49 protein-coding genes (1 of these 49 running past the window's edge) are annotated in these 57,671 nt (G+C 44.1%); 20 read left to right on the top strand and 29 right to left on the bottom strand.

The window, feature by feature from the left end:
* Window positions 1–319: 319 nt before the first annotated feature.
* From DFP76_RS15340 to DFP76_RS15350, 3 genes are all read right to left on the bottom strand, one after another.
* Window positions 320–1,837, bottom strand: a complete 1,518-nt coding sequence (locus tag DFP76_RS15340) for a fumarate hydratase (RefSeq protein WP_113875488.1) — start codon at window positions 1,835–1,837, stop codon at window positions 320–322.
* Between the two features lie 143 nt (window positions 1,838–1,980).
* Window positions 1,981–3,636 carry a DUF2786 domain-containing protein gene (locus DFP76_RS15345; RefSeq protein ID WP_113875489.1) on the bottom strand — a complete coding sequence of 552 codons (1,656 nt, stop codon included), beginning with the start codon at window positions 3,634–3,636 and terminating at the stop codon, window positions 1,981–1,983.
* A gap of 61 nt (window positions 3,637–3,697) precedes the next feature.
* On the bottom strand, window positions 3,698–4,141 hold the full coding sequence (locus DFP76_RS15350; protein ID WP_113875490.1) for an HIT domain-containing protein: 444 nt from the start codon (window positions 4,139–4,141) through the stop codon (window positions 3,698–3,700).
* A gap of 84 nt (window positions 4,142–4,225) precedes the next feature.
* On the opposite strand from DFP76_RS15350, the gene DFP76_RS15355 reads away from it, so the two are divergent.
* From DFP76_RS15355 to wrbA, 4 genes are all read left to right on the top strand, one after another.
* Window positions 4,226–5,095: an SMP-30/gluconolactonase/LRE family protein gene (locus DFP76_RS15355; protein WP_113875491.1), complete on the top strand. Its 870-nt coding sequence runs from the start codon at window positions 4,226–4,228 to the stop codon at window positions 5,093–5,095.
* A 36-nt stretch (window positions 5,096–5,131) separates the two neighbouring features.
* On the top strand, window positions 5,132–6,859 hold the full coding sequence (locus DFP76_RS15360; RefSeq protein ID WP_113875492.1) for a proline--tRNA ligase: 1,728 nt from the start codon (window positions 5,132–5,134) through the stop codon (window positions 6,857–6,859).
* Between the two features lie 61 nt (window positions 6,860–6,920).
* Window positions 6,921–7,262, top strand: coding sequence for an arsenate reductase (glutaredoxin) (arsC, locus tag DFP76_RS15365; protein WP_113875493.1), 342 nt, complete (start codon window positions 6,921–6,923; stop codon window positions 7,260–7,262).
* Window positions 7,262–7,861, top strand: coding sequence for an NAD(P)H:quinone oxidoreductase (gene wrbA, locus DFP76_RS15370; protein WP_113875494.1), 600 nt, complete (start codon window positions 7,262–7,264; stop codon window positions 7,859–7,861). The genes arsC and wrbA overlap by 1 nt, the downstream gene beginning before the upstream one ends.
* An 85-nt stretch (window positions 7,862–7,946) precedes the next feature.
* On the opposite strand, the gene cysB is transcribed toward wrbA, so the two are convergent.
* Window positions 7,947–8,921 carry an HTH-type transcriptional regulator CysB gene (cysB, locus tag DFP76_RS15375; protein WP_113875495.1) on the bottom strand — a complete coding sequence of 325 codons (975 nt, stop codon included), beginning with the start codon at window positions 8,919–8,921 and terminating at the stop codon, window positions 7,947–7,949.
* Window positions 8,922–9,029: 108 nt separating this feature from the next.
* On the opposite strand from cysB, the gene DFP76_RS15380 reads away from it, so the two are divergent.
* Window positions 9,030–9,791, top strand: a complete 762-nt coding sequence (locus DFP76_RS15380; protein WP_113875496.1) for a sulfite exporter TauE/SafE family protein — start codon at window positions 9,030–9,032, stop codon at window positions 9,789–9,791.
* Between the two features lie 107 nt (window positions 9,792–9,898).
* A complete protein-coding gene (locus tag DFP76_RS15385) occupies window positions 9,899–10,975 on the top strand; it encodes a 3-deoxy-7-phosphoheptulonate synthase (RefSeq protein ID WP_113875497.1) in 1,077 nt (358 codons plus the stop codon).
* A 101-nt stretch (window positions 10,976–11,076) separates the two neighbouring features.
* On the opposite strand, the gene nfuA is transcribed toward DFP76_RS15385, so the two are convergent.
* Window positions 11,077–11,658 carry a Fe-S biogenesis protein NfuA gene (gene nfuA / locus DFP76_RS15390; protein WP_013796153.1) on the bottom strand — a complete coding sequence of 194 codons (582 nt, stop codon included), beginning with the start codon at window positions 11,656–11,658 and terminating at the stop codon, window positions 11,077–11,079.
* A gap of 269 nt (window positions 11,659–11,927) precedes the next feature.
* Between nfuA and DFP76_RS15395 the strand changes: the two genes are divergently transcribed.
* The 5 genes from DFP76_RS15395 to fusA all read left to right on the top strand — a co-directional run bounded on the left by DFP76_RS15395 (window position 11,928) and on the right by fusA (window position 18,285).
* Entirely contained in the window at window positions 11,928–13,589 is a 1,662-nt protein-coding gene (locus DFP76_RS15395; protein WP_113875562.1) for a nitrite/sulfite reductase, read from the top strand.
* Window positions 13,573–14,049 carry a DUF934 domain-containing protein gene (locus tag DFP76_RS15400; protein ID WP_113875498.1) on the top strand — a complete coding sequence of 159 codons (477 nt, stop codon included), beginning with the start codon at window positions 13,573–13,575 and terminating at the stop codon, window positions 14,047–14,049. Before DFP76_RS15395 ends, DFP76_RS15400 begins: the two co-directional genes overlap by 17 nt.
* 126 nt (window positions 14,050–14,175) lie before the next feature.
* Window positions 14,176–14,832 carry a TIGR04211 family SH3 domain-containing protein gene (locus tag DFP76_RS15405; protein WP_245931957.1) on the top strand — a complete coding sequence of 219 codons (657 nt, stop codon included), beginning with the start codon at window positions 14,176–14,178 and terminating at the stop codon, window positions 14,830–14,832.
* Between the two features lie 14 nt (window positions 14,833–14,846).
* Window positions 14,847–16,019 (top strand): cation:proton antiporter domain-containing protein, encoded by a 1,173-nt coding sequence (locus DFP76_RS15410; RefSeq protein WP_113875500.1) that lies wholly within the window; start codon window positions 14,847–14,849, stop codon window positions 16,017–16,019.
* A 181-nt stretch (window positions 16,020–16,200) separates the two neighbouring features.
* Window positions 16,201–18,285 (top strand): elongation factor G, encoded by a 2,085-nt coding sequence (fusA, locus tag DFP76_RS15415; RefSeq protein ID WP_113875501.1) that lies wholly within the window; start codon window positions 16,201–16,203, stop codon window positions 18,283–18,285.
* Between the two features lie 159 nt (window positions 18,286–18,444).
* Here the strand turns inward: fusA and DFP76_RS15420 are convergent, their stop codons facing one another.
* The 8 genes from DFP76_RS15420 to DFP76_RS15455 all read right to left on the bottom strand — a co-directional run bounded on the left by DFP76_RS15420 (window position 18,445) and on the right by DFP76_RS15455 (window position 28,973).
* Window positions 18,445–19,500, bottom strand: a complete 1,056-nt coding sequence (locus tag DFP76_RS15420) for an aldo/keto reductase (protein ID WP_245931956.1) — start codon at window positions 19,498–19,500, stop codon at window positions 18,445–18,447.
* 99 nt (window positions 19,501–19,599) lie between these two features.
* A complete protein-coding gene (locus DFP76_RS15425) occupies window positions 19,600–20,820 on the bottom strand; it encodes a cytochrome-c peroxidase (protein ID WP_113875503.1) in 1,221 nt (406 codons plus the stop codon).
* 170 nt (window positions 20,821–20,990) lie between these two features.
* Window positions 20,991–21,245, bottom strand: coding sequence for a cell division topological specificity factor MinE (gene minE, locus DFP76_RS15430; protein ID WP_063331204.1), 255 nt, complete (start codon window positions 21,243–21,245; stop codon window positions 20,991–20,993).
* Between the two features lies 1 nt (window position 21,246).
* Window positions 21,247–22,056 (bottom strand): septum site-determining protein MinD, encoded by an 810-nt coding sequence (gene minD, locus DFP76_RS15435; RefSeq protein WP_113875563.1) that lies wholly within the window; start codon window positions 22,054–22,056, stop codon window positions 21,247–21,249.
* Window positions 22,057–22,107: 51 nt separating this feature from the next.
* The gene (gene minC, locus DFP76_RS15440) at window positions 22,108–22,833 is read right to left on the bottom strand and encodes a septum site-determining protein MinC (protein WP_113875504.1); all 726 of its coding nucleotides are present in this window, start codon (window positions 22,831–22,833) and stop codon (window positions 22,108–22,110) included.
* A gap of 282 nt (window positions 22,834–23,115) precedes the next feature.
* A complete protein-coding gene (locus DFP76_RS15445; protein ID WP_113875505.1) occupies window positions 23,116–26,832 on the bottom strand; it encodes an SbcC/MukB-like Walker B domain-containing protein in 3,717 nt (1,238 codons plus the stop codon).
* Window positions 26,829–28,121: an exonuclease subunit SbcD gene (gene sbcD / locus DFP76_RS15450; RefSeq protein ID WP_113875506.1), complete on the bottom strand. Its 1,293-nt coding sequence runs from the start codon at window positions 28,119–28,121 to the stop codon at window positions 26,829–26,831. Before sbcD ends, DFP76_RS15445 begins: the two co-directional genes overlap by 4 nt.
* Window positions 28,122–28,142: 21 nt before the next feature.
* Entirely contained in the window at window positions 28,143–28,973 is an 831-nt protein-coding gene (locus tag DFP76_RS15455) for a 2Fe-2S iron-sulfur cluster-binding protein (RefSeq protein WP_113875507.1), read from the bottom strand.
* 219 nt (window positions 28,974–29,192) lie between these two features.
* Here DFP76_RS15455 and DFP76_RS15460 point away from each other — a divergent pair, with 219 nt between their 5' ends.
* Both DFP76_RS15460 and DFP76_RS15465 read left to right on the top strand, forming a co-directional pair.
* Entirely contained in the window at window positions 29,193–29,690 is a 498-nt protein-coding gene (locus DFP76_RS15460) for a hypothetical protein (RefSeq protein WP_147084225.1), read from the top strand.
* The gene (locus tag DFP76_RS15465; RefSeq protein WP_113875509.1) at window positions 29,690–30,031 is read left to right on the top strand and encodes a hypothetical protein; all 342 of its coding nucleotides are present in this window, start codon (window positions 29,690–29,692) and stop codon (window positions 30,029–30,031) included. The genes DFP76_RS15460 and DFP76_RS15465 overlap by 1 nt, the downstream gene beginning before the upstream one ends.
* A gap of 81 nt (window positions 30,032–30,112) precedes the next feature.
* On the opposite strand, the gene DFP76_RS15470 is transcribed toward DFP76_RS15465, so the two are convergent.
* Complete coding sequence (locus DFP76_RS15470; RefSeq protein ID WP_113875510.1) at window positions 30,113–31,585, bottom strand: aminoacyl-histidine dipeptidase; 1,473 nt, start codon at window positions 31,583–31,585, stop codon at window positions 30,113–30,115.
* Between the two features lie 236 nt (window positions 31,586–31,821).
* Here DFP76_RS15470 and DFP76_RS15475 point away from each other — a divergent pair, with 236 nt between their 5' ends.
* Window positions 31,822–33,456, top strand: a complete 1,635-nt coding sequence (locus tag DFP76_RS15475) for a pectate lyase (protein ID WP_113875511.1) — start codon at window positions 31,822–31,824, stop codon at window positions 33,454–33,456.
* 48 nt (window positions 33,457–33,504) lie between these two features.
* Here DFP76_RS15475 and DFP76_RS15480 read toward each other — a convergent pair whose 3' ends face one another.
* A complete protein-coding gene (locus DFP76_RS15480; protein ID WP_113875512.1) occupies window positions 33,505–34,095 on the bottom strand; it encodes a DUF6268 family outer membrane beta-barrel protein in 591 nt (196 codons plus the stop codon).
* Window positions 34,096–34,256: 161 nt separating this feature from the next.
* Window positions 34,257–35,633: a glutathione-disulfide reductase gene (gorA, locus tag DFP76_RS15485; RefSeq protein WP_113875513.1), complete on the bottom strand. Its 1,377-nt coding sequence runs from the start codon at window positions 35,631–35,633 to the stop codon at window positions 34,257–34,259.
* 185 nt (window positions 35,634–35,818) lie between these two features.
* Here gorA and xthA point away from each other — a divergent pair, with 185 nt between their 5' ends.
* Together xthA and DFP76_RS15495 are read left to right on the top strand one after the other, a co-directional pair.
* Window positions 35,819–36,631 carry an exodeoxyribonuclease III gene (xthA, locus tag DFP76_RS15490; protein WP_113875564.1) on the top strand — a complete coding sequence of 271 codons (813 nt, stop codon included), beginning with the start codon at window positions 35,819–35,821 and terminating at the stop codon, window positions 36,629–36,631.
* Window positions 36,632–36,802: 171 nt separating this feature from the next.
* The gene (locus tag DFP76_RS15495; RefSeq protein WP_197465326.1) at window positions 36,803–37,117 is read left to right on the top strand and encodes an ArsR/SmtB family transcription factor; all 315 of its coding nucleotides are present in this window, start codon (window positions 36,803–36,805) and stop codon (window positions 37,115–37,117) included.
* A gap of 49 nt (window positions 37,118–37,166) precedes the next feature.
* Here the strand turns inward: DFP76_RS15495 and DFP76_RS15500 are convergent, their stop codons facing one another.
* The 4 genes from DFP76_RS15500 to DFP76_RS15515 all read right to left on the bottom strand — a co-directional run bounded on the left by DFP76_RS15500 (window position 37,167) and on the right by DFP76_RS15515 (window position 40,212).
* Entirely contained in the window at window positions 37,167–37,859 is a 693-nt protein-coding gene (locus DFP76_RS15500; RefSeq protein ID WP_113875514.1) for an alpha/beta fold hydrolase, read from the bottom strand.
* An 18-nt stretch (window positions 37,860–37,877) separates the two neighbouring features.
* Window positions 37,878–38,717: a DNA ligase gene (locus DFP76_RS15505; RefSeq protein ID WP_113875515.1), complete on the bottom strand. Its 840-nt coding sequence runs from the start codon at window positions 38,715–38,717 to the stop codon at window positions 37,878–37,880.
* Window positions 38,718–38,879: 162 nt separating this feature from the next.
* Complete coding sequence (locus DFP76_RS15510; RefSeq protein WP_113875516.1) at window positions 38,880–39,062, bottom strand: DUF1127 domain-containing protein; 183 nt, start codon at window positions 39,060–39,062, stop codon at window positions 38,880–38,882.
* 259 nt (window positions 39,063–39,321) lie between these two features.
* A complete protein-coding gene (locus tag DFP76_RS15515) occupies window positions 39,322–40,212 on the bottom strand; it encodes a LysR family transcriptional regulator (protein WP_113875517.1) in 891 nt (296 codons plus the stop codon).
* 91 nt (window positions 40,213–40,303) lie between these two features.
* Between DFP76_RS15515 and DFP76_RS15520 the strand changes: the two genes are divergently transcribed.
* Window positions 40,304–40,804, top strand: a complete 501-nt coding sequence (locus DFP76_RS15520) for a lactoylglutathione lyase family protein (protein ID WP_113875518.1) — start codon at window positions 40,304–40,306, stop codon at window positions 40,802–40,804.
* 91 nt (window positions 40,805–40,895) lie between these two features.
* Entirely contained in the window at window positions 40,896–41,780 is an 885-nt protein-coding gene (locus DFP76_RS15525; protein ID WP_113875519.1) for a lipase family protein, read from the top strand.
* Here the strand turns inward: DFP76_RS15525 and DFP76_RS15530 are convergent.
* The 4 genes from DFP76_RS15530 to DFP76_RS15545 are packed head-to-tail and all read right to left on the bottom strand — an operon-like array spanning window position 41,777 to window position 48,749.
* Window positions 41,777–44,476 (bottom strand): hsp70 family protein, encoded by a 2,700-nt coding sequence (locus DFP76_RS15530; protein WP_113875520.1) that lies wholly within the window; start codon window positions 44,474–44,476, stop codon window positions 41,777–41,779. The two genes, DFP76_RS15525 and DFP76_RS15530, sit on opposite strands and share 4 nt — an antisense overlap.
* Entirely contained in the window at window positions 44,476–46,233 is a 1,758-nt protein-coding gene (locus tag DFP76_RS15535) for an Hsp70 family protein (RefSeq protein WP_113875521.1), read from the bottom strand. Before DFP76_RS15535 ends, DFP76_RS15530 begins: the two co-directional genes overlap by 1 nt.
* A gap of 2 nt (window positions 46,234–46,235) precedes the next feature.
* A complete protein-coding gene (locus tag DFP76_RS15540; protein ID WP_113875522.1) occupies window positions 46,236–46,829 on the bottom strand; it encodes a DUF2760 domain-containing protein in 594 nt (197 codons plus the stop codon).
* A gap of 3 nt (window positions 46,830–46,832) precedes the next feature.
* Window positions 46,833–48,749 carry an ATP-binding cassette domain-containing protein gene (locus DFP76_RS15545; protein ID WP_113875523.1) on the bottom strand — a complete coding sequence of 639 codons (1,917 nt, stop codon included), beginning with the start codon at window positions 48,747–48,749 and terminating at the stop codon, window positions 46,833–46,835.
* Between the two features lie 269 nt (window positions 48,750–49,018).
* Here DFP76_RS15545 and DFP76_RS15550 point away from each other — a divergent pair, with 269 nt between their 5' ends.
* The gene (locus tag DFP76_RS15550) at window positions 49,019–50,119 is read left to right on the top strand and encodes an efflux RND transporter periplasmic adaptor subunit (RefSeq protein WP_113875524.1); all 1,101 of its coding nucleotides are present in this window, start codon (window positions 49,019–49,021) and stop codon (window positions 50,117–50,119) included.
* Window positions 50,120–50,134: 15 nt separating this feature from the next.
* Complete coding sequence (locus DFP76_RS15555; protein WP_113875525.1) at window positions 50,135–53,320, top strand: efflux RND transporter permease subunit; 3,186 nt, start codon at window positions 50,135–50,137, stop codon at window positions 53,318–53,320.
* A 108-nt stretch (window positions 53,321–53,428) separates the two neighbouring features.
* On the opposite strand, the gene DFP76_RS15560 is transcribed toward DFP76_RS15555, so the two are convergent.
* The 5 genes from DFP76_RS15560 to folC form a co-directional block, all read right to left on the bottom strand.
* Window positions 53,429–54,604: an O-succinylhomoserine sulfhydrylase gene (locus DFP76_RS15560; protein ID WP_113875526.1), complete on the bottom strand. Its 1,176-nt coding sequence runs from the start codon at window positions 54,602–54,604 to the stop codon at window positions 53,429–53,431.
* Window positions 54,605–54,710: 106 nt separating this feature from the next.
* Window positions 54,711–56,219, bottom strand: a complete 1,509-nt coding sequence (purF, locus tag DFP76_RS15565) for an amidophosphoribosyltransferase (protein ID WP_113875527.1) — start codon at window positions 56,217–56,219, stop codon at window positions 54,711–54,713.
* An 81-nt stretch (window positions 56,220–56,300) separates the two neighbouring features.
* Window positions 56,301–56,816: a CvpA family protein gene (locus tag DFP76_RS15570; protein WP_113875528.1), complete on the bottom strand. Its 516-nt coding sequence runs from the start codon at window positions 56,814–56,816 to the stop codon at window positions 56,301–56,303.
* Between the two features lie 89 nt (window positions 56,817–56,905).
* Window positions 56,906–57,466 (bottom strand): SPOR domain-containing protein, encoded by a 561-nt coding sequence (locus tag DFP76_RS15575; protein WP_113875529.1) that lies wholly within the window; start codon window positions 57,464–57,466, stop codon window positions 56,906–56,908.
* A protein-coding gene (folC, locus tag DFP76_RS15580; RefSeq protein ID WP_113875530.1) for a bifunctional tetrahydrofolate synthase/dihydrofolate synthase crosses the window boundary here: on the bottom strand, window positions 57,463–57,671 show its 3' portion. 1,042 nt of this gene lie beyond the right edge of the window; 209 of the gene's 1,251 nt are visible here — the last part of the coding sequence; its start codon lies beyond the right edge, outside the window; it ends in the stop codon at window positions 57,463–57,465. Before folC ends, DFP76_RS15575 begins: the two co-directional genes overlap by 4 nt.

Below are 57,671 nucleotides of genomic sequence, written 5' to 3' on the forward strand. Positions count from 1 at the left end.
TCAATCTGAGCCATGATCAAACTCTTCAGTTAAAAAGTTTGCTCACTCAAATCTCGAAACACTAACAATTACTTAATAAAGCGAATTGACGTGTTTGACTCTCGTAAGACTTCAATTTCTTTTTTGAAGCCCCAGCGAGCGCCCACACAAATTATCTGATTATCTATTTTAAAGAGCGTTGCCACTGCATCGTGGCGAGGTCGTGTATATTACGGTTTTCCATTCGAGATGCAAGTACTTTTTCAACAAAAATGCCGTTAATTTTATAATTAACGGCATTTCAATGAGTTAGCCAAATAGCGTTTTAAATAATGTGTTTCTATTTAATCTCTATGGCTTGAGCTTCAATTTTAGACTTCCACTCTGCCGGACCAGTAATGTGTACCGACGTACCTTGTGAATCAACAGCAACTGTAACCGGCATATCCACCACATCAAATTCATAAATGGCTTCCATCCCCAATTCAGGGAAGGCAACCACTTCTGCTTTTTTGATTGCTTTAGATACTAGATAAGCAGCACCGCCAACGGCCATTAAGTAAACCGCACCAAACTCTTTGATGGCCTCAATCGCAACAGGACCACGTTCCGCTTTACCAATCATGCCAAGCAAGCCTGTTTTCTCAAGCATAGTATGAGTAAATTTATCCATACGAGTCGATGTCGTTGGACCAGCAGGACCTACCGCCTCTTCCTTCACAGGATCAACAGGGCCAACGTAGTAAATGAAACGTCCTTTAAGATCGACCGGCAATTCTTCGCCATTGGCCATCATTTCAACCATTTTCTTATGGGCGGCATCACGACCAGTCAACATTTTACCGTTAAGCAAGACTGTTTCACCTGGCTGCCATTCTTTCACTTGCTCCGGTGTAATCTCGTCAAGGTTAACACGACGAACACTCTCACCCACTTCCCAAGTAATTTCAGGCCAATCATCTAAAGATGGTGGAACAAGGTCAGCAGGACCAGAACCATCCAATACAAAATGCGCATGACGAGTTGCCGCACAGTTTGGAATCATAGCGACAGGCAAAGACGCAGCATGAGTCGGGTAATCCATAATTTTGACATCAAGAACTGTCGTTAAACCACCCAACCCCTGAGCACCAATACCAAGGTTGTTAACTGCATCGAAAATAGCCAGACGTAGTTCTTCAACACGGTTTTGTGGACCACGCTCTTTCAGCTCATGTATATCGATCGGCTCCATCAGAGATTCTTTCGCCATTACCATGGCTTTTTCTGCTGTACCACCAATACCTATACCCAACATACCTGGCGGGCACCAGCCAGCCCCCATAGTTGGAACAGTTTTCTTAACCCATTCAACAATGTCATCTGAAGGGTTCAACATGGCCAACTTGGATTTGTTTTCCGAACCACCACCTTTAGCAGCCACATGAACCTCAACGGTATCACCTGGCACCACTTCCATATGAATAACAGCAGGTGTGTTATCTTTGGTGTTTTTACGTGCACCAGCAGGGTCATCAAGAATGGAAGCACGAAGAACATTATCGGGATGAAGGTAAGCGCGACGCACACCTTCGTTAATCATATCAGCGACACTTTTTGTGCTTTCCCACTGCACATTCATGCCAACCTTAACAAACACGGTAACAATACCCGTATCCTGACAAATAGGACGCTTACCTTCCGCACACATACGAGAGTTAATTAGAATCTGTGCCATGGCATCTTTCGCTGCCTGACTTTCTTCGCGTTCGTAAGCCTCATGAACCGCATTAACAAAATCCAGCGGATGGTAGTAAGAGATAAATTGCAGCGCGTCAGCAACGCTATCAATCAAATCATCTTCTTTAATAATGCTCATGCTTCTCTCCTGCTGAGTATTATGAATGAATCAAAGATCGAAATGGTAAAAGATGCGGGGCCGCAAAGAAAGCTTTATGAAAGGTTTTGAAAAGATATACCCCTTATTATTGACATGAATAAGGGATATATTCAGGAAGAAAACTAATTAATTTTATGTTCTTTCGTTGAGTTGGGCTTTTGCACAGAATGCTGAATATACTCTTCTAAGATTTTTGCGGTAAATTTTTCACGCTCAGGCAAAGACACAATCTGCTCAGCCTCCCAATTAATCAGACGAATAAACACAGAATATTTTTTGATATATTGATAACCGATATCCCGAACACCAATATCATTTGACTCCATCAGATAAAGCACCCGCTCTAAGCTCTTCTGCGCCTCAAACTGCCCACCTTCACTCGCAGCAACCAATAAACGCTGAATCTGCTGAACAGGATTTTCAGATCTTTTCGTTTCTTTCTTGCTGTAGTTTGAAGTTAAGAACTTATCCAACATCTCTTCGGTATAACCTTCACGCTCTTGAACATCAGGAATGAGTGCCGACTCTCGCTCTAACAAACGAATAAATAAACTCTTATTCTTGATGTCAGAAAACTCAAGATCCTTTAAGGACAAGCTGTTTTCTTCCATGATTTCAATTACTCTATTGTAAGAAGCACTTGCTTCGCTTCCTGTCGAGACTGACAACATGAGCTGCCGACGTAATTCATGCATAATTTTAGCAGCACGATAATCTTCTTTTCTTTGCAAGTGTTGCTGAAAAGCATCTTTATTCTGCTCTAATGCCTTACTTACTGACTCATAGCCCTGAATGGCTTCTTGCTCATCCCTTAAGCGATCCATGCGAATATTATTACAACTCGCTTCCCAGGCCTCATAAGATTTCGCTCTCGCTTGAAAAGCACGCTCAATTGCTTCCTCAAAGCTCTGCTCAATTCTGGCTCTTTCAGCACGCTCAAGAACCTCTTCCTGCTCATGCTCGTAACGCTTTTTCTTCTTTAACTGAAGATTTTCTTGAGCCAAAGTCAATTGAGTACCCAGATCTTCGATATCAGACTGAACTTTTGCCTCATCAAAGTCGGCTAATTTTTCGTATACACCAGACCAATACTCATCCTCTGAAAACGGCACACTTGGATCACTGGTGGAATATTGGGTTTTAAGCGCTTCCCCAAAGTCAGTATGAGCAGGACGAAATGCCTGCGCAGCATCAATCACATTGTCATTAAATGCATTAGTAGAGGACACTACCTCCTCTTCCTCTTGATTACTGGCATTTTCAACATCATCAACAAGATTTTCAGCGGCCATATCATCCATATCCTGATCATCTAACATATAAGTATCGACATCTGAAACCGCATCAAAGGTCTCGACCTGAGAATCAGGTCCGAAAGTTTCCTGATCGCTTTCTTTTGAATTGAAATGATGATCAGCGTCACTGCTCACATCTTCTTCCATATCATCTAAAATTGTTCTAACTGACTCATAAGCACGATTAGGATCTACTGTAGACTTTTCGCTAAAACGGCGCTGATACACCGAATCAGATTGCACATTTTTCGGAGCAGATTCCTTTACAAATCTTGGCGCGCTATTACCCCAGCTCACTTTATAAAGCATGGAACGATCACACAGCTGCAACATTGGCAATTCTCGCTGCGCGATGCTGTATTGCCGAATTAAAGACTCAGCATGGCGCAAAGCCAAATTAGACTCACTCAAATTGCTCGATGTCGCAAGGTTAAGTAGTTTAACGACTTTCTGAATGGCCTTTTTTCTTCTGCGTGTGCTCATAAAACAGGCTTCCAAATGGGCTTAGTCAAATTAAAGACAATAATGAATACAAACCAACAACCTAATAATACAAATCCGCTTCATCACTAGGCAATTGCAAATCATCACTCAACAATACTTGAACCTTTTGCAAAATTTCAGCCAACTTTTCCTTATCATACGGAACAGCAGGGAATTTTCCCCAAATAGGGCCGGGCCAGCAAGAGTCCGTATCGTAACGAACAATATGATGGATATGTAATTGTGGAACCTGATTCCCCAAAGCGGCAACATTTAGCTTAGTTGCGGTAAAAGCATCATGCAGGGTTTCCGCCAACAGGCAACTTTCTGCCATCAATTGTTGCTTATCTTCATCAACCAACTGATAGATTTCAGTAATGTTGTTACGCCGAGGAACCAAAATAAACCAGGGAAATTGAGCATCATTTATCAAACGCAATTCACACAAAGACAAGTTACCCACCAAGATGGAATCACGGCGCAACACGGGATCTAACTGAAACATCTTCACACATTCCTATTTACAAAAAACTCATTCATAAGCACTATAGCACCCTATTTCAAAAACACTCAGTGACTCGGAGCCTCCATGACGGATATGCAATGTGCTGTGGACGCACAAGCAAAATTAGCAGAATGCCCACGTTGGGATGAACGTACACAAACCTTGTATTTTGTCGATATAGATTCTTTTGTACTATACGCCTACGACACACAATCGAAAACCCTAAGCAATCGTAAATTTGATGAAGAAATTGGTTGTTTTTCTTTAGCTGAGAACGGTGGATTCATTGCCGCCTTCCGCTCAGGGGTTTACACATTCGACCATTTAAATGCCGAACTAAAGCCTTACTGGAAAGCCGATTATGACCAGCAAACCACCCGCTTCAATGACGGCCGCTGCGATGCAAAAGGCCGATTCCTTGCTGGCACCATGTATTCTCCAAAAGATGCTTTTAAAGGCGCACTTCACCAATTTAGTCAAGGTCAACAGAAAATACTGGATCAAGCCGCTTGGACATCAAACGGCTTAGCTTTTTCTCCTGATCAAAGCATCATGTACTACTCCGACACCCCTAATCATGTGGTATATCAGTTTGATTATGATGTAGAGACAGGTGAAGCGACCAATAAGCGTGAGTTCATCCGCTTCCCCCATGGCAACGGACGACCAGATGGCGCGGCAGTTGATACAGACGGAAACTATTGGTCGGCCTTATATCAAGGCCAAAGAGTTGTTAAAATAAGTCCAGCAGGTGACATCCTAGAAGAACACCCAGTGCCAGCGACTTATCCAACTATGGTAGCCTTTGGTGGGCCAAACATGAGCACCTTATATGTCAGCACGTGTCGCGCTGCTCAAACAGAAGAAGAGCTGCAAACATTCCCGCACGCAGGCGGTATTTTTGCACTAGAAACATCCGTAACAGGACAGGTTGAGCCTCGCTTTGCAGGCTAACCCTCACTCAAATTAATTTTAAGAACTTATATTACTATGCGCGCTAGCAATTATTTATTTTCCACATTACGTGATGCCCCAACCGATGCAGTTGTAACAAGCCACCAACTAATGGTGCGAGCAGGCATGATTCGCCAGATATCCAAAGGACTTTATACTTGGCTCCCGACCGGCGTAAAAGTATTTCGCAAAGTAGAAGGTATTGTCCGTGACGAAATGCAAAAAGCCGGTGCCCTTGAAGTCATCATGCCCGGCGTGCAACCTGCAGAGCTATGGCAAGAATCTGGCCGCTGGCAGAAATACGGTCCAGAATTACTGCGCCTAAAAGATCGCCATGATCGCGACTATTGTGTTGGCCCCACTCATGAAGAAGTCATTACGGAATTAGCACGCAATGAACTAACTAGCTACAAGCAACTACCCATCAACTTCTTCCAGATCCAAACCAAATTTCGAGACGAAGTTCGCCCACGCTTTGGCGTCATGCGCTCACGTGAATTTAGCATGAAAGACGCTTATTCTTTCCATGTTAGTCCTGAATCATTACAAGAAACTTATGACGTAATGCACCAAGCTTATTGCAATGTATTTGATCGCATTGGCTTGGATTATCGTCCAGTTCTCGCGGACACCGGTAGCATTGGCGGCGCTTATTCACACGAGTTTCATGTATTAGCCGATTCTGGTGAAGACGACATCGCTTTCAGCGATAGCTCAAACTTTGCAGCCAACGTGGAACTAGCAGAAGCCATTTGCCTAAAAGAAAAGGCCGACCCAGCTACCCAAGAATTAACAGAAGTTTTCACCCCGGATTGTAAAACGATTCAGAAAGTCGCTGAATTCTTAAAATTAGATGTCACAAAAACGGTCAAAACCATGCTCGTTAAAGGTATTGACGAAAACGAACAAGAAACAATAGTCGCCCTTGTTCTGCGTGGTGATCACAACATCAATGAACTAAAAGTTGAAAAGCTGGATGGGATTGTTTCACCATTTGAGTTTGCCGGCGAAACCGACATCATTAACAAAATTGGTTGCGCACCAGGTTCCATCGGACCAAAAGGCCTAAAAGAAAAAGGCATTCGCATAATCGCTGATCGCTCAGCGGCCGTAATGTCAGACTTCTGCGCTGGCGCCAACAAAGACGATTACCACTTTACCGGTATCAACTGGGAACGTGACTGCCCTGAATTTGAAGTCGCTGATTTGCGTAACGTCGTAGAAGGCGATCCTTCTCCAGACGGACAAGGCACTATTGTGATTAAACGCGGCATCGAAGTGGGCCATATTTTCCAACTTGGCCAACAATATGCTCAAGCCCTGAACGCAAGTGTTCTTGATGAAAACGGCAAAGCGCAAATCATGCATATGGGCTGTTACGGTATCGGCGTTTCTCGCATTGTTGCCGCCGCTATCGAACAAAACTTCGATGACAAAGGCATTTTGTGGCCAGAAAGCATCGCACCCTTTGACGTGGCCATTGTGGCAATGAATTACGATAAATCTGAAGCCGTTCGTGAAGCATGCGAAACACTCTATCAAGAGTTGACGGCAAAAGGTCTAGACGTATTGCTAGATGATCGCAAAGAACGCCCAGGTGTTAAATTTGCGGACTGCGAGCTTCTTGGTATACCACATCGCTTTGTGATCGGTGACAAAGGGTTGGCCAACAATACCTTTGAATATAAGAATCGTATTCAAGGCGAAAACCAAGACATCGCCATTGAACAAGCATGCGACTTCATACTGTCCGCAAAGAAGTAACAAACCAAACGCCATTCTTTTGAGTGGCGTTTTTCTTTAAAGCAGATTAAGCGAATTTACTATGACCACAATTTACCACAATCCACGCTGCTCTAAATCACGACAAACTTTGGCACTTTTAGAAGAGAACGGCATTCAGCCTGAAATCCGCCTTTATCAAAAAGAACCACTCGACAAGAGCGAACTTGAACAACTTATTGCGCAACTAGACATTCAACCCATTGAACTAATGCGCACCAAGGAAGCTGCCTACAAGGAGCTTGGTCTAAACAAAAACAGCTCTGACGAAGAACGTATTGAAGCCATGCTCAATAATTCAAGCCTAATCGAACGCCCCATCGTTGTTCACAACAACAAAGCTAAATTAGGCAGACCACCTGAAAATGTATTGGATTTATTTTGATGAGTTCATCACCCTACATCCTAATACTCTTCTATAGTCGGCATGGTTCCATCGCCGAGATGGCAAAACATATTGCTCGTGGCGTCAACAAAGTCACTGGAATGGAAGCAAAAATACGCCAAGTACCAAATGTATCAAGCAATACGGAATCCACCGAACCTGCTCTTCCAGATGAAGGAGCACCTTATTGCACACTAGACGAATTAAGGGATTGCTCTGGTTTAGCTTTGGGTTCTCCATCCTACTTTGGCAGCATGGCGGCGCCTCTCAAACACTTTATTGATCAGACATCTACCCTATGGATGACAGGCCAATTAATAGACAAACCGGCTTGTGGTTTCACTAGTGCTAGCACCATGCATGGCGGCCAAGAACAATGCCTGCATAGCATGATGACACCACTGATTCATCACGGCATGATTTGGCTTGGACTTCCCTATAAAAACAAAGAGCTGATTAGCACCACCAGTGGCGGCACACCATACGGCGCAAGCCACTTAGCCAGCAGCACACAGGAAAATACCCTCACCAAAGAGGAGAAGAATCTATGTGAAGCACAAGGTGAGCGAATTGCCAGCGTGGCACTAAAGCTCGTCTGACCAGCCACTTCTTATCCTAAGAAACACCACATAAAAAAAGCGCCGATCACGATCGTGATGGCGCTTTTTTTTAAAACACTATTCATTAGTGGCGAGGCAACTCGATACCGTCAAATAACTGCTCAACTTCTTGCCGGTTAGGCGCCTCCATAGCAGCCACAACCAAATCTTTGGTTAAATGCGGTGCAAAGGACTCAATGAATTTATACATATAACCGCGAATAAAAGTATTGCTTCGTATACCAATTTTTGTACAGCTATCTGCAAACAAGTGTGACGCATCAAGCGCAACTAAATCTGAATCCAAAGACTCATCATAAGCCATGGAGGCAACAATACCGACTCCCAAACCGAGACGCACGTAGGTTTTAATCACATCCGAGTCTGCGGCGGTAAAGACAACATTTGGCTCTAACTCCGCCTCTTGGAAAGCTTCGTCTAACTGAGATCGTCCCGTAAAACCAAACACATAAGTTACAATGGGATATGCTGCAAGTGACTCAAGAGTCAACTCACTCAGACTTGCCAGAGGGTGATTTTTGGGCACCACAACAGAGCGATTCCAAGTGTAACATGGCAACATTACCAAATTACCGAACAACTCTAACGCCTCTGTTGCAATGGCAAAATCCACCACACCGTCATTGGCCATCTCAGCAATCTGCATCGGCGTCCCCTGATGCATGTGGAGGCTGACTTCTGGATAGCCTTCAATAAACTGATTTATAACCTTTGGCAATGCGTATCTTGCTTGCGTGTGTGTGGTCGCTATATCCAATGACCCTTTTCGTTCATCACTAAACTCACTCGCAACACGTTTAATATTCTGCGTTTGATTAAGCACCTCTCCCGCTAAAGCGATAATTTTTTCACCCGCTGGCGTAATATGGGTTAAATGCTTACCACTTCTGGCAAACACCTCGACACCCAACTCATCTTCCAACAAACGAATTTGCTTACTTACACCCGGTTGAGAGGTATAAAGACTTTGCGCAGTAGCCGAAACATTCAAGTCATGACGCGCTACTTCCCATATATATCTAAGCTGCTGTAACTTCATCGACTACCTTATTCTAAAAAGAGTTAAAAACATAAGAAAATATTACTTTATAGAATAGTAAAAAAGCTCTAAGGTTGCCAGCTCAAATCATTTATTTACGGCAATTCAATGGAATTTATTTGGTATATTTTTGCAGGCGCAGTGGTTGGCTTAGCGGTTGGCATTACTGGGGTTGGTGGCGGTTCGTTAATGACGCCGCTACTGCTACTTTTTGGCTTTCCGCCACACATCGCAGTAGGTACCGATTTAATGTATGCCGGTATAGCAAAAAGCACTGGCGTTGTGATGCATGCAAAACGCGGCAATGTAAATTGGAGCATTGTCTTTGCCATGGCATCAGGCAGCATTCCTGCTTCGATTCTAACTATTTGGTTGCTATCACAATTTGACAAACCAGATCACTACCAAGAAATTCTCACCACTAGCTTAGGCTTGATGCTAACACTGACCGCCATTGTTGTACTTTTTCGAAACAAGCTTATTCAGTCCTTGAAACTCAACTTTACAGAACACAAAAGCCGCAGAATCATTATGGTATGCGGTTTTATTCTAGGCGTATTGGTAACACTAACCTCAGTCGGCGCTGGCGCATTGGGTACAGCCATCATGATGCTTCTTTTCCCATTAATGCGCGCCAAAAATATTGTTGGCACCGATCTGGCTCATGCTGTCCCATTAACCCTTATCGCGGGCACAGGTCACATTTTCCTAGGCAATGTAGACTACGCACTATTAGGCGCGTTATTAATCGGTTCAATACCCAGCATCTATTTAGGTACACGCATTGCGACCCACGTGCCCAATAAAATACTACAGCCTATCTTAGCAACCGCCCTACTTTCGTTTGGCGTTAAATACCTTTTCTTCTAAAAGGCTTATAAATAGAGAAAAATCGTCCACAAAGGTTCATTCGATTTAAAAAAAAGGATATGGTTGACCGCCATAACTAAAAAAGCAGCAAGCAGGAATCCCCCGCAATGAGTAACAAGCGTCTTGAAGACCTAAACATCGCTTCTTTTGACTCCTTGGTGACACCAAGCGAACTGAAACAAGCACTTCCAATCAGCGACAGCGTCAGCAATCATGTTGCTGAATCTCGCGACACCATCAAAAACATCATGGACGGCAAAGATCATCGCCTGGCCATAGTGATTGGCCCATGCTCTATACATGACCCAGAGGCCGCTTTGGATTATGCTAAGCGCTTAAAAGCCTTGTCAGAGAAATTAGACGACACTCTATACATCATCATGCGTGCTTATTTTGAAAAACCTCGCACAACTGTTGGCTGGAAGGGTCTAATCAACGATCCAAATCTAGACGGCACGTTTGACATAGACAAAGGCATCCGCATTGGTCGTAAGCTGTTAATTGATCTAGCTGAGCTAGGTTTACCACTTGCCACTGAGGCACTTGACCCAATTTCACCTCAGTACATACAAGACCTCATTAGTTGGTCAGCCATTGGCGCACGGACGACCGAGTCACAAACTCACCGAGAAATGGCCTCTGGTTTATCTGGTCCCGTTGGCTTCAAAAACGGCACTGATGGCAGCATGACCGTGGCGGTAAATGCCATGCAATCCGTTTCTCATGGCCATTCATTCCTAGGTATCAATGAAAACGGTCAAGTAAGCATTGTTAACACAAAAGGCAACGCATACGGCCACCTAGTACTACGTGGTGGTAATGGCAAACCAAACTATGATGCAGCCAACATTGCATTAAGCGAAGCGGCTTTAACGAAAGCCAATCTCAAGCACAACATCATGGTAGATTGTTCACACGAAAACTCGAACAAAAAACCGGAACGCCAAATAACCGTAATGGAAGACTCTACCCAGCAAATTCTAGCGGGTAACCAATCCATTATGGGGTTAATGATTGAGAGCAACATTGGTTGGGGTAATCAAAAAGTGCCAGCCAATCTTAGCGACCTAGAATACGGCGTTTCAATTACCGACGCTTGTATTGACTGGGAAGCAACCGAGAAAGCCTTAACTCAAATGGCAGATGAACTTCGAAACACATTACCAAAACGCCAACGCGGCTAATTCTTTCGATAGTGATTTAAAACAAAAACGCGAACCTAGGTTCGCGTTTTTATTATCCTAATTTTTTGCTTTTAGTAATGTTTAAATAAAAGCATAAGACATTACATAAAGGCGTTGTCAGTCACGGTATGATCAGTAGAGTCTTTTACCGCAGTTAAGCCCGCTACTTTTTCAATTAATGTTTTCTCAACACCTTCTTTTAGAGTCAAGTCGACTGCACTACAACCTTGACAGCCACCGCCAAATTTCAATACGGCAACTTCGCCATCAATGACTTCAACCAAGCTAACCTCACCACCATGAGCGGCCAATCCTGGGTTGATTTCAGAATACAAAACATAGTTAATCTGATCTTCAATCGGACTGTCTTCTGTAACTTTCGGCATTTTAGCATTAGGCGCTTTGATCGTGAGCTGACCACCCATTTTCTCAGTGGCATAATCGACAAAAGCCTCATCTAAAAAGTTAACTGAGTTTTTCTCAATATATACTTTCAATTTCGGCAGGTTCAGAATTTCATCCGTTTCATTCACTTCATCAGGGCGACAATAAGCCAAACATGTTTCAGCATATGGCGTACCCGGTTGTTGGATAAAAATACGCACAGCCATACCTTCAACACCCTGTTTCTCTAATAAAGAAGCAAGGTATTCTTGAGCGGCATCGGTAATAGTAATGTTCATATACAACCTTAAATCTAGGTGACGATTAATAAGGCTTATATTAACTCAGTTAAAAGATAAAACCAAAGACCTAGTAAAAAACTAAGGTATTTTTCCTCTTTTTATTGAGAGTGCTTATCAACAGCAATTAAGAGCCTTTCCCAACAAAAATATGCGAATAAGCCTTATTAGGAAAACCCCTAAAGATATAGATAAATATTCATTTTTAGAATAAAGAGTTTTTGCTAGTATTCGCTTACTTAATTTTATTAATCACGGTTCAATTCAATATGTATCAATACGACGCCATTGACCAACAGCTTGTTGAAGAGCGTGTTGCCCAGTTTCGCGACCAAACTCGTCGCTATCTAAACAAAGAGCTAAGCGAGCAGGAATTCCTGCCATTACGCTTACAAAATGGTTTATACGTACAGCGTTATGCGCCTATGCTACGTATTGCCATCCCATACGGTATGTTGTCTAGTGTTCAGCTTCGTAAATTGGCTGACATCAGTCGTCGTTATGACCGAGCTTATGGTCACTTCAGTACACGCCAGAATCTACAGTTAAACTGGCCAAAACTAGAAGATGTTCCAGATATCCTAGCTGAGCTGACCGAAGTTGAAATGCACGCGGTACAAACCAGTGGTAACTGCATTCGTAACACCACCACGGATCAGTATGCTGGGGTAATATCGGACGAAGTGGTTGACCCTCGCCCGTACTGTGAGCTGATTCGTCAGTGGTCTACCTTCCACCCGGAGTTTGCTTTCTTACCACGTAAATTTAAAATTGCTGTCAATGCCACTGAGTCCGCTGACCGTGCAGCCACTCAAGTACACGACATTGGTTTGCATATTAAGAAAAATGACGCTGGTGAAATTGGCTTTAAAGTCATTGTTGGTGGCGGCTTAGGTCGTACTCCAATGGTTGGTGTCACCATCAGTGAATTTGTTCCTCGTGAAGACCTATTGACGTATCTTGACGCCATTATTCGCGTCTATAACCAGCAAGGTCGTCGCGACAACAAGTACAAAGCACGTATCAAAATCTTAGTAAAAGCACTTGGCATTGAAGAATTTCGTCGCCGCGTGGATGCCGAATGGGCGCATCTCAGAGGCAAAGAGAGCACCGTTCCAATGAGCGAGTTTGAGCGTTTAGCGTCTTTCTTCACAGCACCTGCTTACCAAACATTGAGCGACCAACCCACTGAACTAAGCAGTAAGCTTGCAGAAAGTGCTGGTTTTGCCCGCTGGTATGAGCGCAATACCTTCGAACATAAACAAGCCGGTTACCGCATTGTAACCCTTACTTTGAAAAAAGCAGGACAAGCGCCTGGGGATGCTACGGCAGACCAAATGGAAAAAGCCGCTGACCTAGCAGATCGTTTCAGCTTCGGCGAATTGCGTGTGAGCCATGAACAGAACTTGGTCTTAGCTGATGTTCGTCAAGACCAATTGATTGAGCTTTGGGACGCCGCTAAAGAAGCTGGCTTTGCCACCCCAACACTTGGCTTACTAACTGACATGATTTGTTGCCCCGGTGGTGATTTTTGTGCTCTGGCTAATGCCAAGTCCATTCCTATCGCCGCTCAAATTCAAGACACCTTTAACGATCTTGATTACTTGTACGACCTAGGCAATATCGACCTAAACATTTCAGGCTGTATGAATGCATGTGGACACCACCATGTGGGTAACATTGGCATTCTAGGTGTTGATAAGAAAGGCGAAGAGTTTTATCAAGTCTCAATTGGTGGCGCCTCTGGACACGATGCCAGCATCGGTAAAATCTTAGGCCCCTCTTTTGCACAGGAAGAAATCAGCAGCGTCATTCAGAAATTGATGCAAGTCTATGTTGACAACCGTTCAGAAGAAGAGCGTTTTATCGATACCTTCCGTCGCATCGGTATTGCTGCATTTAAGGAGGCTGCGTATGCCAAAACTAATTAAAGATGGCGCCATTATCGACAACCAATACGAATGGCTACAAGACATCGACAGCACCACTAACGAAAAAAGCATAGTGGCGGCTCAAAAGTGGCTGTCAGAAAAAGACACCATAGGCAAAGTGGCTGGCATCTGGCTAGACGCTGGCGATGGTACTGACATTTTGGAAGGCATTGACCTAAACCAATTTAACGTCATCGGCATCAACTTCCCTGCGTTTGCTGATGGTCGTGGATTCAGTTATGCACGACTATTAAGAGAACGCTTTGACTATCAAGGTGAAGTGCGCGCTCTTGGTGGGTTCATTCCGGATCAACTAGGCTATTTATTGCGTGTCGGCTTCAACAGTTTTCAATTTGCTGAAGACGTGGATTTAGAAAAAGCCTTGTTGTTGCATAAGCCTTTTTCGGTCGCTTATCAAGGCGATGTGGCAGACCCTAGACCAATATTTTTACGCCGCTAGTCCACTTATTAACTATTTGTCACATAAAAGGCCATTTCGATGGCCTTTTTCTATTGCGTCTTGCCTAAGTCATGATTATCGTTGTAAAAGATCGATTCATTGTGAAAGGAATAACACGTGACAAAGATGCACCTAATTAGCCTATTAGTAGGCAGTATTTTATCGGCTTCTGCTCCTGCGGCAACCGTATATGTTTCCGACATTCAGTTTGTGGCTATTCGAGAAGGACAAGACAATAGCACCAGAGCTGTCGAGCGAGGTATCAAAAGCGGCACGCCACTGGAAGTCTTGGAGCAATCCAATGGCTACAGTAAGGTACGCACACCAAATGGTGCCGAAGGCTGGGTTGCCGATTACTATTTATCCGACGACATGGTCACTCGCGATCAACTAGATGAATTGCAGAAGCGCCTCACCACAGCCATTCAACGTCGTAACAATGTCAGCAATGAGTTAAAAGAAAGCCAAGCAGAAGCTCAGGCTTTACTCAACACTCAAGCCGAACTGCAACAAGAAAACCGTGCGTTAAAAGCTCAACTTGAAGATGTTCAGTCTATTGCAGAAAAAGCAGAAATCATCGTATCACAAAACGATACTGTTACTTATCAGATAGAAAGCTTAAAGCAACAAGCAAACATTGCCGAACAAGCCAGTCAGCAATTACAGAACAATCATCAGCAGAAGTGGTTTATGATCGGCGCCGCCACACTGTTCGGTGGACTACTACTTGGGTCTATTTTGCCCTTGCTAAGACGCAAAAAAGCAGGCACAGGCAACTGGTAAGAGAGCATTTATAAATGGCTGACGTTTCGATTGTACACTCCTTTTTTCTGATTTTTTCTGGAGCGGCAGTCGTCGCCTCAGTCGCCCTGTATACTCGCCAGCCAATGATCATTGCTTACATTGCTCTTGGTATTTTACTGGGACCTTCTGCCTTATCTTTAATCAATGAACCCAAACTGATGGATGAGATGAGCCACATTGGCATCATCTTTCTGCTCTTCTTGCTGGGTTTGGACATGCAACCCAGCCACCTCCTCAACATGCTAAAAAAAGCATCCTGGGTAGCGCTTTTAAGCTCTGCAATATTTGCTGCTCTGGGTTATCTAGTTGCATTCTTATGTGGCTATAACCAAACCGAAAGCCTTATCATTGGTGTCGCTATGATGTTCTCTAGCACCATAGTCTGCATTAAACTATTGCCCACGACGGTCCTGCACCACAAACACACGGGCGAGTTGGTTGTTGGTTTATTATTGCTTCAAGACCTAATTGCCATTGCTGTATTGCTCGTCTTATACAGCATGTCTGGCAATGACAATGGTGGAATGATGAACTATGTCAAACCACTCATTGGTTTGCCAATTTTAATCTGCGCCTCTTTTTTATTCGTCAAGTACATTTTATTAAAGCTAATTACCCGCTTTGATCGCTTCCACGAATACATTTTTCTCGTCTCGATCGGCTGGTGCTTATCCATGGCAGTGCTTGCTGAGACCGCTGGTTTGTCTGCTGAGATGGGAGCATTCATTGCAGGTGTCAGCTTAGCCACAAGCCCTATTTCACAATACATAGCAACACACCTAAAACCACTACGAGATTTCTTTTTAATTCTTTTCTTCTTCTCCATTGGTGCTAGCTTCAATTTGGACTTATTAGGCGCGGTTATCTTACCGGCTTTGATTTTGGCTGTTGGTGCCATGCTTATTAAACCCGTCATCTTCCGTTACCTCTTAAAAGGCATGAAAGAAGACTCAAGCACCGCTTGGGAAGCGGGCTTTCGGCTTGGGCAAGTGAGTGAATTTTCATTATTAATTGCGTATCTTGCAGCGAACATTGGCTTACTTGGACAAGAAGCCTCTCATGTTATTCAGGCGACCGCGATTTTGAGTTTTGCCTTCTCAACCTATGTGGTGATTCTCAATTACCCAACCCCTATCGCCATCTCTGACAAACTTAGAAGAGATTAACCGCAAACACCCTATTTCCTTAGCCTTAACAAGGACTAAACCAACAATTATCAATTGCTTCAATCTAACCCTTTCTTTAGTCGCACAAAATATAATAGAATAGCGCGAAATACCTGACTCTTCTCGAGAAGTCTTGTATAATAACGCGCAAATTTCGTCCTCACTTATTTAGAGTAATGTAATGGCTGACTTATCAAAATACAGAAACATCGGTATTTTTGCCCACGTAGACGCGGGTAAAACAACCACAACAGAACGTATTCTTAAACTTACTGGTATTATCCATAAAATCGGTGAAGTTCATGAAGGTGAATCGACTACAGACTTCATGGAACAAGAAGCTGAACGTGGTATTACCATCCAGTCTGCTGCGGTTAGTTGTTTCTGGAAAGACCACCGTTTCAACGTTATCGACACACCTGGACACGTTGACTTCACAGTAGAAGTGTACCGTTCCCTTAAAGTTCTTGACGGTGGTGTTGGTGTATTCTGTGGTTCTGGTGGTGTTGAGCCACAATCAGAAACTAACTGGCGCTACGCTAACGAATCTGAAGTTGCACGTTTGATCTTCGTTAACAAACTAGACCGTCTAGGCGCAAGCTTCTACCGTGTTGTTGACCAAGTTAAAAACGTTCTTGGTGCGACACCTCTAGTAATGGTTCTACCTATCGGTACAGAAGATGAGTTCGTTGGTGTTGTTGACCTACTTACTCGCAAAGCGTACATCTGGGACGAAAGTGGACAGCCTGAAAACTACAAAGTTGAAGACGTTCCTGCTGACATGGTTGACCAAGTTGAAGAATACCGTGAAGCTTTGATTGAAACAGCAGTTGAGCAAGACGACGACTTAATGATGGCTTACATGGAAGGCGAAGAGCCATCTTTGGAAGACCTTAAACGTTGCATCCGTACTGGTACTCGTGACCTTGCATTCTTCCCAACTTACTGTGGTTCTGCCTTCAAAAACAAAGGTATGCAGCTTCTTCTTGACGCAGTTGTTGACTACCTACCAAGCCCAACAGATGTTGTTCCACAAGATCTTACGGACGAAGAAGGTAATGCAAATGGCGAGAAAGCCATTGTATCTGCTGACGAACCATTCAGAGCACTTGCGTTCAAAATCATGGACGACCGTTTCGGCGCCTTGACTTTCGTACGTGTATACTCTGGTGTAATCAACAAAGGCGACACCATTCTAAACAGCTTCACAGGCAAAACAGAACGTGTTGGCCGTATGGTTGAGATGCAAGCCGATGACCGTAAAGAAATCAGCCGCGCACAAGCGGGTGATATCCTAGCGATCGTTGGTATGAAGAACGTGCAAACTGGTCACACTCTATGTGATCCTAAGCACCCTTGTACACTTGAAGCCATGGTTTTCCCTGAGCCAGTAATCTCTATCTCTGTTACACCTAAAGACAAAGGCGGTAACGAGAAAATGGGTATTGCGATCGGTAAAATGGTTGCAGAAGATCCAACATTCCGCGTAGAGACTGACCAAGATTCTGGCGAAACCATCCTGAAAGGTATGGGTGAACTTCACCTAGACATCAAAGTAGACATCTTGAAGCGTACTTACGGTGTTGACCTAGTTGTTGGTCAGCCACAGGTTGCTTACCGTGAAACCATCACGAAAGAAGTTGAAGACACATACACGCACAAGAAACAGTCTGGTGGTTCTGGTCAATTCGGTAAGATCGATTACCGCATCAAACCAGGTGAACTAGGTTCTGGCTTCACTTTCTCTTCTTCTGTTGTGGGCGGTAACGTACCGAAAGAATTCTTCCCAGCAGTAGAAAAAGGCTTTAAGTCTATGATGGAAGAAGGCGTTCTAGCAGGCTTCCCTGTACTAGACGTTGAAGTTGAGTTGTTCGACGGTGGTTTCCACGCAGTTGACTCCTCTGCTATTGCCTTCGAAATCGCTGCTAAAGGCGCTTTCCGTCAGTCTATCCCGAAAGCTGGTCCTCAGTTGATCGAGCCTATCATGAAAGTTGACGTATTCACGCCAGACGATCACGTTGGTGACGTAATTGGTGACTTGAACCGTCGTCGCGGCATGATCAAAGACCAAGAGAAAGGCGCTACTGGCGTACGCATTAAAGCCGACGTTCCTCTTTCTGAAATGTTTGGTTACATCAGTTCACTACGTACGATGACATCTGGTCGTGGTCAGTTCTCTATGGAGTTCTCTCACTACCTACCATGTCCTGCAAACGTAGCAGAAACTGTTATTGCTGCGCAAAAAGAGAAGAAAAGCCAAGACTAATCTTTCTTGAGCGAATAAAAAAACCGATGCTTGCATCGGTTTTTTTTGGTCTATTGTTTTTTACTCTATGACCTTTGCTCAATTAAAAGACAGCCAATAAAAAAGCCGAACACCCAAACAGAGTGATCGGCTTTATCATACGAGAAAGCACTTACAACATTAAAAAGGTACTGGGTACTCTTTAAACACCATCATAATGTCTTTTAATGCCGGCTCACTAAGCGTCATATCAAAAGCGGCCATATCTTCTTTCAATTGATCTAAAGAAGTCGCCCCAATGATAGTCGAAGTTACACCATCCACTTGATCACACCAAGCCAAGGCCAATTGTGCCGGCGTCATATTATAAGTGTTAGCCAGCTCTACATACGCCGACACCGCTTTCTCTACTAAAGGCGTATCACGGAAAATACCGTTACGTTGCGCGTAACTCCAACGACTCCCCTCTGGACGAGCACCACCAAGATATTTACCGGTTAATGCTCCTGCGGCCAGAGGCGACCATGGTAAATATGCCACATCTTCATGGACGCAGTTTTCAATTAGGTAAGGCCAATCTTTGGCATGCAATAGACTAAACTCATTTTGAATCGAGGCAACTCTTGGCAAGTTATGCTGTTCACTTAAACGAAGATATTCATTAATGCCCCAGGTCGTATCGTCAGACAAACCAAAATGGCGAATTTTACCTGCTTTGATGCATGCATCAATGCCCTGCAAAATATCCAACATCTGATTAGAGTGATCTTCTCCACTCACATCAGTAAAGCGGAAATGATTGGGAAAATGTTTGCCAAAATGAGGAGACGTACGATTAGGCCAGTGCAACTGATACAAATCGATGTAATCTGTCTGTAAACGCTTCAAAGAAGCGTCCACCGCCTCAATCACAGCTTGCCCAGTTATCGGACCACCGTCACGAATATATTTTAATCCAGAACCAGCTATTTTAGTCGCCAGTACGAAATCGTCACGCTTAGAAGGATGTCGAGACAACCAATCACCAATAATGGTTTCCGTTTTACCATATGACTCAGGTGTCGGAGGAACCGAATACATTTCCGCCGTATCCATAAAATTGACACCGTGATCTAACGCATATTCAATCTGCTCATCGGCATCCGCTTGCGTATTTTGAGTTCCCCAAGTCATGGTCCCCAGACAAACTCTCGAAACCTCCAAGCCTGTACGGCCTAATGGCACATATTTCATCATTCATATCCTTCTTAGGAAAAAGAAAGTATCCATGAAAACAAAAAACTGATCATCAGACCAGTTTTATCAATGAAAACAATGAGGACGTGAACGAGAAAGCTAATTTAGCGGATTATCAGAATCGTCCAATAAAGGTTCATAACGTTGATCTGTGAGTGTTTTTAAGAAAGCGACAATCGCATCAACACGTTGATCAGGCAATGCAGGCCCCTTTTCCAATTCAACAAAATCAATGTTTTCAGCCACTTCTGGCTCAGCCCAAAGCTCACCCGTTTCTGGGTTAATAGTACGTGTCGGGTTGTTATATTTGTCATAGAACAGCACCACAGTTCGCAAATCTTTAAATACACCATTGTGCATATAAGGACCTGTGACCGCGACGTTTCGTAAGGAAGGAACTTTAAATTTACCCGCTTGCTTAGAATCATCAATATCCGGGTTATCCAATAAGCCACGATCAATAACGCCACTCTGTGCCACTAAGGCTGGATTAGCAGGCACGCCAATGTTTCGGTATTCATAATTTGTAAAGGTTTCTTGTTGGTTGAATGGCGAGCTATTCAACTGGTGACACGCATTACAATTGGTGAACTGTTGCGAGAAAAACAACGTCTTACCCAATTCTTCTTGCGGTGTTAACGCCACCTCTCCTCGCAACGCACGATCGTATTTTGAATCGAACGGCATAAAGAGTTCAGTTTTTTCAAAACTGGCAATGGCATCGGCAATGGCATCATAGCCCGCTTTTGGGTCATCTAATACACCTTCGCCATACAAGGTATCAAACGACTGCTGATATTGCGGATTCTCTTTAACACGCTGAACAACGCTATCACCATCTGGCAATGCCATTTCAACTGGATTGACGAATGGACCTTGAGCTTGTTCGGCCAATCCTGAAGCTCGCCCATCTAAGAACTGCCCACCACGGTATTCGCCGTTAGACATACGATGAAACGCTGGTGAAAACGCCGCGTAGCTGGCAGTTGGGGTATTACGCCCCCCCATTGAGTGCCCATCACTGCCTAACGAAACTGCACCACCTACTGCATCTAAGCGCTTATCAACAAAAGCGGTGGCAATGGCATGACAGGTAGCGCAAGACTGGTTTCTATCTTTGGATAAATTGGTATCGAAAAACAACTGCGACCCCAACAGGGCTTTAGGGTCGGTCATAGGAATGGGTAACTCGTTCGACGCTTTAGATTGAGACGTTTTAGCGTGTTTTACTACTTTAGTTTGGCTGGCAACCTGATTTGACTCGCTGCAAGCAGCCAAGAAAAAAGCGGCGGTTATGCCCAAAGAAATTCGCAATATCATTGACTACTCGGCACTCTGTTTCCATTGTGAAAGGCATAATACACCCAAGACAAAAATCAGTAAAACAATGACAATCATTATTACTTAATTTCCACCCTTAAAAGCATTTACCACGATGTACATCAAACAAGGTGACAAATGCTCTTACGCCGACATGTCTTCTATACGAACTATTGATCAGGTAGGGTCACATTTAATTCTAAAACAGAACACTCATCTGTGTTGTCTAATTGAATCTGTACATCTTCACTGCCAATTTGCACATACTTTCGAATGACATCGATAATTTCTTGCTGCATTTGCGGCAAATAATCTGGCTGCTGTCGCTTCGTACGTTCATGCGCAACGATTATTTGCAGCCTGTCTTTTGCTACAGAAGCCGAACTGGGTTCAGCTTTACTCTTAAAATAATCAAATATACCCACACTAACCTCCTAATAGGCGCTTGATAAAGCCTTTCTTTTGAACCTCTAAAAAACGCAATGGTTTTTCTTCACCCATTAAGCGATCAACCGCGTCGGTATAAGCCAAACCCGCCTCAGACTCAGTCTCTAAAATCACTGGCGTCCCCTGGTTAGATGCTTTTAAAACCGCTTCGGATTCTGGAATTACACCCAATAAAGGAATGGCCAGAATGTCTTCAACGTCAGATACACTTAGCATTTCCCCTAAAGCAACACGCTCCGGATGGTATCGCGTTAACAGCAAATGCTCTTCGATTGGCTCTTTACCTTCTTCCGCACGTTTTGACTTACTTTGCAAAATCCCCAAAATACGATCCGAGTCTCGAACCGAAGACACTTCAGGGTTTGTCACAACAATGGCAGCATCAGCAAAATACAGAGCCATCTGAGCCCCTTTCTCAATACCTGCTGGTGAATCACAAATAATGTAGTCAAACTCTTTGGAAAGCTCTTCCAGAACCTCCTGAACCCCTTCGATTGTCAGCGCATCTTTGTCTCTGGTTTGAGATGCTGGAAGAATGAACAAGCCTTTAGTACGCTTATCTTTAATCAATGTCTGTGATAGGGTTGCTTCTTTGTTGATGACATTGACAAAGTCATACACCACTCGACGTTCACACCCCATAATCAAATCAAGGTTACGCAACCCCACATCAAAATCAATGATGACGGTTTTATGCCCTTTCAACGCAATGCCAGTACCAATTGCTGCACTAGACGTTGTCTTCCCAACACCACCTTTACCTGAGGTAACGACAATAATCTTTGCCAATGCTTTATCCTCCAATGACTCGAAATGAATCATTTTAATTAATCTATAAACTTACAACGGAACCACTTCTAACTGTTCGTCCGCTAAATACACTTGAGCGCTGTCTTTCCATACGATCTTCTGTAATGCATCACTCAACATAAAATTACCCGCGATAGAGACCAACTCGGCCTCCATGCTTTTACAAAAAATACGCGCTTCCGTATCCCCTTTCACGCCTGCTAAAGCACGACCACGCAAAGCACCATAAACATGAATATTGCCATCAGCCAACACTTCAGCACCGGCACTGACTTGTGTTAATACAATCAAATCCCCTTCCGCATACACTTGCTGACCTGAGCGAATCGGCTTAGTAATGACTTTTGTCGCTTGCGGAATTAGCTTTTCTTCCACAACCGTTTTAACCACAACATCTGGACTCACTTCAGCTGACGTCACTGGCGCCATATTGATCGCACGGGCTTTACTAGCAGGCAACAAGGCAATCGACACTTGAGCGTGCCATACTGGCAATGAATCCGGATCACATCGCCAACCGATAACACTTAACCCTAGAGTCGAAATAGCTGTTATCAAGGCTTCAAAGTCTTCGATACGAATGCCACGCTTCATCTTTGACAGATCAATGATGATCGGCGCTTGATTAAAGAAATTCGGCACTTGTGCAATTTTTTTTTCTAATTGAGTAACAATCCCCTCTAATGAAAACGAGCGAATCTCCAATAAAATAGTAGTAACCACACTTCCTTTTAATTGGAAGCCAGAATCAGTCATCTACATTATCCTTATTAAACAGTCTAAACATGGCCACATGCGCAAAAAATATCACATAGCCTTAATACCGCTGCATTCTACCAAGGCCACCAACGAAAGAAACGCTAATAAAGGGTATTTTTACAATAAAGAAACACAATATTTTGCTCTCTTATAGTGCCTCATGTAGCTTGAGTGCTCAATATTGAGCGATCTTTTAACTTTATGATTCCATTGAGGTTTTACAAGTTACTTACATACTTGTTCCCATTAAACTGGGGAAAACTTTTGCACCATAGATAATCAATCTGTGACGGAAAATTCAGGCGCCAATCGACTCACCCCCAAACCACTTTGCTTCGTTAACTTAATTTGCACAGGAATTCGCTCTTTCAACGCACTAATATGGCTGATGATGCCAATGGTCTTACCCGAAGAATGCAAGTTGTCTAACGCGTCCAAAGCGGATTCCAAAGTTTCACTGTCCAACGTGCCAAAACCTTCATCAAGAAACAAAGAATCAATACTGGTTTTATGGGATACCAAATCGGAAAGAGCCAAAGCTAAAGCCAAACTCACCAAAAAAGACTCGCCACCAGACAGGGTTTTTGTATCTCGACTGGCATCCGCCTGCCAAGTATCAACCACCTCAAGGGAAAGTGTATCTTGCTCACGACGTTTTAGTTGATAACGACGATGTAATACCTGCAAATGTTGGTTGGCTAAATACACTAAATGATCCAGCGTTAGGCTTTGCGCAAACCGTCTGAACTTAGCACCATCTGCCGAACCGATAACATAATTGAGACGCTCTAGATGCACAAAATCAGCTCGTTTTTTCTCCAGCTCCTCAAGTAAACTCGCTACTTGCTTGCTACGCTGCTCCTCTTGTTTCAACTGTTCAGTGACCACCCCCCACTCACGATGCAAGGCTTGCTGTTGAGTTTGCAGCTCATCCCGTTTCCTTTTCAACTCATCCAGATTAATCAACAACAAGGACGGATCAGCCAACTCATTTTGCATTTCATGATGCTGTTGCAAGTTCTGTTGGGCTTGAGTGAGTAGCGTTTGGTGTTGAGCAAAACGAGCTTGCAATGTGCTATCCATTGCTTGCCATTCTTGCCGCTGTTGCTCTGAAACACGCGCTGCTTGCCAGCTTTGTTCATCGTTAAAGCCTACCTGTTCCAAGCTTGCGAACCATTTAGGTTGCAAAACTTGCTCATGCTTCAACTGCTTTTCGATATTAGCCTGCATAGATTTAAGCTCAGTCGTCAGAGCTAATAAGTCATCCTGCAAGGCCTGCCATTGGGATTGTTGTAAATGTTGCTCCTGCTCAGCGTGTGTCAGCTTTTCTTTCATGACCTGCTGCAGGGAGTCGACCGTCTCATCCCCAAGCAAATCAGATAAGGCTTCACGAACCTTCGCAATCTGCTGATTTAGTTCACTCAGCTTGTTATCAACTTTCTTCAGATTACTCTGGCTTTCATCTAGGCCGGATTTGAGTTTACTCTGTTCGAACTGCGCCTGATCTCGCGTTTGCATGAGCTTATCTTGTGACGATTTAGCCTCTTTCCACGCCATCACATCTTGTTGTAAACGTGCGATTATCTGAGTCATAGGTTGATCAAACAAAGTTTGTGGCACACCAGCATGTTGCATCGCATGTTGAAGCGCCTGCTCTGCATGAGCAATGTTGTTCATCACCTCTTTCTGTCGGCTTTGCTCAGTTTCTAACGCTTGTTTGGCTAACTGCAGATGAGCATCCAATTCGGCTAATCGAGCCTCATAATTTTGACGCTGTTCTTGCAAAGCTTGCAGCTCTTTTTCAAGCTGCATAACAGCACTGTACTTTTGTTGAACAGGAGACTGTATTTGCTGGACAGCTTGCCATGCTTGTATGAAAGGTAAGACCTGTTGTTGATTGCCCAAAACATCGAGTCGAGCATTCTGGCTATCTTCTAGATAATGAGGAGATAAACCTAAACTAGACAATAAAGGCAAAACTTGTTGTTTTCTTTGTTCTTGTTGCTCTTGCAAACTCAAGAGCTGCTGACCGAGTAATGCAACCTCTTTTGCTAACAGTTTTTCATCTGCTGCTAGCGTTTGACCTTGTTGCTTCACTGTGTCTAAAGACTGATTCAAGGTCATCAACTGCTGCTGGTGGCCAGAATCTTGCTGGTACAAGGCCTGATGCAAATCGTGTTGTTCTGAGCCACACAATGGACAAGATTGCCCTTCATGAAGTTGCTCACGAAGCGTGGTTAAAGCAGTAATATGACGTTCTGCTTCCACCAGCTGCTCAAGAGTTTTCTGATGCGCGGCTTTTTCTTTATAGGACTGTCGAGCATCCACCAGCTGTTGTTTTATGTTTACTATTTGAATGTTTAATTGACTGACCTTCTCTTCAAGCTGACTTTGCTCAAGCTCATTCGACTGATAATCCTGCAACAATTGCTCTATCTGCTGACTAACTTGCGCTTGCCTTTCAACCTGTAAAGCCTGGTCCGACCAAGTTTGCCAATCCTGACCACCAGTAAGCTCATGAAAGGCTTGCAACGCTTCAGCATGATATTGCTGTTTGATTTGCCAGTCATTACTTGAGGTCTCGCCAAGTGTCACATGCTGTCGCTGCTGACTAAGAGCCTCATCATAAGTTTGCTGCTTTTGCTGCACCGATGATGACGATTGCCCTAATGTCTGATGATTGACAGACAGGCTATCTAATTGATGCTGCCAATTGGCCAACTCTGCTTCAACCTTTTCCATGCCTTGGTATTGGTCAAGCTTTTGCTGGTTATGCTCAATAGAAGCCATGGTTTGAGCTAATGCTTTTTCTCGCTGCTCTCCTTCATCTAGCAGTAATTGATGTTTCCGATGAGCTTGCTCAACTAAGGCTTTCTGCTCATCTAGCTGACTAGATAACCCTTGCTCTTGCAAGACCAAAGGCTGAATTTTATGTTGGATCTGTTGCTGTAACTGCTCAGCTTCCTTCTTGATCGCCGCCAAATTCTCTTTACTGATCTCAAGGTTCTTAGTGATCTCTTGTTGTGCATCAACCTTATCTTGCTTATTTTTTTCCAGAGAAAGGCATTCGTCTTTGAGTTGAGCCAAAGCATCACGAACCTCCATCAGCTTGGCAAAATCCGCATCAAGACTTTGCGCTTTTTGTGCCTGTTCCAATGCGTCTTTCTGATCGGCAAAAGCCAGCAGCGACGCTTCCGTTTCAGCCAATGACTGTGCAGCATTGTGTTCTTGTTGTTGGAGTTCTGCTTGCTTTGCCTGCCACTCAAATGCCCTTTGATAACTTGCTACTTGCTTAGCATAAGTTGCGTCTTGTTCGGCAAACTGTGCCTCTTTTTGCTTCAAAGCTTGGAGATCATCAGCTGACATCAACGGCGTTTGTTGACTAGCCAGCTCCAGCGCCACGATCGCTTGCTTTTCTTGCTTGTGCTTATCAAACACCCATTTCGATACTTGCCCATAAATTTCCGTGCCGGTCAGTTCTTCCAACAATTCAGCACGTTCATTGGCTTTGGCATTCAAAAAAGCCGAAAAGCCGCCTTGCGCCAGCAGCATAGACTTAGTAAAACGAGCAAAATCCAGCCCTGTTATTTCAGCAATTTTGTCGATTTTATCGTTTATCTTAGTGGTGATGATGCTGCCATCAATCTCACTTAATTCACAACTCATGGGTTGCAGCTTGCCATCACTGACATTACGCGCTCTTCTTTGCGACCAAAAAGCTCGATAGCCTTTACCCTTTACTTCAAATTCCACCTCCGCCAAACATTCCGCTGTATGGCGAGTCATAACGTCATTTTGACTAGGCGAGACTTTTAATCTAGGCGTCTCATGATACAAAGCCAAACAAATGGCATCTAATAAGGTGGACTTGCCTGCACCAGTGGGTCCGACAATGGCAAAGACCCCCGCTTCATCAAATGGGCTTTTGGTAAAATCGATCTGCCATTCCCCTTTTAGGGAATTGAGGTTCTTGAGTCGTAGCTTACAAATCTTCATTCGACTGTCTCCTCTTGGCTATTACTGTGGCCTGCCGTCTGCTCACTCACCGCTTCTAGGCACTGTTGAAAGAGCTGCGACAAAGCAGTCTTTTGCTCATCTGGCAAATCCAAGCTGGCGGCAACACTGCGATCGAAAACTTCCTCAACGGATAATTCAGATAGGGTTTGTCGCTCAGTAAAAGAAACCGAGTTTTCACTTTGTGTTTTTTTACGCATCACTCTTAGCAACTCAATAGGCTTGCCTTCTACGGCTTGTAATAACTGCTTATGCAAATCACTTAAGTATTCATCCGCTATGACAGACACTTCCAGCCAAATGGTTTTGCCTTCTTCACAAGATAAGCCATCAATCTGTGACACTAGACTTTGTAGATCTCCTTGCAAGCTAGTCATAGACTGAAAACACGGAACCTCTTTTAGCGCCACTGGTTCTTCTTGCTCAGCAAATAGATCATCCATAACCTGGTTATCTTTAGACAATAAATTGGTATCAATAATCACCACCGATTTTTCACGACCTAATTCGTCAAAACTGAGAGGAATGGGTGAACCGGAATAACGAAAGCAACCGTTATTGCCTATGGCCTGCGGTCGATGAATATGACCTAATGCTAAATAATCAAAAGGTGGGAAAACCGATGTGGGTAAGGTATCCAGAGTACCAACATACAAATCACGAACTGACTCGCTAAGCTGACTGCCAAATGCGGTAAGATGGCCAGTCCCTATAATAGGCAATGGCTCTTTTCTATCGACATTACGCTGTGTGGCGACCTGATAAAGGCTGAAGTAGAAGTCTTTAATTTGCTGTAATAACGCTTCTTTTTTGTCCTGCTCTGATTGACCCGATTGACTTTGAACAATGTCCTTTGGACGTAAATACGGCACGGCACAAAGCCAAGCAGCTTCGTTGCCTTGATGGTCCTTTAGAGAAATTACATGTGAGTTTAAGTCGGTTAAATCCGCTTGAGAAATGACCTGAACATCCAGATAGGCCAATAAACTCTTCGACTCATTGAGCATACTCACCGAGTCATGATTACCCGCAATCACCACCAACTGACATTTTCTTGCACGCATCTCCAACACCAATTGATGGTAGATTTCACGAGCGTAACTTGGCGGAGAGCCGGTATCAAACACATCACCAGCGATGATAACGGCTTCAATAGACTCTTGCTCTACCACAATCAAAAGCCACTCAATAAATGCCTTATGTTCTTCACGACGGGACTTACCCATGAAATGTTGCCCCAAATGCCAATCTGAGGTGTGTAAAATCTTCATTTGGTAACCTAATTTGATTATTCAGCGCACAAAATGCAGCTGATGAGTTCGAATACGTAATGGTCTTAAATAGGCTTCCCATTGTTGCAGGGAGCGTTTTTGGCCATGATACAGAATGTTTAAATCAGTTGAGTTAGTTTTACTCAAAACTTGCGAAAAGGCTTCCCGCAAAACAACCTGTTCCACTAGGTTCTCAGGTTCAGCGGATAATGTACAACAGGCTAATAGATCGCAATTCTCGTTCGCGAGCACCTCTCGCCAATGGGTTTCATAAGCGATATTTTCGGCGGCTAAAACCACCAACCAAGGCCCTTGATCAACCCCTAATTCATACAACAAACGACCTTTCCTAATCCCCTGTTGAAGCTGCAAAAAAACACGATCCGCTGGTGCAAGATTCATCGCTTTATGCCAGTTTTCAGCCGATATCTGCGACTTTGCTAGCACTAACGTCAACGCTTGCCCAGCTGAGTTTAAAGCCATGAATTCTTCCGCCAAGCCTTCTTGATCAAATGACAAGCGTAGGCGATCCCCAAAAGACTCATCGCTTGGCCCCATCAAGGTCAATTCAATATTGGCTTCATCTAGTCGTTTTGTGGAAATAAGGGAAAAAGCAAGGCTTGTTGAGACAGGTTGAGTCGTCAACATTAAGGGAGAAACAAGCTGAGTTTGGCAAGCTAGGATAGACTCACCATTCTTTTGATCGTATAAACGACATGCGCCACAGGCACCAGCACGGCAGCCATAATGAACGTCAAATTGGTTAGCAAGCAACGCCATCAGAAGGTTGTCACCCGCCTCTACGTCAGCCTTCTTACCATTCAAACTTATCGTCAGTCTTTCTGACTCCATGATCAAACCTAAGCGAATTTAAAACCAAGATTATGACACAGTTTATCAGGGTAAGCTTGGATCCTATTTTTAAGATATTAAGTCAGTTTCGTTTCCTGTGACTTGCTTTATGCGCCTGAATCACTAATCTGTAAAAGTGGTCAATTCCTAACCATCACACTCACAACCAAACCGCTGGAGGTTAATATCCATTATAGTCAGCCAATCTACAGTTTGATTGTGATATTCATTTGTCTTGGTATTAGCCACATAAGCGCAGCCAATCATCTCACTAACAACACAGACACGCTTAAAGTACACCATGATCATTTCGGGTCGATTAAATTTGGGGAAAGACTGACAGATACCCAGTTAGCGTTTACCATCCAATCAACTCTAGTCAATGAATGCCAGTATATTCGCTTCGATGACTACCCTAATGTGTCCGTCATGGTCGTTAATCATGTTATTGAACGGATAGATACCGACCAACTCAATGTCATTGACAAAGAAAGCCCCTTCTATGAATTAGCGTCACACTCACTTAGTTTGGCCGACTTTTCTAAAAAATATCCTGACATTGAAATAGCACCTCATGAATATGAGAATGGTGTGTATTTACGCTGGTACAATTCAAGTAAGACCAAAGCCATTGTCGTGGATTATATTAACGACAACATTGATATTATCAAAGCTGGGCGAGTGCCAAGCGTTTTATACATCGAAGGCTGTGCCTAATGTCAAACCTCATCCATTCTTTATCAGGCTTCAGTTTACGAACACGTCATCCCTGCCTATTTATTATCATACTCTTTATCATGTTAGCGCTAATAACCGCTTGTGATACAAAAGTTGGCGGTGCATGCCAATACAGAAATGGCATCGAGTCAGCAACCGTCTCACATATTGATAAAAGTTATGTGATGTTAAGCAATAAGCATAATCAGTTTGAAGCAGCGCTTAATCTATTTTCTTCTGCGCCAATCAAAGGAGAAAACTACACAATTCATTATCAATACATCACCCAAGGCAGCTGTACTCCTATGCAAATTGAATCCGTTCATTTAGAAACCTATTAAATGAACCCTCTAATCTTGATTAAACTTATATCCCTGAGCACCACCCTTGAAGCGTATCTAAGGTGGCACCATCACTGTATTTTAAGCTTTTGGCGTTGAGGCTAATAAGGCCAACAACAAATCCCAAAAATCGGATACAGAATCAATCTCCATGCGCTCCGTTGGCGAGTGCGCACCTCGTATGTTGGGGCCAAAAGACACCATCTCCATACCGGAATATTTTGCCCCAATAATGCCGCACTCTAAACCTGCATGAATGACTTTGACATTCGCTTCATAACCCATGACCTCTTTATGCACTTGCAAAAATGCTTTCAGTAAGCCTGCATTCGGATCGGGACGCCAACCTGGGTAGCCATTTTCCAAACGAACTTGGGCATCAATCAAAGAAAATGCCGACTTGGCGACATAAGCTTGATGTTCTACGGCAGAATCAACTAATGAGCGGACGAGCAAACAGGCATCAAATTTCTTTATCCCTGATGCGGCGTTAGTCAGGTTGATGACCCCTAAATTGCACGACGTTTCTGTCACACCCTCTAATTCTGCACTCATTCTATGAACCCCATGAGGGGCACAATATAAAGCATTTAACAAACTGCCTGTGTCCGTAGCATCCAGTTCAGAGTCAAGTGTCGCTGGCGTTAAGCTCACTTTTAAGTCCGCTTCAATGGAAGCAAATTCAAGCTTGGCACTTGCCTCAAAGGTTTCAATAAAACGGAATAGGACAGCCTCATCACAGGCTTTCAGATTGATTGTTGCCTTAGCGTCACGCGCAATGGCATTACGAAGAGTACCACCTGAAAAAGCGCTTAACCCAAAATCACAATGTTCTCTTAACAAAGTGAGTAATCTGACAATCAATACGTTGGCGCTGGCACGACCTTTGTGGATGTCCAAACCAGAGTGACCACCGCGTAAGCCAGAAATCGTAATGTCATAGGCTTTTTTGTCTGCGGTAGCTGGAATCGGCGTATAAAGCTTATCGATGTTAATATCGACGCCACCGGCACAACCAATGTAGACATCACCTCGGTCTTCGGAATCCAAATTGAGTAGAATTTTACCTTGTAAAATACCTTCCTCAAGCTGCAAAGCACCTCGTAGGCTAGTTTCTTCCTCTATGGTAAACAAAGCTTCGATTGGTCCGTGTTCAAGGTCAGTAGACTCTAATACCGCCAAGGCGGCTGCCACACCAATACCATTATCCGCACCTAACGTCGTGCCTTTTGCCGACACCCAACCGTCAATGATTTGAGTTTGAATAGGGTCTTTAGTGAAATCATGCTCAAGGTCTGCTTCTTTTTGCGCCACCATATCCAAGTGACCTTGTAAGACAACTGTTTGTCTGTCCTCCATTCCTTGACTAGCAGGCTTACGAATCACCAAATTACCCACTGGATCAATATAAGTCGATAAACCAAGTGACTCCGCCCAAGAGATCAGATGATCTCGTAATTGAGCTTCATGAAAAGAAGGCCTTGGAATACTGCATAGGGTTTGAAAATGTCGCCAAACGGGCTCTGGTTGCAAAGTGCTTAATACTTGGTTCATTCGATACTCTTAACAATGGTCGATTTTCACTAGGGTAAAGAAGCCCAAGTACTGAGGCAATCGAAATTAAGACTAGCTCTATACAGAAAACGCATGTGACTGAGTATACCTACCTCATGCGAAATTCAAATTTTGAAATGACGTTTTATTTTATGGAATCACATTTGATATTTCGCTATTATCAATACCCAACACCGCCTAACAATCAGTACCAATAAAAATAACAGGACGTCATAATGCAAGCTGTACTGGATTATCTCACTCAATATGCTGATACCATTTTGCGCGATTTTAGCGACCCTTATCATGGTACGCCTTTATTGTTTGATGGTTGTCATGCCCAAAGCAAACAACCGATTAGTTGGAAAAATACCGATGGTCGGATATGGCAACCGTCCAACCTTGCAAGCCAGCAAAACCTATTTCGTTTTTTTGTTGGTTTGTCTAATGTCACCCAAGACCCTCAATACAAACAAGCAGCTCAAAACGCCATTCAATGGCATTTCGATCATGCCGATGCAAGCGGCTTAATCCGCTGGGGCGGTCACTCTTTTATTGATTTAAAAACCTTAGACTCGGTCGGCCCTGAAAACAAAAACATGGTGCATGAACTTAAACATCACTGTCCTTTTTATGAACTTATGTACGAAACCAACCCAGCTGCCACCCGCAAATTGATCAAGGCCATCTGGAACACCCACGTCACTAATTGGCAACATATGGAAATGTCCCGTCATGGTCAATACGGTTTGGATTTTGATGAATTAAGTGTTTGGGATAAACCCAAGCAAGCTAACTTATCCCCTTTACGAGAAATGAAAGGCTTGTCCTTCGTGAATATTGGCAACGATTTGGTGTTCAGTGCCGGCATGCTATATGCCATGGATGAAGATGAGAAAGCCCTATATTGGGCGGAACATTTAATGCGTCAGTACGTCAACAGTCGACACCCTGATACCCAGTTGGGTTGCTATCAATACAATCAACCCCTTAAAACCGGCAACGCACCAACGGATGAGCACCATCCGCAATATACCTTTTCGTTTTGGGGTGACAGAGCACAACGTCAATTTGGCCCAGAATACGGCGATGTCGCAAAAGAAGCTTGGGTGCTATTCAAGATTGACGAAGAAGCGCTCAATGGCCCTGAAGGTATTTACGGTGACTGCGCCTTAGCACAAACGTTACTCGCCAGAGAGTTAGGCACAAGAGGCAAACAATTACTGAATTGGACAACCGAAGGGCTAGAAGCCTGGGCGCATTACGCTTACGACTCGGATACCAACGAAATAAAACCCATGTTCGCGGATGGTAAAGACCTCACCGGTCACAAGATTCCACGCTTTGGTTATTATGGCCAACAAGGTCAAGAACTGCTTCGCCGCCCTCTTCCTGCCCATGTCTTCCTTGCTTACGTGACGAACTGGTGTGAATCTAGAAGCCAAGCACTCTGGCCGACTGTTTGCGCTATGGCAGCACACTTTGGCTTGGGTGATTGGCAAAAAAGAAAAGCTATCGAATTTGATGGATCAATCGATCCTTTACTCTTATTTGCCTCATTGGAAATGCATCGCTCAACAAAAGACCCTTTCTTTATGACATTATCGGATACGTTGGCAAGCGCTCTCTTCAAACAAATGGCGCATCATGGTCTATTCACCCCATCATCTGAACACATATATTGTCGTTTCGATGATGTCGCCCCACTGGCCCTACTCACCTGGATTGCCCATAAAAAAGGCTCATTTGATCAAGTACCAATTTATCGCAGCCGAGGTGGCTACATTCATGGGGACATATTGCTGGATAACGGCAAAGTAAAAAACATCATGGATGTGAAGTTTATTTATGAGCAGAAAAGACAGTATTAGAAAATGTGAGCTCACTTTGATATGGAGTGAGCTCGGAGGGATTCATTCTTAGAATTGGTAGCCAAATCCTATAGCTACAGTACTGGTATCGTTTTCAAATTTGTATTTAGTACCATCTACTTCAAAAGCACCATCCATTGAAGATACAGAGTAGTTGGCTGAAACAAACATATCTTCTTTAATTAAATATTCAAAACCGACACTATAATATAGGTCATTACTTGTATCAGACAATTTAGTATCATCCGACAAACTTTTATCATCATATTCACTGGTGTATTCGGTATCCCAAAGCGAAATTCCTAAACGGGCATTAACTGTAAGGGCATCATTTATCTCAAATGATTTTTTAATGCCTACGTTTATGGCTGAAGAAGTGAAAGTGTCAGTATATTTATCATCTTCATCAATCAAACGAGAAGAAGCCGTTCCATAATCATGATATGCAAGCTCTGCTGACCAAGATGGAACAAATTGATAGGCAACTCTTAAAGCCAGAGAAGTATCATCACTGTCTACAGAATTTTTTACTTTTTGACTAGTTTTCCCCACCAACACCTCTGCGGTAAAAGGCTTATCTGCGGCCATTGCCATAGAAGCCCCTGAAATAGCTAAAACACCCAACAATACTTTTTTCATTTCCTTATAAACTCCATGTATTTGTAAAACAACGTAAGCATTACGTAAGATTTTGTAATTTACCAAAACGAATGCTGTTAAGCAATTGGAACATAAGGCTTTTATAAACAAAAAAAGACGCACAAGGCGTCTTTTTAGAGGTTGTTATTTATGCTTTTTAATTACTCACGTTTTTTAAGCGATCCTTCTGAGAAAGTCACAAATTCTTCTGCGCTCGTTGGGTGAACACCAACAGTAGCGTCGAAATCGGCTTTGGTCGCGCCCGCTTTAATGGCAATACCCAGACCTTGAATGATCTCACCGGCATAATCCCCCACCATGTGCGCACCAATCACTTTGTCATTAGCGTTGTTCACCAGTAGCTTCATTAATGAACGAGAAGTACTGGCGCTCAACGTGTGCTTCATTGGACGGAAATCCGTTTGATAAACGCGGAAATCTAACCCTCTGGCTTCGGCTTCTTGCTCACTCAATCCCACAGTACCAATTGCCGGTTGGCTAAATACCGCAGTAGGAATATTATCGTAATCAAAATTCACCGGTTTACCTTCAAACCAGTAATCAATCAACGCCATGGCTTCTTTGATCGCAACTGGGGTCAGTTGAATATTATCGGTGACATCACCAAGGGCAAATACACTTGACACCGATGTAGTGAAGTTACTATCAATGACCACAGCACCATTTTTACCTGTAATGATATTGGCTTTATCTAGACCTAAAGAACCAACATTAGGCACACGGCCTGTCGCGTATAGAACCAAGCCAAACTCTTCACTACGTCCATCTTTAAAGTGCACCATACGAGAACCATTGGGTTGCTTAGGATCAACCAACTCAATACGTTCCACATCCGTGTTTAATTGCACATCAATGCCTGATTTCTCGTATTCGACGCTAGCAAAGTTGCGCACATCTTCATCAAAACCACGCAACAGTTGATCACCACGATACGCTAATGTGGTTGTTACCCCCAAGCCATTCAAAATACCGGCAAACTCAACGGCAATGTAACCCCCGCCGACAACCAATGCTTTACTAGGAAGTGATTCTAAATAAAACATTTCATTGGAACTGACCACAAGATCATTACCTTCGAAGTCAGGAATAAATGGCTTAGCACCAACCGCGATCAAAATACGCTCGGCCGTGTAAGTTTGACCATTTACTTCGACTGTATTGGCATCCACAAAACTGGCATAGCCTTTGATCAAGTCCACTCCAGCATTGTTTAATAAATTGCCATAAATACCATTTAATCGTTCAATTTCCTTGGTTTTGTTGTCACGCAAAACAGACCAATCAAATGATACGCCTTCATGTTGCCAACCAAAACCTGCTGCTTCTTCAAAACCATGACCAAATTCAGAACCATACACGAATAATTTCTTTGGCACACAACCAATATTGACACAGGTTCCGCCTAATGCGCTGCCTTCCGCAACCGCTACTTTGTAACCTTTTGACGCTGCCACTCGACTTGCTCTTACTCCGCCTGAGCCAGCACCGATAACAAATAAATCGTATTGATAAGCCATTATGTATTTCTCCAACATCATGCTTTATAAATCTATCTCGCCAGTGTAGCAGGGCTAACCAAAAAAGTTCAAAAGAATCATTCTATTAGAGCGATCAAAAAAAGCATTTAAATGTGCAAAGCAAAGACAAGATTGACGACGCCACATCTGCTATTATTGGCAAAAAATACAGTTGGAAAGATGCTATGAAGTTTGTCTCTTTTAATATTAATGGTCTGCGCGCTCGACCACACCAAATTGATGCTCTAGTAGAAAAACATCAACCTGATGTGATTGGTTTACAAGAGATCAAAGTCCACGATGACGCTTTTCCTCATGAAATCCCTCAAGCCGTTGGCTATCACGCCTATTATTACGGCCAGAAATCTCATTACGGAGTCGCCATATTCAGTAAACAACAAGCCACTCAAGTGGAATACGGATTTCCAGGTGATGATGACGATGCCCAACGACGTATGATCATCGCCACTTTTGATACACCTCACGGGCCAGTCAAGGTTCTGAATGGGTATTTTCCACAAGGTGAAAATCGCGATCATGAGACGAAATTCCCTGCGAAACGCAAGTTCTACGCTGACTTAATGAACTACCTTGAGAATCATACTGCGGACGAGAAAATCATTGTCATGGGTGACGTTAACATTTCACCAACAGATCTCGACATAGGCATTGGAGAAAATAACGCGAAACGCTGGTTAAAGACTGGTAAATGCAGCTTTTTGCCAGAAGAAAGAGAATGGTTTAAAACCTTATTAGATTGGGGATTCACTGACACCTACCGCCACCTGAACCCCTCTAAAAATGACCGATTCAGCTGGTTTGACTACCGATCGAAAGGCTTTGACGACGACCCTAAACGAGGTCTTCGAATCGATGTCATCTTATCCTCGGCAGGCTTAACCCCCTATGTAGCGGAAGCCGACGTCGATTATGAATTGCGAGGTTTGGAAAAACCATCAGACCATGCACCTATTTGGACACGTTTCGACTTTAAGTAATCAGGATCACACAACGGCCACTGTTTATTTTTTGAACAAATTAGACAGAGGCCGTCTTACTTGATGAGAATAAATATTAACTAATACTACCCCCAGATTTATCCACAGACATTGTGGATGACTTTTTTTTGATGAGACAATGCAAAGCAATGCGACATAAAGGAAAGATGTATGGCCAATAATTCCATGACAATGCAGGAGATGATTACACAATCGTCCCAAGCTGCCGTGTTTCTGAAAGCACTAAGCAATGAGAATCGATTATTAATTTTATGTCATTTATTAGAAGGCGAAATGTCGGTCACGGCCTTGAATGAAAAGCTCCCACTTAGCCAGTCTGCTTTATCACAACATCTTGCTGTGCTTCGAAAAGACAATCTGGTCGCCACTCGTCGTGAATCCCAAACTATCTATTACAGTTTAGGCGATCAGCGGGTGAAAACCTTGATAGAAACCATGCACAGTTTGTTTTGCCCAACATTGTAAAGGCCACTCCAGCCAATCATGCAAAGCATGAATTCAGCTGGTAGAAAACCTATTCGGTAAAACACGCTTGCACATACTTAGCAAAACACTGTGGTCGTTCTATCGGTATCATGTGGCCACAAGTATGGATATCAAACCATTCTGCGACATGACTGTCTTTAAAGCGTTGCCGATCAGATACAGACAACAAACTATCTTCCGTTCCCGCCAAGACATGAATTGGTATCTTTAATTCTTTAAGACGAGTGATTAAATCTGGTCGCTCTAAACTGGCCGTTAATTGTTGCACCAAAGAGGCTTCGCCCAACGCGCCATCCATCGCCTGAATCAGGGCAATCAAATGCTCATTGTCTCGAGAAGATGCCGCCAGCATCGACTGCGCTTTCCTTCTCGGTATACCAGAATAACCTTGCTTAGCCACCCAATTGAGTGCCACTTGCCTTTGCTGACGCTCTGCTTCGGGCAACCCAGTTGCAAGATTGGATACCAGCATCAACCGCTGTACCCTATGAGGGTGTCTTACCGCCAATGCAGCGGCTAAGTATGCTCCCATGGAAAACCCCAGTAAATTCACTGGCGAGTCAGGCAATCGTTTTAACAAACAAGCCACCATATCATCCAATGAACTTTCAAACGGAATAGCTTGATGTGTTAACAGAATATTTTGATCTAAATATTCATTGGCTTGCTGCCAAAGTCGTTCATCACACATAGTGCCAGGTAAACAATGTATTTCCGTCACAACTCACTCTTTCGTCATTTAATAGACGGAATATCTTAACCTTTGAAACACCGCAAAACGAGGAATACCTCGCTGGGTAAAGCCACTGTGCTTGAAGATAACCGTTGAGCCCACTGCTGGCGGATTTTCTCTTTCTTGATCACTGAAACCACTGCCAATTTTAAAACGCACACCTGACGGCATTTCCACTAAAATCGCCCCCATTTTATGTTCATATTTCCCCTGACCGGGTAACAAAGCGATTACTTTCGCCTCTTTTTCTTCATAAGGTTTGAGTTTTAATAAGTTATCTGTACGACCACTTTCAAACACCGCCATTTTACGATGCAACATCAAGCCTTCCGCACCTGATGCAACATATTCATTCAATCGATCGTACAGTTCAGGTAAGCTCGCTACGGTAAATTGTTCCACTGGTATCACGTGAGGCAAATCAAGGTGGTCTAAAATACGTTTATAACGAGCATACCGCTGTTCAAACGTCATGCTTCGTTCTTGGTCTGGGGCATCAAAGATCATGTATTTTATTTGTCGCCACTCATGCTCAACCGGCTGTTTCTTTCGCACGATCGACATAACGTTGGCAAAGTCATCCCGCTGAGTCCAAAGCTCACCATCTAACCAAATATTGGGCAGTTTTTCGGTGAACCACTGCGGCGCATTAATGTCATTTCCTTTACGAGTAATCAGCTTAGATCCGGTCCAGATGGCTCGAATACCATCGTATTTTTCGCTAATAAGGTAATCTTTAACGCGAGTTTCGTCACTAAATTGAGTGGCTAATTGCACATCTGTTTGGGCAATGCTTGAGGCGGGAAGGCTTATCATAAGCCCAATCAAAAAAAATCGTATCCACATATCTCACTCCTTGAGATCATTTCAAAGTTATCTGTTCCTAGGTATAAAATTAAAGTATTTAATTCTGTTTAGCAATTTTTAAGAAAAAGTTGTCTTTTTTCAAAAAGCGCACACAAAAAAGCCAAGCATATGCTTGGCTTTTAAACTTGCAAAAAGACTGGCTTAAGCTGCTGATTGACGGCCATATTGAACCGCCTCTTTAATGTTAAATCGAGAAATACCCAACTCAGCCAATTCGCGATCTGAGTAAGATTTCAATTCATTAATCGCTTGTTTCGTTTCACAATTGTCTTTTGTACTAAAAAGAGAAACAAGGGATGCGAAGAAAGTCGTTAGTTTAGTCATATTGAGCCTCATATGAATGATCGAATTAAACAATCTTGACCCCAATTGCATATTGAAGCAGTTGCTTTCAAATGCATGACAAGGTTCGTTTTAGGCTGCCGAGCGGCAATTGTTATTTTTCTGAGGCTTTATCGAACGTCTTGACAATGGAATGTGGTAAAATCACCACTTGATCAAGTCGTGTATAGATTAATTTCTAACCAACTTTATGTCTAGTCTTTTACCCCTTAAAACACACTTTTTTCATGATTTTTCGTCATTAACTTACCTCCTTTTTACAACCAACAGATCTATATACCTCACTCATCAAATGTTTCACTCGATTTGGTTGTAAACGGCCTTTTCTTTGTACTAAATACAAAGGCTCAGTAACACGATTAGACATGCTATGAACACGAATTAAGTCCTGTTTTGCAAACGCCTTTACAGCATAATTTGGCAAAACCGTAAAACCAATCCCTCGACTAACAGGCTCTAAAATCAAACTAATTTGATTAGAAAATGCTTTTTTGGGAATTTGACCAACATGCTGAAAGTCTTCAAAGTTCGCTGACAACAATAGACTGGTATGATGCTTACCATCAGGATGATCTACCAAGCCTAGTGACAATAAGTTTTGCCAAGTCACCTCAGAAAACTCAGCAGGTGTCACCAAAAGCAAAGCTTCTTCAGCTAATTGATTTGAAACAACATCAAGACTCTTAGCAGGATAAGTCATCAAACCAAAATCGATCCTATCCTCCAACACCGCGGCTTCAACATCCTCGTTTGAAGCAAAGCGGTACTCTAAGATCAATTCTTTGTGAGACCGCTGTAGATCCAGTAATTGAGGATACAAGTTTAATCCGACACTGCCAGGAGACATAATGCTGACAACCCCTTCATAAGCTGGATCGGCCATGACCTTACGCTCAAGGTTATTCAGCGACTCTAACAACCGCTTTGCCTCTTGATAAAGTGTCTGTCCCCTGTCGGTTAAGCTGAAGCGTTTGCCTTCCCGCATTAACAATTCAACAGACAAATGCTCCTCTAATTTTTTCACTTGCTGACTGACTCCAGACTGCGTCATATGCAAACTGTCGGCCGCTCTGGTGAAATGCCCAACGTCCACTAAGGTAACAAATGTTTTAAGCCAAACCGGATTAATCATTACAAAAAATACTCAAATATATAATTTTTAATAATTTTACAGAATTAAAAAGGAATTGTAATCTGCCTTCCATCAAACGAAGGAGATCATTATGCAAAAGCAATATCCAAGAAGTTTTTCTCATATCGGCATTTCTGTTCCTGATCTAGAAAAAGCCGTTGAATTTTATACTCAAGTATTGGGTTGGTATCTAATCATGGCGCCAACAGACATTACAGAAGATGACAGTGCCATAGGTGAAATGTGCACTGATGTATTTGGTGCAGGGTGGAATTCATTTCGCATCGCCCACCTTTCCACCGGTGATCGTATTGGGGTAGAGCTTTTCCAATTTGAAAACCAACAAAACCCTGAGAACAATTTTGAATATTGGAAAACAGGCATCTTCCATTTTTGTGTGCAAGATCCCAATGTAGAAGAGTTAGCCGATAAAATCGTCGCGGCAGGCGGAAAAAAACGTATGCCAGAACCAAGATACTATTATCCTGGCGAAAAACCTTATCGCATGATTTATATGGAAGACCCGTTTGGTAACATTTTGGAAATTTATAGCCACAGCTACGAATTAATTTACAGTGCTGGCGCTTACTAATGTTCTACAGTCGAACAGGCTAGCCTAGTCTGTTCGACCACACCATTTTCACGTAAGCTAGGCTTTTATCAATAGAGAATAAAACAAGCTGATGCGAGTCGTTATATTACTTTCTATTTTGCTAATCAGTGCTTTTAATCCAGCGTTAGCCGAACCTGATTTTGCTCACATAAAACACATGGCACAACTGTCTTCGGATACCTATGAAGCCGCTCAGCAAGAAGAGCTGAACACAAATACTTTAGCGGATAAACTAGCGCAACAAGACGAAGTTTTATTACATGATTCTGTTATACCCAATTCGGATGTGCTGTATTTTTTATCGGAAAACAGCCAATACCAAACCATCGCGATTCGTGGCACTGCTAACCTAAATAATGTCATTGTGGATTTAACCGTCTCACTGCAACCCAATAAAGCGCTGGGTATTCTTCTACATCAAGGCTTTGCCGAAGCCGCTCAGCAAGTGTTAGAAGATGTTAGACCCTACTTAAGAAGTAACAAACCAATTCGCATTACAGGTCACAGTCTAGGAGGCGCGATTGCCGTAGTATTGGGCATGTTGGTTCAAGAGGAATCCCTACCGCTTGAGCAAATTACGACATTTGGACAGCCCAAAGTAACCAATGTCAGTGGCGCTAAAAAGTTTGCTGACCTGCCTCTGATCCGCGTCGTAACACAAGACGACATCGTCCCCTTAGTGCCACCCATCAGCCCATTACAAATTCGGAATTTAGACATTTTTTGGCACATGGGAGAAGAGATCATCCTGTTAGCACCTCACCAATATTCCATCACCAGTGGCCTAAAAAGCGCCATGAGAGCAACCAAGTTCACCAATAAATTACCGAGTGAAGCGAACTTGCTCGCCCATACCATGGCGCAATATTTGAGTTTATTAGAGCAATTGCAGCAGAACAAACAGGCCATTCCCTATCGCATGGACATAAACCTGTTTGGCATTTCCATTGACTAGTCAGAAGATAAACGCAAACCAATGGGCAAACTCTCGCCCACTAACGAATTTAATTCTTCCGAACTGATCTCGACCTGACTCTCAAGACGACTTGCCCATTGCGATGGGCATTTGTCTTTGACTAACTTTTTAGACACTTTCTTGCGATAGTCAGTCAACCAATCCGATTCCCCGACTGATATCTGGCACATGAGAACAGCAGCTAAACCAGCTTGCTTACGTTTCTTCCAATCTTCTTTCAATGCTCGATCTAAAATGGCCTGTAACTCCGACTCAGGCAATCGATCAGACGCCTCTCCAGACAAAAGACGACGAGAAGCAATTCGTCCCAACGTCCACCAAGCGGTGTCTGGCTCAGACGATTTCGTCAAACGCTTCAACAACCACTCTACCAAGGTTTGTTTTTCAGACAGGGACAAGCTTTCCAACGCGCCCATCAATCGAATGAGATCATCGCTAGAACGGGTGGCGAGCGCCTTCATTTTCTCTCTTGAGCGCTGTCCCGCAGGTGAATAGAACTGGCTGAACTGCTTAAACAAGTTCATTTGTTGATCTAATGACAAACCACCCGCAATACGGCGATACAAGGTCCAATATTGTCCCCAAACGGCCGCACTATCGAACTGAGTACCTGCTTTGGTTAAATTAATGACTTGCTGAACTCGGCTTTCATCGCCTTCTGCGCCATAACCCGGGCGCAGACAATAGCCCAATAACTGAAGCCACTGCCGTTCATGCTGGGCACTTTTCACTCGACCAGACTTTAATACCAGCAATTTATCCACCACTCTTCGAGAAGTGGCCAAACTCCAGTCGTCGCGAGCACCAAGTAATTGATCCAGATCTTGTTTTAACGATTTCACCAAATCTGGTGATTGCTTTTGACCCGCACTGGAAAAGCATCGCGCCAAATGCTCTTCTGCTTCGCCCATTTTGGCGGCGAGCAAACCTTCATTGTCGCGGGTAACACGCTCTTCTGAAGCTTGCGTGGAAAACTCCAAACGCCATTTGTCAGATGAACCCGCACTTAACAGTTCCAGCTGCAGAATGCCCACCTCAGTCATTTGCGCAGCAACATTGACCTGCACTTCTGCGCTGTCTTGCTGCGCATCCAACTCAGTGGCTAAAGTAGATATATAATGTAGACCTGACTCGTCACGCACCTCACCAAGCTTGCCAATAATATGGTCGCCTGCACGATAAAGAGGAAATTGCACTTCCTCTCCCAAGGTCACCATAAAATCCCGTGACAATGTCAGGGGTTCAGCCGTCAATGTGCCTTTAGGCAAGATACAAACAAACTGCTGCTCTGCCAGTTTTAAATACAAGCTATGCGGCACACCGCTCTCAATTCGGTGCCCTTCACCGGCTAAGGCTTTCAGATACCAAGCTGCCCCTTTGGCAACCGCCTCGTTCGGCGCTTCCGCAAGACATTCTAAAATAGGCTGATCTGTCCAAGTATTTAACTGCTTAAGCAACTGGCTTTTTAGAAGCTCACTGTTAAATAAACCACCATTAAAAAGCACAGCGTCTGGCATAGACGACTGAGTCGCTTGCTGAATATCGGCTTGGTGTTGACGAATGAAATCCGCGATATGACGTGTAAAAGCCGGATCAGATTCATAGGCTAATCCTAGCGTATGCATCGCATATGAGCTTTTATGCACGCTATCGTCCAATGCGACCATAGGGAAAAAGCCAGAGCTGACTTGATCTAATAATGCAGCACGAGAGACATCGAATTTTTGTGCACCACCAATCAATCGACTGCCGCCGCCTAATACCGTAATACTCAAGGATTCAGGTGCGTCATCACTGAGCAAGGTTTCTTTTGCTCGGCGGGTTTGCTGCACCAAGGCCGCTAATCGAGACGCCGATAAAGCAGAGATTTGTTTAGGATCCAACTGAAACGCCAAAGCTTGATCAAGATTATCGCCACCCAATAATAGGTGTTCACCAACAGCGATTCGCTTCAAGGCAATGTGGTTCTTCTTCGTGCTAGGTAAAATCGATACCAAACTGAAGTCACTGGTGCCACCACCAATATCCACTACCAGCAGCATTTTTTTATCCGCAAGATCCGCACGCTTTTGGTCATCACTAATATAGTGATAACAAGCGGCTTGTGGTTCTTCTAATAAATACAGATCATTCAAACCTGCTTTCTTCGCCGCTTCTAGCGTCAAAGCTCGGGCTTCTTCATCGAACGAGGCCGGCAAGGTTAACGCCACTTGCTGCTGCTCTAAAGGCGCATCGGCAAATTGCTGATTCCAACTTTGACGAATGTGCTGCAACAAGAGTTCGCTGGCTTTGAGTGGACTGATTTTATTTTTTAGCTCACTTCCCCACGGCAGAATAGCCGCACGGCGATCCACTTGACGATGACTAAGCCAACTTTTAGCACTTTGTACCAATTGACCCGCTCGACGTTGGCCTAATGCCAAAGCTCCCATTCCAACAATGTAGTCTTTATCTTGGCTATTATGCCAAGGTAAAACAGGATCAATCTTACCCAGTTCGTCGTCGGCTAAAAGATAAATCGCACTGGGCAGATAATCGAACGTTTGTACCGACGCATCTGCCATGAACTGCGGCATAGATAATAACAAAGGCTCGGACGCTTCTGGTGTTAAATAAGACACCACACAGTTTGTTGTCCCTAGGTCAATACCAACTCGATAAGCGCCTTTTGTCATTAACCTTCCCTCACCTGAAACTCAATTTTCCATTGTAAATCCGAACGAGTATCGTGAGCTTGTAACAGCAACAAACCTAAATCTGTCACTTGCGCAGTAACGTAAACACGTACCATCTCGCCTTTGGCGTAATGTCCCTCATCAAGTTGAATGCTTAATGGGTTCAATTCGTTTAGCTGAGCCAAGGAGAAAGAAGAAATGACCTTACCCAAGGGTTCGGCTTCACTTTTTTGCGATTGAAAGAAACGGAAATGAACGGGCTCACCCACAACCAATGAGAACTCATTTGGCAGCATTTGCTCATCACTCCCTTCTTCCAACCCAAACGGCGCCACACAGATAGCATCTATTGGTGGCGGCATACCCGGAATCGCCGGCATGGGACTGGCAACCCCTATGTAATAGTTCGCTGCTAAACCGCTTTTTACTTTGACTCCGCCATTGGCTTGAACCTGAGCATAATAGGTCGCGCCCTTCGCCACCGCATGATCTAGGTGAGCAGGCGTCAACATAGTAAATTGAGCCCCTTCAAGCAGTTCACTCAGTCGAGAAGACAAACTTGTCACCATAGGCGAAGCGTTAAACACACCACCGTTTAGCAAGACTTTAGTCGGCTTCGCCTGATATTGACCTATAAACTCACTGATATGCCGAGTGATCGCCGGGTCACTTTCGTAATCCAGATTGATCGTACTGATACCAGAACGAGCTATTTTTTGAGCTTGCTCACCCGCGCTCACCGCAGGGAAAAAGCCCTCAATTAATAACTGCTGAACATCACTCTGCGTTAACGTCGCTTTGATGCTTTTGTTAAAGATGCTGCGCCCACGGCTTGGCACCACAACCGAAGCGTCCGTTAGCTCAGGATTAGCAAGCAGACGCTCTTTCGCATCCCGACACGCTTGAGTCAAACCACTAATTTGCCATGGCTCTAGCTGGGTACCTTGTTGTGCTAATTGCCCAGCCAAATGGTAGGTTAACGTCATGTCCATATTGTCGCCGCCAAGCAAAATATGACGACCAACAGCAATGCGCTCTAAGCCCAACGCTCCCGATTCTTCGGTCACTTGAATCAAAGATAAATCGGTAGTACCACCGCCGACATCAACTACAAGAATCTGTTCGCCTAGCGTTAACTGGCTTTGCCAATCCTGCTGATCCGCTAACCAAGCGTAGAATGCCGCTAAAGGCTCTTCGATGAGTCTCGCCCTTAATCCTACTTTCTCAGCCGCTTGTTCAGTAACCGTTCGAGCGGCAGGGTCAAATGATGCCGGTACCGTAATGACGACCTCTTGTTGTGACATCGGCGACATTGGAAAAGCATGATTCCAAGCGGACACCAAATGGCCTAGCAAGCTTTCAGTCACCTGCGCGGGCGACACCTTGTCGACTTCTTCCAAAGCATCGATTGGCAATACCGCTTCGTCTGGCCCAACTTGCGAATGGCATAACCAACTTTTTGCACTTTGCACCATACGACCAGATGACTTTGCCCCCAATTCACGGGCCAGTTGACCAAGAATGTACGAGGTTTCCCCCCACGGCAACTGTAAGTCACTTTCAAGAAATTCCGTGGCATGAGGGTAATACACAAAGGATGGCAATAGCGGACGTTCTACCACCTGCCCTGCAGCACTTAACTGAGGAATCAGTAGTTGCTGTAAGCTAGGAGACGGCTCATTCGCTTTGTTTTTCTCTAAAAAGTAGACAGCCGAATGCGTGGTACCTAAATCGATACCAATGACATAGTCACTCATGATTACACCTCGACTTCAGCAGGCGCCAGAATAGACAAGCTTTGGGTTTGGCTGACTTTAGGCAATCGTATGTCTGTCACTTGCCAGCCTGGGTGAATCAAGTTCCCCGAATATGGCCCCGTTCCTTCGACACGACCTTCCAGCTTGATTTGCTGTGCATCATAATCCGCTGGGACAGTCACCGAGGTATTTTCAGGCGCCGAATTCACCACCTCAATGGTAAAGTTTTGCGCCAAAACCTTGCTGCTACCAGCATGAATTTGACGCGCTGCAGCACCCACTTCTTCATCGGAATAGGCATCAATGCTTTCCTGCACGAAGTCAATAAAACGCGCTTCTTGCTGTAAAAGTTGCAGCAATTGCAATGCACCATCTGTATTCACTGACGCGAGAGCCGGCGCAGCCACCTCGATCTCGCGAATCACTTCAACTTCTTCTGTGATGACTTTCGGCTCTACTTCAAAGGCCAACTTTTCACCTTGGCCTATGGCAAGACAACGAGCCGCATAATCCCCATTGCTCAAATATTTAAAAAATTGACCAAAGGCACCAAATAAGCGCGGAATGAAAGACACTTTCGTTAATGTTTGACTCATGTTTTATCCGTTCTGCATTTCTTCTAACTCAAGCCAACGCTCCATTGTTGTCTCCAGTTCTTGTTCTTTTTCGGCCATTTTCGCTAAGGTGTCCTGTACCTTTTGCGCATCGCCGCTGTAAAAATCTGCCGCGCCCGTTATTTGCTGAAAGGCTTCCAGCTCGGCTTCTAATTTAGCAATGGCATCTGGCATGCCATCGAATTCTCGTTGTAATTTATAGCTCAGCTTACTTTTCGCTTTGCTGGCTGGCGCTGGCTTGTTCACTTCCGTTGTCGAGGTATCAGCTTTAGCTTTAGGCTTGCTCTCGGTCGTCTGAGAGGTAGATTCCGCTGGGAACTTACCACCCTGACGAATCCAATCTTGATAACCGCCCACATACTCGCGCACCACGCCTTCACCTTCAAAGGCAATGACGCTGGTCACCACATTGTCTAGGAAAGCACGATCGTGACTGACCAATAACAAGGTGCCATCGTAGTTCATTAAAAGCTCTTCTAGTAACTCAAGGGTTTCAACGTCTAGGTCATTGGTCGGTTCGTCCATCACCAAAAGGTTCGCAGGCTTGGTAAAGAGTTTCGCCAGCAATACGCGGTTTCGCTCGCCACCGGACAAAGCTTTCACTGGAGTACGTGCTCGCTCTGGGGGAAACAGGAAATCCCCTAAATAACCAATAACGTGCTTGTTCTGACCATTAATTTCAATAGTCTCTTTGCCTTCACCAACGTTTTCTGCCACCGTTTGCTCAGGGTTAAGCTGTTCACGTAGCTGATCAAAATAGGCAACGTTAAGCTTAGTCCCTTGACGTACGGTACCTGAGCTTGGCTCTAAATCACCCAGCAAGATTTTTAAGAAAGTACTCTTACCACAACCGTTCGGACCGATTAAACCAATGCGATCACCACGATTAACCATGAAGTCCATTGGTTGCAGGATAACCTTGTCTTCAAAAGCATGACCGACTTGCGTAAATTCGGCGACCAACTTGCCGGATTTCTCCTTGGTCTCAATCGACATTTTAGCGTTGCCTTGACGATCAATACGCTCTGAACGCTCAACTCGCAAAGCCTTCAATGCTCTGACTCGACCTTCATTACGAGTTCGACGAGCTTTGATGCCCTGTCGAATCCAGACTTCTTCTTCGGCTAGACGTTTATCAAATAACGCATTAGCACGCTCTTCTTCTTCCAACAGTTTTTCTTTGAAGACTAAAAACTCATTAATATTGCCGGTGAAAGACAGCAAATTCCCGCGATCTAATTCAACAATGCGGTTCGCCAATTTTTCAAGAAAGCGTCTATCGTGGGTAATAAAGAGAATCAAACCACGAAACTGTAGCAGCTGTTGTTCCATCCATTCTATGGTCGGTACGTCCAAATGGTTGGTTGGCTCGTCCAGTAGTAAAACATCTGGGGCCGAAATCAAAGCTTGCGCTAAAATGACTCGGCGACGCCAGCCACCGGACAATTCAGACATCAACTTATCCGCCGGTAACGCCAAACGCTGAATCATGTGATTAACACGTTGCTCTAAATCCCAACCTTGCAAACGATCGAGATCATTTTGAATGTGGCCCAGTTCATCAGAATGATCCTGCTCCATATCTTCCAAGAGTTTAAAATAGCGCGTCATCAATTGATGTATTTCGCCCGCGCCTTCACTGACCACTTCGCGTACCGTTTTACCATTTGCTTCTGGCAACTCTTGTGGCAATTGCGCAATGCGCATGCCACCTTCAAGGCGCACCACACCTTCATCTGGAATTTGTTCGCCAGACACCACTTTTAAAAAGGTCGATTTACCAGCACCATTACGGCCAATGATTGCAACACGTTCACCCGCTTCAGCGGAAAAACTGATTTTTGACAACAGCGGGTTGTGTCCAAACGCAACACTCACCTGCTCTAAAGACAATAGACTCATATCTATCCAGTAATAATAGGGAAAATTTGTGGCGCTATCATATCACTCTTCTTTTGGAAGGTTTAGCTTAGAGCTTGTGTTATCACTAAGAACTTAAGATTAAAGAACATTTAAAGGATATTAAGCGCAAGTTTGCAGTGATTTTAGGGAGGTTAAAAAATAAATATCTGATATAGCGATATTATCTATACCTGAAACAGTTTTTCTTTATATTATTTAATATAATTATTTCGTTATAACTATAAATTTTAAAATTCACGGAGTGGTAGATGGAATTAAAAAGTAAGGCGGGGATGATTACGGCAATCGGTTTAACCTGTGCCGCTGTCGCTTGGATGGTGCTTGGTGGAAACGGCATCACGGTCAGCCCAACCAGCACCGACACCGTATCGCAAGACAGCACCCTCGTTACACAAACCAATGAAAACCAACTCGCCTACTCGGTACAAGCCAAAACACTGAGTGCACAAATCATTGAAATTCATCTACCATTGAGTGGCCAAACCGCCGCGAATGAGACCTTAACGCTTGTTAATAATTATCATGGCAAAGTCACCAAATTAGCCGTTGAAAAAGGCGATACGGTTAACCAAGGTCAAGCCATTCTCGCCATCGATACGAGAAGCTTAACCAGCCAGATTGAACAAGCGAAACTCTTAGTTAAACAGCGTGCTTTGGAATTAGACGGCATTAAAAAGTTGAATGCGGGCAACTTCAGTTCAAAAGTGAATTTAGCCCAAGCTGAAACCGATCTAGCATCAGCGAAATCGGCGCTAAAAGCATTAGAAATCGACCTTGAAAATGCCACCTTAACCGCACCTTTTTCTGGCATAGTGAATAGCTTGGATGTGAAACAAGGACAAGTTTTGTCGGTCGGCACTCAGGTCGGTAACTTGGTGTCATTAAACCCGATTAAAATCAGCGTCAACATCCCACAAAATAAAATCCAACAAATTCAACTCGGCACAGTGGGTAAAGTCACACTAGAATCAGGTTACCAAGCTGAAGGCGCAGTGTCGTTTATTAACGCAACCGCCAACACATCAAGCCGAACCATTCAGGTTGAAATGGAAGTGGATAATCCAGACAACAAAATCGCGGCAGGCTTAACCGCCAGTGTCGATTTTATTCTAGAAGCACAAAAAGCCCATGCCTTTTCACCCGCTCTTCTTACTCTGGATGATTCTGGCCATACGGCGGTAAAAGTCATCGACATTGATAATAAAGTGAAAATCATGCCAGTGGTCATCGTCAAATCAGAACGCGATCAAATATGGGTCAAAGGCCTACCAAATAATGTGAACATCATTACCGTCGGACAGGGCTTTGTGTCCGAAGGCGATACCGTTAACGCACATTATCAAGATTAACGAGGCGGTTACCCTATGCAAACATTAATTGAAGCCGCTTTAGCCCGCTCTAGAACCGTTATGATGTTCTTTGTGCTGGTGCTGATTATGGGCACAGTTTCCTATATTGAAATTCCAAAAGAGAATGATCCAGACATTACGATCCCAATGGCCTATGTCTCGGTGACACTGGATGGCATCTCTCCAGAAGACGCAGACAGCTTATTGGTCCACCCTCTGGAAAAAGAGCTACAAGGCTTAGAAGGGTTAAAAGAACTTAAATCCACCGCTTCTGAAAGCCATGCCTCAATCATGCTCGAGTTTGAATCCGGTGTAGACATAGATCAAGCGATTAGCGATACCCGAGACAAAGTCGATCGTGCCAAAAGTGAGCTGCCTGATGACGCTGAAGAACCCACTGTCACAGAGATCAATCTATCCACTTTCCCTGTCATTCGAGTCAACTTGTCTGGCAACGTCGATTTCGCCACGCTCAGTCAAACAGCACAACACCTACAAGACTCGATTGAAGCCATTGACGGTGTGTTAGAAGCCAACATCAGTGGTGATCGTGATCAACAAGCGCAGATCATTGTTCGCCCCGAACAGTTAGAAACGTACAATCTGTCTCTGACCGAAGTAGCCAATTTCGTGTCCGGCAACAATCGTCTTGTGGCAGCAGGCAACCTAGACACGGGAGCGGGTCGCTTCTCTTTAAAAGTACCCGGCTTGCTCAAAACCAAAGAAGACATCCTCAATTTGCCAGTCAAAGTAGACGGTGATCAAGTCGTTTTACTGGGCGACATCGCAACCGGCGAACTGACCTTCGAAGACCCAAATAGCTACGCCCGTGTTAACGGCACACGCAGTATTACCCTTGGTGTTTCTAAGCGCGTCGGGGTCAACATCATTGAAACCATTGAAGCGGTTAAAGCCGTGGTGGAAAAAGAAAGCGAGACGTGGCCTGAAGGTGTTCAGTACAGCTTAACAGGTGACAAATCCGTTGATATTGAAACCTCCCTAAATGACCTATTCAATAACGTTCTAACCGCTACCTTGCTGGTTATGATTGTCATTGTTTGGGTATTGGGAATACGCAGCTCAATTCTAGTTGGACTGGCCATTCCAGGTGCGTTTTTAACGGGGATATTGCTGCTTAACCTTCAAGGCTTCACCATCAATATGGTGGTGTTATTTGCATTAATCTTAAGTGTCGGCATGCTGGTGGATGGCGCTATCGTGGTCACCGAATACGCTGATCGCAAACTCGCAGAAGGGGCTTCTAAACGTCAAGCCTACAGTGAAGCTGCGAAACGCATGGCTTGGCCTATCACTGCATCGACGGCCACCACATTAGCCGTATTTATGCCTTTGCTATTCTGGCCAGACATTGTTGGCGAGTTCATGCGCTTTATGCCTATTACCATTATTGCGACACTCACCTCCTCCCTCATCATGGCGTTGATTGTGTTGCCCACCATTGGTTCAATCATTGGCAAAAAAGGCGCTTATAGCCAAAAAACCATGAACACACTGCGCATTACAGAAACTGGTGACTTAAGCCAACTTTCTGGCTTTACTGGCGCATATGGTCGAATGCTGACTCGTCTGGTAGAACACCCAATTTGGGTTTTACTCTTTACCATTACTCTGTTGATTTGTGTGTTTGCCAGTTATGGTAAATTCGGTAAAGGTGTTGAGTTCTTCCCTAATGTGGAACCTGAGTCGGCAAACTTAGACATTCGTGCTCGTGGCGATTTGTCCTTGGACGAAAAAGACGTCTTGGTCAAACAAGTGGAAGCACAAGTGCTTGGCACCCCGGAATTAAAGAGCGTGGTAGTCAGGTCCTATGCCACACCAGGCAACAGTGCTGCGCCAGACAGCATTGGCTCCATCACCATGGAATTTGTTGACTGGTATGAGCGTCCTTCTGCGAGCAAGATTCTCGATCAAATACGTGAGAAAACCAAGCAAATTCCAGGCATTGAAGTCAGTGCAGAGAAAGAGCAAGGGGGCCCACAATCTGGTGCAGATATTCAGTTACAGCTAAGCTCCAGTTACAGCGAAGCCTTGAATATCGCCGCAGACCAAATCACCAAAGAGCTACTACAACGGGACGAAATCGTTACTGTCAGTGATGATCGCTCCTTACCTGGCATCGAATGGCGAATTGACATCAACCGAGAGGAAGCAAGCCGCTACGGTGTCGACGTCAACAGTTTAGGTAATGTCATTAAATTGGTAACAACTGGCATTACCTTAAGTGATTTCTTACCGGAAGGTGCGGACGATAAAATTGACATCGTCTTACGCTACCCAGTTAATCAGCGCAGCTTAGATCAATTAGATCAACTGCAAATACCTACTAACCAAGGCAGCATTCCGGCGAGTAACTTCATCCATCGTTATGCCGCGCCCAAGCAAGGTGTGGTAATCCGTACCGATGGTAAGAAAACCATTACCATCGACGCTGATGTAGTGGACGGATTAGTGGTTGACGAAGTCATCAAGAAAATTAAAGCCAAACTGGATGCCTCAGATTTGGGACAAACGGTAAATTATGAATTCCGCGGAAATACCGAAGAGCAACAAAAATCGATGATTTTCTTGGTCAAAGCCTTTGGTATCGCTTTTTTCATCATGGCCATTATTCTAGTGACCCAGTTTAATAACTTCTTCCAGTGTCTTCTCATCCTCAGCGCTGTGGTGTTTTCAACCATGGGGGTTTTCATCGGCTTAATGGTGAAAGGACAACCTTTTGGGGTAGTCATGAGTGGCGTTGGTGTCATTGCCTTAGCCGGCATTGTGGTGAACAACAATATTGTCTTAATCGACACCTTTAATGGCCTACGAAAACAGGGCATGAAGGTAAGAGAAGCCGCCGTTCGCACTGGTGTTCAGCGTTTACGCCCTGTCATCTTAACGACCATTACCACCATTCTTGGACTAGTGCCTATGGTGTTCCAACTGAACATCGACTTGGTTCACCAGGCGTTCAGCATTGGCGCTCCTTCCTCGCAATGGTGGACACAATTGTCGACAGCCATTGCAGGCGGTTTAACCTTCGCGACACCACTGACCCTGATCCTGACGCCTTGTCTTTTGGTATTAGGGTATCGTCGTAAAGAGCGCAAACAACTTGAAGCTCTTCAAGCGACAGAAGAATCCGACATTGACATGGATGATACAGCTGCCGAGCCATCCACCTCTCAGTCGATTTAGACTTATTCACTGGTTGCTTAAGATCCCATTGATCAAAACCAACCAGTTTTAGCACAAAAAAAAGGCGGGGTTAGAATTTTCTAACCCCGCCTTTTTGTTTGTCTATCGTTAAGATAATTGCGTCAATGCCGCTTCCACATCCGCGATAATGTCTTCAATGTCTTCCAGTCCGACAGAGACACGAATCAAACCTTCCGTAATACCCGCTTTGGCTTTTTCTTCATCCGTTAAACGACCATGTGTGGTCGTTGCCGGATGGGTTACCAATGTCTTGCTATCGCCTAAGTTGCCAGTGATCGACATTAACTTGGTAGCATTAATAAATGCCCAAGCAGAATCACGCCCTCCCGCTAATTCAAACGACAACAAGCCACCAAAATCATTTTGCTGCTGTTTAGCAAGCTGATGATATTTATGACTTGGCAAACCACCATAATTGACCTTAAGCACTTTTGGATGCGCTTCAAGGTATTCCGCCAATTGCAACGCACTAGCGGAATGAGCTTTCATTCGTAAGGATAAAGTTTCAAGGCCATTCAACAACACCCAGGCATTAAACGGACTCATACAAGGCCCAGCACTGCGCATGAAAGCGGTAAAAATATCCACAATCTCTTGGCTGGCAATTAACGCACCACCTAAGCAACGCCCTTGACCATCAATGAATTTCGTCGCTGATTGCATGACGATATCGGCTCCCTGTGTCAACGGGTTTTGCAACGCAGGCGTGGCTAATACCGTATCGACACACAACAAGGCGTTTTTCGCATGAGCTAATTCCGCTACCTTGGCAACATCCACAACCTCATACAATGGGTTAGATGGTGTCTCAAAATAACACAGGCGAGTCTTGTCATTAATCGCCGCTTGCCATGCATCGTAGTCAGTGGCGTCAACATACACCACTTCTACTCCAAACTTGGTCGTGTAAGTGTTAAAGAACTTCACAGTAGAACCAAAAATGTTACGCGAACAAACGACTCGGTCACCCGCGCTTAACAAGCTGTATGCCAAGGTCATTAAAGCTGCCATACCAGAACTGGTGGCAATGGCTGCCTCGCCTTTTTCTAACATTGCTAAACGCTTCTCAAACAACTCTACCGTTGGATTGGTAAAACGTGAATAAACATTACCATCCTCATCACCTGAAAATTTGCCCGCCGCCTCTTCTGCACTAGCATAGGCAAAACTGGAGGTGACAAAAATGGCTTCACTGTTTTCTTGCTCTTGAGTTTGACGCGTAGCCGCATGAATCGCATTCGTTGCGTCTTTATAAGCCGACATTTTGTTCTCCACCAAACAATCTAAAACACTTTATTAATTACGCTTTCAAAAAACTAAGCCAGGTTAGACCTGGCTTAGAAAGAACACTAATTAGGCCCAATGAGTATTACATAGGGTGCATCATATCACTAGCTTGCACCGTCTCAACAGAAGCCTTGTTTTCATCGTTACGGCTGCCTTCTAAGTTCGTTAGATACTCTAAGTCAATATTGCCTGCAATGTAGGTTGCATCAAACACTGATGTATCAAACTCCCGTACTTCTGAGTGTTTCTCATCGATACACGCTTCAATCAAATCCTGCAAATCTTGGAAAATCAGTTTATCTGCTCCAATTAACTCACAAATTTCATCGACATTACGGTTATGAGCGATTAGCTCTTTCGCCGCAGGCATATCAATACCGTATACGTTAGGGTAACGAACTTCAGGGGCCGCCGAGGCGATATACACTTTCTTCGCGCCCGCCTCTCTTGCCATCTCAATGATTTCTTTACTGGTCGTACCGCGCACAATCGAATCATCGACCAATAAAACCGTTTTGTCTTTGAATTCAAATGGCACTGGGTTCAATTTCTGACGAACCGATTTTTTACGAACCGATTGGCCTGGCATGATAAAGGTACGACCAATATAGCGGTTCTTCACCAAGCCTTCACGGAATGGGATATTGAGTGTCTGTGCTATTTGTAACGCAGCGGTGCGGCTGGTATCCGGAATCGGGATCACTACATCGATATCGTGATCTTGCCATTCGCGGCGAATCTTTTCGGCCAAACGGTCACCCATGTTCATGCGAGCTTTATAAACCGAAATACTGTCAATCACTGTGTCTGGACGAGCAAAATACACATATTCAAACAAACAAGGACGAGGGGCTTTTTTCGGTGTGCACTGACGAACATGGACATTGTGATTCACATCAAAAAAGATGGCTTCACCTGGCTCTATATCACGCTCAAGTTTGAATCCTGCCGCATCCAAAGCAACACTTTCAGACGCCACCATGTATTCAATTCCATTGTCAGTTTGGCGAGAGCCATAAATCAAAGGACGAATACCATCAGGGTCACGGAAAGCAAGAATGCCGTAGCCAGTAATCAATGCGACGACCGCATAACCACCTTCAATGCGGTGATAAACACGCTCCAAAGCATTGAAGATATCATCAGGTTTAGGTACTAGTTTGCCTTCTTCATGAAGTTCATGGGCAAGAACGTTAACCAAAACTTCTGAGTCTGACGTCGTGTTAATGTGACGCAGATCCGATTCAAAGACTTCCTGCTTCAACTTCGCCGTATTCGTCAAATTGCCATTATGCGCTAACGAAATACCGTAAGGGGAGTTTACATAGAATGGTTGAGCCTCTGCTGAACTAGAGGTGCCAGCGGTTGGGTAACGAACATGGCCAATACCAATGTTACCCAATAATTTTTTCATATGACGAGTGCGAAATACTTCACTCACCGGACCATTGTCTTTGCGCAAACATAAACGTCCATTATGGCTGGTCACCATACCTGCAGCATCCTGCCCACGATGCTGAAGAAGGGTTAACGCATCAAAAATTGACTGATTAACCACCGACGTGCCTACGACACCAACGATACCACACATTATCTAGATCCTCGTGTTGGGGAATTGCGACTTGATAAGCCGCACGATTTTCTCTCTAATTTTCAATCACTTATTAAGCGATTAATTACTCAGGGCGCGCTCAATGAGAGCCGGATCAATCAGTTCCGAACTCTTGCCTAACATATCACGCGTCCAATCATTCAACTGCCCTAACTGAGGGATCAATTGCGATGTTTTCCAAAAATCTGTTTCTTGAATGGCTGGACTCAAACTCAACAAGGAGACAAACGCCACCACAATTAAGCTACCACGTGCAAAACCAAACAACATGCCCATGACTCGATCGGTGCTGGATAACCCAGTCACCTGAATCAAGGATCCCAATAAAAAGCTCACTAACGCACCCACCACTAAGGAAGCAACGAACAGAGAAATAAAGGCAACGATATAGCGAATCTGATCATTTTGTACTTGCTCAATCAGCAGAGATTGCATCTGATCCGAAAACTTCACCGCCACCACAAAAGCAATCACCCAAGTTAATAAGGATAATACCTCTTTGACAAAGCCTCTTTTCAAACTTAACAAAGACGACATCACTACTACTGCAATGATCAACCAATCAACTGTTGCCATTAATAACCTTGCTCCATGAACATGCTCGAATCGCGAGGGAGTGTATCAGATGATCACTTGATTCCAAATACTGTTAAAGACAAGTGACATTAATTCACTGAATACTTCACTACAAGACCCGCTAAACCAAATTCTTTTTTGATGTCATCACGAATTTTTTTGGAGGTATCTCGTTTAAACTCAGGTCCAACAAAAACCTTATATAAAGAGTTTGTCGTCATACTGTAGGCGTCATAATTCGCCTTTTTCAATTTCTCAACTAAACGCGTCGCATTGTTTTTACTTTTAAAGGTGGCGATTTGAACAGCCCAACGATCTGCCACTTTTTTAGGCTCAGTCTTAGCCGTTTTTACGGGCTCTGGCGCTTTCACTTCTTGTTTAGGCTGCGTCGCTGACGGTGTAACAGACTTTGCAAGTGGAATGAGCTGAATGTCTTGCGGGGCTTTCTCGGCTTCTTCTGTCGCAATCTCTTGAGCCGACTTAACTGGTGCAATGTCTACCACTTCAAATGCCGGTGGTTCAGAAACCACCACCTGCATGTCCAATTCAGGTGGTCGCTCACCATCTAACACTAATGGCAGCACAATGGCGGCAGACGCTACCATCAAGCCCGCGCCAATCAAACGATAAGTCAAACGTCTGTCAATCATAAATCATTCTTTCCCTTGGCGAATTGTAGATAGTCAGAAACTGTGACAAAAGACCCAAAAACAACCAACGAACGCCCTTCTTGTCTTGCTTGTTCAGTCGCACTGATCAAAGCACTAGCCATGCTAGAGTAGCACCGAGCACTGACCTCAAGTGGCGTCAAATGCGTCACCAACTCTTGCGCTTTTGCACCTCTAGGCCCTGCCA

The sequence above is a fragment of the Marinomonas aquiplantarum genome, from assembly GCF_003314975.1.
In the GTDB taxonomy this organism is placed as follows: Bacteria; Pseudomonadota; Gammaproteobacteria; order Pseudomonadales; family Marinomonadaceae; genus Marinomonas; species Marinomonas aquiplantarum.

Coding starts and splice junctions, on each gene's coding strand:
- xthA (WP_113875564.1), top strand. CDS start 35,819: ATGAAGTTTGTCTCTTTTAATATTAATGGTCTGCGCGCTCGACCACAC.
- DFP76_RS15510 (WP_113875516.1), bottom strand. CDS start 39,062: ATGACTAAACTAACGACTTTCTTCGCATCCCTTGTTTCTCTTTTTAGT.
- purF (WP_113875527.1), bottom strand. CDS start 56,219: ATGTGTGGTATCGTTGGTGTCGTAGGCACGTCGGTGGTTAATCAGTCA.
- DFP76_RS15505 (WP_113875515.1), bottom strand. CDS start 38,717: ATGTGGATACGATTTTTTTTGATTGGGCTTATGATAAGCCTTCCCGCC.
- DFP76_RS15575 (WP_113875529.1), bottom strand. CDS start 57,466: ATGATTGACAGACGTTTGACTTATCGTTTGATTGGCGCGGGCTTGATG.
- DFP76_RS15535 (WP_113875521.1), bottom strand. CDS start 46,233: ATGAGTGACTATGTCATTGGTATCGATTTAGGTACCACGCATTCGGCT.
- DFP76_RS15530 (WP_113875520.1), bottom strand. CDS start 44,476: ATGACAAAAGGCGCTTATCGAGTTGGTATTGACCTAGGGACAACAAAC.
- cysB (WP_113875495.1), bottom strand. CDS start 8,921: ATGAAGTTACAGCAGCTTAGATATATATGGGAAGTAGCGCGTCATGAC.
- DFP76_RS15360 (WP_113875492.1), top strand. CDS start 5,132: ATGCGCGCTAGCAATTATTTATTTTCCACATTACGTGATGCCCCAACC.
- nfuA (WP_013796153.1), bottom strand. CDS start 11,658: ATGAACATTACTATTACCGATGCCGCTCAAGAATACCTTGCTTCTTTA.
- DFP76_RS15560 (WP_113875526.1), bottom strand. CDS start 54,604: ATGTCGGCTTATAAAGACGCAACGAATGCGATTCATGCGGCTACGCGT.
- DFP76_RS15385 (WP_113875497.1), top strand. CDS start 9,899: ATGAGTAACAAGCGTCTTGAAGACCTAAACATCGCTTCTTTTGACTCC.
- DFP76_RS15465 (WP_113875509.1), top strand. CDS start 29,690: ATGTCAAACCTCATCCATTCTTTATCAGGCTTCAGTTTACGAACACGT.
- DFP76_RS15540 (WP_113875522.1), bottom strand. CDS start 46,829: ATGAGTCAAACATTAACGAAAGTGTCTTTCATTCCGCGCTTATTTGGT.
- arsC (WP_113875493.1), top strand. CDS start 6,921: ATGACCACAATTTACCACAATCCACGCTGCTCTAAATCACGACAAACT.
- DFP76_RS15425 (WP_113875503.1), bottom strand. CDS start 20,820: ATGATATTGCGAATTTCTTTGGGCATAACCGCCGCTTTTTTCTTGGCT.
- gorA (WP_113875513.1), bottom strand. CDS start 35,633: ATGGCTTATCAATACGATTTATTTGTTATCGGTGCTGGCTCAGGCGGA.
- DFP76_RS15410 (WP_113875500.1), top strand. CDS start 14,847: ATGGCTGACGTTTCGATTGTACACTCCTTTTTTCTGATTTTTTCTGGA.
- DFP76_RS15455 (WP_113875507.1), bottom strand. CDS start 28,973: ATGGAGTCAGAAAGACTGACGATAAGTTTGAATGGTAAGAAGGCTGAC.
- DFP76_RS15350 (WP_113875490.1), bottom strand. CDS start 4,141: ATGTTTCAGTTAGATCCCGTGTTGCGCCGTGATTCCATCTTGGTGGGT.
- DFP76_RS15550 (WP_113875524.1), top strand. CDS start 49,019: ATGGAATTAAAAAGTAAGGCGGGGATGATTACGGCAATCGGTTTAACC.
- DFP76_RS15445 (WP_113875505.1), bottom strand. CDS start 26,832: ATGAAGATTTGTAAGCTACGACTCAAGAACCTCAATTCCCTAAAAGGG.
- DFP76_RS15345 (WP_113875489.1), bottom strand. CDS start 3,636: ATGAGCACACGCAGAAGAAAAAAGGCCATTCAGAAAGTCGTTAAACTA.
- DFP76_RS15495 (WP_197465326.1), top strand. CDS start 36,803: ATGGCCAATAATTCCATGACAATGCAGGAGATGATTACACAATCGTCC.
- DFP76_RS15380 (WP_113875496.1), top strand. CDS start 9,030: ATGGAATTTATTTGGTATATTTTTGCAGGCGCAGTGGTTGGCTTAGCG.
- fusA (WP_113875501.1), top strand. CDS start 16,201: ATGGCTGACTTATCAAAATACAGAAACATCGGTATTTTTGCCCACGTA.
- DFP76_RS15525 (WP_113875519.1), top strand. CDS start 40,896: ATGCGAGTCGTTATATTACTTTCTATTTTGCTAATCAGTGCTTTTAAT.
- DFP76_RS15340 (WP_113875488.1), bottom strand. CDS start 1,837: ATGAGCATTATTAAAGAAGATGATTTGATTGATAGCGTTGCTGACGCG.
- DFP76_RS15555 (WP_113875525.1), top strand. CDS start 50,135: ATGCAAACATTAATTGAAGCCGCTTTAGCCCGCTCTAGAACCGTTATG.
- DFP76_RS15470 (WP_113875510.1), bottom strand. CDS start 31,585: ATGAACCAAGTATTAAGCACTTTGCAACCAGAGCCCGTTTGGCGACAT.
- DFP76_RS15570 (WP_113875528.1), bottom strand. CDS start 56,816: ATGGCAACAGTTGATTGGTTGATCATTGCAGTAGTAGTGATGTCGTCT.
- DFP76_RS15355 (WP_113875491.1), top strand. CDS start 4,226: ATGACGGATATGCAATGTGCTGTGGACGCACAAGCAAAATTAGCAGAA.
- minC (WP_113875504.1), bottom strand. CDS start 22,833: ATGACTGATTCTGGCTTCCAATTAAAAGGAAGTGTGGTTACTACTATT.
- DFP76_RS15545 (WP_113875523.1), bottom strand. CDS start 48,749: ATGAGTCTATTGTCTTTAGAGCAGGTGAGTGTTGCGTTTGGACACAAC.
- wrbA (WP_113875494.1), top strand. CDS start 7,262: ATGAGTTCATCACCCTACATCCTAATACTCTTCTATAGTCGGCATGGT.
- DFP76_RS15520 (WP_113875518.1), top strand. CDS start 40,304: ATGCAAAAGCAATATCCAAGAAGTTTTTCTCATATCGGCATTTCTGTT.
- DFP76_RS15475 (WP_113875511.1), top strand. CDS start 31,822: ATGCAAGCTGTACTGGATTATCTCACTCAATATGCTGATACCATTTTG.
- DFP76_RS15480 (WP_113875512.1), bottom strand. CDS start 34,095: ATGAAAAAAGTATTGTTGGGTGTTTTAGCTATTTCAGGGGCTTCTATG.
- DFP76_RS15395 (WP_113875562.1), top strand. CDS start 11,928: ATGTATCAATACGACGCCATTGACCAACAGCTTGTTGAAGAGCGTGTT.
- sbcD (WP_113875506.1), bottom strand. CDS start 28,121: ATGAAGATTTTACACACCTCAGATTGGCATTTGGGGCAACATTTCATG.
- DFP76_RS15515 (WP_113875517.1), bottom strand. CDS start 40,212: ATGATTAATCCGGTTTGGCTTAAAACATTTGTTACCTTAGTGGACGTT.
- DFP76_RS15420 (WP_245931956.1), bottom strand. CDS start 19,500: ATGATGAAATATGTGCCATTAGGCCGTACAGGCTTGGAGGTTTCGAGA.
- DFP76_RS15405 (WP_245931957.1), top strand. CDS start 14,176: ATGCACCTAATTAGCCTATTAGTAGGCAGTATTTTATCGGCTTCTGCT.
- DFP76_RS15400 (WP_113875498.1), top strand. CDS start 13,573: ATGCCAAAACTAATTAAAGATGGCGCCATTATCGACAACCAATACGAA.